The organism is Methylobacterium organophilum, assembly GCF_022179465.1.
Classification (GTDB): domain Bacteria; phylum Pseudomonadota; class Alphaproteobacteria; order Rhizobiales; family Beijerinckiaceae; genus Methylobacterium; species Methylobacterium organophilum.
In genome coordinates this window covers 1-56,934 of the sequence record NZ_BPQV01000018.1, presented here as the reverse complement: position 1 = coordinate 56,934, position 56,934 = coordinate 1, and the positions used below count along the sequence as shown (strand labels likewise).

Annotated in this window: 48 protein-coding genes; 19 read left to right on the top strand and 29 right to left on the bottom strand. The window is 70.5% G+C overall.

Annotation, left to right across the window (positions count from 1 at the left end; translation table 11 throughout):
* Positions 1 to 127 precede the first annotated feature (127 nt).
* The 3 genes from MFF21_RS23005 to MFF21_RS22995 all read right to left on the bottom strand — a co-directional run bounded on the left by MFF21_RS23005 (position 128) and on the right by MFF21_RS22995 (position 3,232).
* Positions 128 to 1,630, bottom strand: a complete 1,503-nt coding sequence (locus MFF21_RS23005; RefSeq protein ID WP_238314833.1) for an ammonium transporter — start codon at positions 1,628 to 1,630, stop codon at positions 128 to 130.
* A 91-nt stretch (positions 1,631 to 1,721) separates the two neighbouring features.
* Positions 1,722 to 2,060, bottom strand: coding sequence for a P-II family nitrogen regulator (locus MFF21_RS23000; protein WP_238314831.1), 339 nt, complete (start codon positions 2,058 to 2,060; stop codon positions 1,722 to 1,724).
* Between the two features lie 278 nt (positions 2,061 to 2,338).
* Positions 2,339 to 3,232 (bottom strand): acyl-CoA thioesterase, encoded by an 894-nt coding sequence (locus MFF21_RS22995; protein WP_238314829.1) that lies wholly within the window; start codon positions 3,230 to 3,232, stop codon positions 2,339 to 2,341.
* A 137-nt stretch (positions 3,233 to 3,369) separates the two neighbouring features.
* On the opposite strand from MFF21_RS22995, the gene MFF21_RS22990 reads away from it, so the two are divergent.
* Complete coding sequence (locus tag MFF21_RS22990) at positions 3,370 to 4,644, top strand: FAD-dependent monooxygenase (protein WP_373325083.1); 1,275 nt, start codon at positions 3,370 to 3,372, stop codon at positions 4,642 to 4,644.
* 144 nt (positions 4,645 to 4,788) lie between these two features.
* Positions 4,789 to 5,322, top strand: coding sequence for a Dps family protein (locus MFF21_RS22985; protein WP_238314825.1), 534 nt, complete (start codon positions 4,789 to 4,791; stop codon positions 5,320 to 5,322).
* Positions 5,323 to 5,466: 144 nt separating this feature from the next.
* On the opposite strand, the gene MFF21_RS22980 is transcribed toward MFF21_RS22985, so the two are convergent.
* Entirely contained in the window at positions 5,467 to 8,166 is a 2,700-nt protein-coding gene (locus MFF21_RS22980) for a bifunctional acetate--CoA ligase family protein/GNAT family N-acetyltransferase (protein ID WP_238314823.1), read from the bottom strand.
* A 237-nt stretch (positions 8,167 to 8,403) separates the two neighbouring features.
* On the opposite strand from MFF21_RS22980, the gene MFF21_RS22975 reads away from it, so the two are divergent.
* The 3 genes from MFF21_RS22975 to MFF21_RS22965 all read left to right on the top strand — a co-directional run bounded on the left by MFF21_RS22975 (position 8,404) and on the right by MFF21_RS22965 (position 11,055).
* Entirely contained in the window at positions 8,404 to 9,045 is a 642-nt protein-coding gene (locus tag MFF21_RS22975; protein ID WP_238314820.1) for a class II aldolase/adducin family protein, read from the top strand.
* 356 nt (positions 9,046 to 9,401) lie between these two features.
* Complete coding sequence (locus tag MFF21_RS22970) at positions 9,402 to 9,887, top strand: Ros/MucR family transcriptional regulator (RefSeq protein WP_238314806.1); 486 nt, start codon at positions 9,402 to 9,404, stop codon at positions 9,885 to 9,887.
* A 391-nt stretch (positions 9,888 to 10,278) separates the two neighbouring features.
* On the top strand, positions 10,279 to 11,055 hold the full coding sequence (locus MFF21_RS22965) for a restriction endonuclease (protein WP_238314797.1): 777 nt from the start codon (positions 10,279 to 10,281) through the stop codon (positions 11,053 to 11,055).
* A gap of 6 nt (positions 11,056 to 11,061) precedes the next feature.
* Here MFF21_RS22965 and zwf read toward each other — a convergent pair whose 3' ends face one another.
* From zwf to MFF21_RS22935, 6 genes are all read right to left on the bottom strand, one after another.
* Complete coding sequence (gene zwf / locus MFF21_RS22960; RefSeq protein ID WP_238314795.1) at positions 11,062 to 12,624, bottom strand: glucose-6-phosphate dehydrogenase; 1,563 nt, start codon at positions 12,622 to 12,624, stop codon at positions 11,062 to 11,064.
* 92 nt (positions 12,625 to 12,716) lie between these two features.
* Positions 12,717 to 14,240 (bottom strand): efflux transporter outer membrane subunit, encoded by a 1,524-nt coding sequence (locus tag MFF21_RS22955; protein ID WP_373325084.1) that lies wholly within the window; start codon positions 14,238 to 14,240, stop codon positions 12,717 to 12,719.
* Positions 14,240 to 17,593, bottom strand: coding sequence for an efflux RND transporter permease subunit (locus MFF21_RS22950; protein ID WP_238314793.1), 3,354 nt, complete (start codon positions 17,591 to 17,593; stop codon positions 14,240 to 14,242). The genes MFF21_RS22955 and MFF21_RS22950 overlap by 1 nt, the downstream gene beginning before the upstream one ends.
* A complete protein-coding gene (locus MFF21_RS22945) occupies positions 17,590 to 20,718 on the bottom strand; it encodes an MdtB/MuxB family multidrug efflux RND transporter permease subunit (RefSeq protein ID WP_238314791.1) in 3,129 nt (1,042 codons plus the stop codon). Before MFF21_RS22945 ends, MFF21_RS22950 begins: the two co-directional genes overlap by 4 nt.
* A 16-nt stretch (positions 20,719 to 20,734) precedes the next feature.
* The gene (locus MFF21_RS22940) at positions 20,735 to 22,171 is read right to left on the bottom strand and encodes an MdtA/MuxA family multidrug efflux RND transporter periplasmic adaptor subunit (protein WP_238314789.1); all 1,437 of its coding nucleotides are present in this window, start codon (positions 22,169 to 22,171) and stop codon (positions 20,735 to 20,737) included.
* 289 nt (positions 22,172 to 22,460) lie between these two features.
* Positions 22,461 to 22,601 carry a hypothetical protein gene (locus tag MFF21_RS22935; protein ID WP_238314788.1) on the bottom strand — a complete coding sequence of 47 codons (141 nt, stop codon included), beginning with the start codon at positions 22,599 to 22,601 and terminating at the stop codon, positions 22,461 to 22,463.
* 414 nt (positions 22,602 to 23,015) lie between these two features.
* Here MFF21_RS22935 and MFF21_RS22930 point away from each other — a divergent pair, with 414 nt between their 5' ends.
* The 7 genes from MFF21_RS22930 to MFF21_RS22900 all read left to right on the top strand — a co-directional run bounded on the left by MFF21_RS22930 (position 23,016) and on the right by MFF21_RS22900 (position 29,678).
* Positions 23,016 to 24,158 carry an aminotransferase gene (locus MFF21_RS22930; protein ID WP_238314779.1) on the top strand — a complete coding sequence of 381 codons (1,143 nt, stop codon included), beginning with the start codon at positions 23,016 to 23,018 and terminating at the stop codon, positions 24,156 to 24,158.
* Positions 24,159 to 24,227: 69 nt separating this feature from the next.
* Positions 24,228 to 24,698 carry a DUF4112 domain-containing protein gene (locus MFF21_RS22925; RefSeq protein WP_238314777.1) on the top strand — a complete coding sequence of 157 codons (471 nt, stop codon included), beginning with the start codon at positions 24,228 to 24,230 and terminating at the stop codon, positions 24,696 to 24,698.
* A 34-nt stretch (positions 24,699 to 24,732) separates the two neighbouring features.
* Positions 24,733 to 25,935 carry an ABC transporter permease gene (locus MFF21_RS22920; RefSeq protein WP_238314775.1) on the top strand — a complete coding sequence of 401 codons (1,203 nt, stop codon included), beginning with the start codon at positions 24,733 to 24,735 and terminating at the stop codon, positions 25,933 to 25,935.
* 290 nt (positions 25,936 to 26,225) lie between these two features.
* Positions 26,226 to 26,762, top strand: coding sequence for a SiaB family protein kinase (locus tag MFF21_RS22915; protein WP_238314773.1), 537 nt, complete (start codon positions 26,226 to 26,228; stop codon positions 26,760 to 26,762).
* A 12-nt stretch (positions 26,763 to 26,774) separates the two neighbouring features.
* Positions 26,775 to 27,170, top strand: a complete 396-nt coding sequence (locus MFF21_RS22910) for a DUF1987 domain-containing protein (RefSeq protein ID WP_238314755.1) — start codon at positions 26,775 to 26,777, stop codon at positions 27,168 to 27,170.
* Positions 27,163 to 28,005, top strand: a complete 843-nt coding sequence (locus tag MFF21_RS22905; protein ID WP_238314753.1) for a GGDEF domain-containing protein — start codon at positions 27,163 to 27,165, stop codon at positions 28,003 to 28,005. Before MFF21_RS22910 ends, MFF21_RS22905 begins: the two co-directional genes overlap by 8 nt.
* Entirely contained in the window at positions 28,002 to 29,678 is a 1,677-nt protein-coding gene (locus MFF21_RS22900) for a PP2C family protein-serine/threonine phosphatase (RefSeq protein WP_238314751.1), read from the top strand. The genes MFF21_RS22905 and MFF21_RS22900 overlap by 4 nt, the downstream gene beginning before the upstream one ends.
* Here the strand turns inward: MFF21_RS22900 and MFF21_RS22895 are convergent.
* The 3 genes from MFF21_RS22895 to MFF21_RS22885 all read right to left on the bottom strand — a co-directional run bounded on the left by MFF21_RS22895 (position 29,675) and on the right by MFF21_RS22885 (position 32,871).
* Positions 29,675 to 30,124, bottom strand: coding sequence for a PIN domain-containing protein (locus tag MFF21_RS22895; RefSeq protein WP_238314749.1), 450 nt, complete (start codon positions 30,122 to 30,124; stop codon positions 29,675 to 29,677). The two genes, MFF21_RS22900 and MFF21_RS22895, sit on opposite strands and share 4 nt — an antisense overlap.
* A complete protein-coding gene (locus MFF21_RS22890) occupies positions 30,121 to 30,729 on the bottom strand; it encodes a DUF433 domain-containing protein (protein WP_238314748.1) in 609 nt (202 codons plus the stop codon). The genes MFF21_RS22895 and MFF21_RS22890 overlap by 4 nt, the downstream gene beginning before the upstream one ends.
* A gap of 159 nt (positions 30,730 to 30,888) precedes the next feature.
* The gene (locus MFF21_RS22885; RefSeq protein ID WP_238314745.1) at positions 30,889 to 32,871 is read right to left on the bottom strand and encodes an acyl CoA:acetate/3-ketoacid CoA transferase; all 1,983 of its coding nucleotides are present in this window, start codon (positions 32,869 to 32,871) and stop codon (positions 30,889 to 30,891) included.
* A 538-nt stretch (positions 32,872 to 33,409) separates the two neighbouring features.
* Between MFF21_RS22885 and MFF21_RS22880 the strand changes: the two genes are divergently transcribed.
* Entirely contained in the window at positions 33,410 to 35,017 is a 1,608-nt protein-coding gene (locus MFF21_RS22880) for a hybrid sensor histidine kinase/response regulator (protein WP_238314743.1), read from the top strand.
* 29 nt (positions 35,018 to 35,046) lie between these two features.
* On the opposite strand, the gene MFF21_RS22875 is transcribed toward MFF21_RS22880, so the two are convergent.
* From MFF21_RS22875 to MFF21_RS22820, 12 genes are all read right to left on the bottom strand, one after another.
* Positions 35,047 to 35,634, bottom strand: coding sequence for a PAS domain-containing protein (locus MFF21_RS22875; RefSeq protein ID WP_238314741.1), 588 nt, complete (start codon positions 35,632 to 35,634; stop codon positions 35,047 to 35,049).
* 229 nt (positions 35,635 to 35,863) lie between these two features.
* Positions 35,864 to 36,094, bottom strand: coding sequence for a DUF6894 family protein (locus MFF21_RS22870; RefSeq protein ID WP_238314738.1), 231 nt, complete (start codon positions 36,092 to 36,094; stop codon positions 35,864 to 35,866).
* A gap of 275 nt (positions 36,095 to 36,369) precedes the next feature.
* Positions 36,370 to 37,710 (bottom strand): Tol-Pal system beta propeller repeat protein TolB, encoded by a 1,341-nt coding sequence (gene tolB / locus MFF21_RS22865; protein WP_238314851.1) that lies wholly within the window; start codon positions 37,708 to 37,710, stop codon positions 36,370 to 36,372.
* 54 nt (positions 37,711 to 37,764) lie between these two features.
* On the bottom strand, positions 37,765 to 39,048 hold the full coding sequence (gene tolA / locus MFF21_RS22860; RefSeq protein ID WP_238314737.1) for a cell envelope integrity protein TolA: 1,284 nt from the start codon (positions 39,046 to 39,048) through the stop codon (positions 37,765 to 37,767).
* A gap of 13 nt (positions 39,049 to 39,061) precedes the next feature.
* The gene (locus MFF21_RS22855) at positions 39,062 to 39,511 is read right to left on the bottom strand and encodes an ExbD/TolR family protein (RefSeq protein ID WP_238314735.1); all 450 of its coding nucleotides are present in this window, start codon (positions 39,509 to 39,511) and stop codon (positions 39,062 to 39,064) included.
* A gap of 24 nt (positions 39,512 to 39,535) precedes the next feature.
* A complete protein-coding gene (tolQ, locus tag MFF21_RS22850) occupies positions 39,536 to 40,252 on the bottom strand; it encodes a protein TolQ (RefSeq protein WP_238314733.1) in 717 nt (238 codons plus the stop codon).
* Positions 40,253 to 40,424: 172 nt separating this feature from the next.
* The gene (gene ybgC / locus MFF21_RS22845; protein ID WP_238314848.1) at positions 40,425 to 40,853 is read right to left on the bottom strand and encodes a tol-pal system-associated acyl-CoA thioesterase; all 429 of its coding nucleotides are present in this window, start codon (positions 40,851 to 40,853) and stop codon (positions 40,425 to 40,427) included.
* Positions 40,854 to 41,084: 231 nt separating this feature from the next.
* A complete protein-coding gene (gene ruvB / locus MFF21_RS22840; protein ID WP_238314731.1) occupies positions 41,085 to 42,164 on the bottom strand; it encodes a Holliday junction branch migration DNA helicase RuvB in 1,080 nt (359 codons plus the stop codon).
* 369 nt (positions 42,165 to 42,533) lie between these two features.
* A complete protein-coding gene (gene bfr / locus MFF21_RS22835) occupies positions 42,534 to 43,031 on the bottom strand; it encodes a bacterioferritin (protein ID WP_238314729.1) in 498 nt (165 codons plus the stop codon).
* 49 nt (positions 43,032 to 43,080) lie between these two features.
* On the bottom strand, positions 43,081 to 43,356 hold the full coding sequence (locus tag MFF21_RS22830; RefSeq protein WP_238314727.1) for a (2Fe-2S)-binding protein: 276 nt from the start codon (positions 43,354 to 43,356) through the stop codon (positions 43,081 to 43,083).
* A gap of 251 nt (positions 43,357 to 43,607) precedes the next feature.
* On the bottom strand, positions 43,608 to 44,471 hold the full coding sequence (locus tag MFF21_RS22825) for a universal stress protein (protein ID WP_238314725.1): 864 nt from the start codon (positions 44,469 to 44,471) through the stop codon (positions 43,608 to 43,610).
* 105 nt (positions 44,472 to 44,576) lie between these two features.
* Entirely contained in the window at positions 44,577 to 45,644 is a 1,068-nt protein-coding gene (locus MFF21_RS22820; protein ID WP_238314723.1) for an acyltransferase family protein, read from the bottom strand.
* Positions 45,645 to 45,862: 218 nt separating this feature from the next.
* On the opposite strand from MFF21_RS22820, the gene MFF21_RS22815 reads away from it, so the two are divergent.
* Positions 45,863 to 46,573, top strand: a complete 711-nt coding sequence (locus MFF21_RS22815; RefSeq protein ID WP_238314722.1) for a DUF4142 domain-containing protein — start codon at positions 45,863 to 45,865, stop codon at positions 46,571 to 46,573.
* A gap of 139 nt (positions 46,574 to 46,712) precedes the next feature.
* On the opposite strand, the gene MFF21_RS22810 is transcribed toward MFF21_RS22815, so the two are convergent.
* From MFF21_RS22810 to MFF21_RS22800, 3 genes are read right to left on the bottom strand one after another with little or no spacing between them, the layout of a single operon-like run.
* The gene (locus MFF21_RS22810; RefSeq protein ID WP_238314720.1) at positions 46,713 to 47,399 is read right to left on the bottom strand and encodes a carbonic anhydrase; all 687 of its coding nucleotides are present in this window, start codon (positions 47,397 to 47,399) and stop codon (positions 46,713 to 46,715) included.
* 47 nt (positions 47,400 to 47,446) lie between these two features.
* Complete coding sequence (locus tag MFF21_RS22805) at positions 47,447 to 47,983, bottom strand: NUDIX hydrolase (RefSeq protein WP_238314718.1); 537 nt, start codon at positions 47,981 to 47,983, stop codon at positions 47,447 to 47,449.
* Positions 47,984 to 47,996: 13 nt separating this feature from the next.
* Complete coding sequence (locus MFF21_RS22800) at positions 47,997 to 48,752, bottom strand: DUF429 domain-containing protein (protein WP_238314716.1); 756 nt, start codon at positions 48,750 to 48,752, stop codon at positions 47,997 to 47,999.
* A gap of 94 nt (positions 48,753 to 48,846) precedes the next feature.
* Here MFF21_RS22800 and dut point away from each other — a divergent pair, with 94 nt between their 5' ends.
* The 5 genes from dut (at position 48,847) to MFF21_RS22775 (ending at position 54,513) form a co-directional block, all read left to right on the top strand.
* Positions 48,847 to 49,332, top strand: a complete 486-nt coding sequence (gene dut, locus MFF21_RS22795; protein ID WP_238314714.1) for a dUTP diphosphatase — start codon at positions 48,847 to 48,849, stop codon at positions 49,330 to 49,332.
* Between the two features lie 142 nt (positions 49,333 to 49,474).
* Entirely contained in the window at positions 49,475 to 50,548 is a 1,074-nt protein-coding gene (locus MFF21_RS22790; RefSeq protein WP_238314712.1) for an HD-GYP domain-containing protein, read from the top strand.
* A gap of 202 nt (positions 50,549 to 50,750) precedes the next feature.
* Positions 50,751 to 51,647: a glycosyltransferase family protein gene (locus tag MFF21_RS22785; protein ID WP_238314710.1), complete on the top strand. Its 897-nt coding sequence runs from the start codon at positions 50,751 to 50,753 to the stop codon at positions 51,645 to 51,647.
* Positions 51,644 to 52,576 carry a glycosyltransferase family 2 protein gene (locus MFF21_RS22780; RefSeq protein ID WP_238314708.1) on the top strand — a complete coding sequence of 311 codons (933 nt, stop codon included), beginning with the start codon at positions 51,644 to 51,646 and terminating at the stop codon, positions 52,574 to 52,576. The genes MFF21_RS22785 and MFF21_RS22780 overlap by 4 nt, the downstream gene beginning before the upstream one ends.
* 179 nt (positions 52,577 to 52,755) lie before the next feature.
* Positions 52,756 to 54,513 carry a PAS domain-containing protein gene (locus MFF21_RS22775; protein ID WP_373325082.1) on the top strand — a complete coding sequence of 586 codons (1,758 nt, stop codon included), beginning with the start codon at positions 52,756 to 52,758 and terminating at the stop codon, positions 54,511 to 54,513.
* Positions 54,514 to 54,549: 36 nt separating this feature from the next.
* Here MFF21_RS22775 and MFF21_RS22770 read toward each other — a convergent pair whose 3' ends face one another.
* Positions 54,550 to 56,595, bottom strand: a complete 2,046-nt coding sequence (locus tag MFF21_RS22770) for an ATP-binding protein (protein WP_238314704.1) — start codon at positions 56,593 to 56,595, stop codon at positions 54,550 to 54,552.
* Between the last annotated feature and the right edge of the window lie 339 nt (positions 56,596 to 56,934).

Below are 56,934 nucleotides of genomic sequence, written 5' to 3'. Positions count from 1 at the left end.
TCATGCGGGTGTCGCCGTCTTCCGCATCGAATCGATACAAGTTTTCGGTCGTGCCCGGCCCTGCGACACATGGAAAAGCCCCGGCGGGAACCGCCGGGGCCTCGGATCTCGCAAGTGGAAGCGTAGATCAGTAGTTGTAGGCGCGCTCGCCGTGATCGGCGATGTCGAGGCCCTCGCGCTCCTCTTCCTGCGTGACGCGCAGGCCGATCGTCCAGTCGACGAGCTTGTAGAGGATCGCCGAGCCGATACCCGACCACAGCAGCGTGAAGCCCACGGCCTTGGCCTGGATGATCAGCTGGGCGGTCATGTCGTAGGCGCCGAGGACGAGCTCGCCGGGCTTCGTGGTGTAGTCCGGGATGCCCGCGCCGCCGAGGGCCGGATCGACGAGGATGCCGGTGGCCAGCGCGCCGATGATGCCGCCGATGCAGTGCACGCCGAACACGTCGAGGGAGTCGTCGTAGCCGAGCGCGTTCTTCACGGTGGAGCACATCACGAAGCAGACCGCACCGGCGACGAGACCGAGGACGATCGAGCCCATCGGGCCGGCGAAGCCGGCGGCGGGGGTGACGGCGACCAGGCCGGCGATGGCACCCGACAGCATGCCGAGGAGCGACGGCTTGCCCTTCGCGACCCACTCCACGAACAGCCAGGAGACCGCCGCGGCCGCCGTGGCGACGAAGGTGTTGATCATGGCGATGGCGGTGGTGCCGTTGGCCTCGAGGTTGGAGCCGGCGTTGAAGCCGAACCAGCCGACCCAGAGCAGCGAGGCGCCGATCATGGTCATGGTCAGCGAATGCGGGGCGAGCAGGTCACGGCCGTAGCCGATGCGCTTGCCGAGGATCAGGCAGCCGACGAAGCCCGCGATGCCCGCGTTGATGTGCACCACGGTGCCGCCGGCGAAGTCGAGCGCGCCCCACTTGAAGAGCATGCCGGCATCCGCCAGCACGGCGTCGTAATCGGCCTGGGCGGCCGCCTTGTCGGTCGCGGCGGCGAGCTTGCGCGCGGCGTCGGCGAAGATGTCCGGGCCGCCCCAGTACCAGACCATGTGGGCCATCGGGAAATAGATGAACGTGACCCACAGGATCGAGAACACGACGAGCGCCGAGAACTTCATGCGTTCGGCGAAGGCGCCGACGATGAGGCCCGGGGTGATCATCGCGAACGTCATCTGGAAGCAGATGTAGACGTATTCGGGAATGACCACGCCGTTCGAGAAGGTGGCCGCGACCGTGGTGCCGTCGACGCCTTTCAGGAAGGCCTTGGAGAAGCCACCGACGAAGTCGTTGAGGCCGCCGCCGTTCGTGAAGGCGAGGCTGTAGCCGTAGAACACCCACAGCAGGCAGACGATCGAGGCGATGGCGAAGACCTGGGTCAGCACCGAGAGCATGTTCTTGGTGCGAACGAGGCCACCGTAGAACAGGGCGAGGCCCGGCACGGTCATCATCAGAACGAGCACGGAGGACAGGAGCATCCAGGCGGTGTCGCCCTTGTTCGGCACGGGCGTCGCGGCGGCGGCAGCGGCCGGTGCGGCGGCTTCCGGAGCCGGCGTCTGCGCGAGGGACGGCTCGACCAGGAGAAGGCCGAGCGCGGCGCCTCCCAGTCCGAGCGCGAGAAGGTGGCGAAGTTTCATGGACACGGGACTCCCGATCGCGATGCGATGCTGACTTGGAGGATGAAGGGAAGATTGCGGCGTGCCGGCGTCGCGGCGGCCACGGGCGGCCTCAGAGGGCGTCGGCGTCGGTCTCGCCGGTGCGGATGCGGACGGCCTTCTCGAGCGGCAGCACGAAGATCTTGCCGTCACCGATCTGGCCAGTGCGGGCGGCGCCGGCGATCGTGTCGATCACGCTGGTGACGAGGTCGGCCGAGACGGCGACTTCGATCTTCAGCTTCGGCAGGAAGCTCACGGCATACTCGGCGCCCCGGTAGATCTCGGTGTGACCCTTCTGGCGGCCGTAACCCTTCACCTCGGTCACGGTCAGGCCGTGCACGCCGATCCCGGTGAGGGCGTCACGGACCTCCTCCAATTTGAACGGCTTGATTATCGCCATCACGATTTTCATGGGCTGCGCCCCTTGTTGTGCGTTCGCCGCCGGGCTCCCCTGAAACGCCGCGTTTGCAGCAGCCCCGGTCCGGCGGTTCCGCAAGGATCGGAATGACCCTGCGACCGTGCGGCCTCATTCAATCTCTATGCCAGACGGAACCTTTGGTCCGGCCGCGTCAATGCTCACAAAGCGAACGCAAAATGCTTATCCGGCAGGCATAAGCTTGGCGTCTTATGCACATTATAGCGGCACTGTGCGCGATTTTGCGCCCATATGAGCAAAACCGGGCTCGGCGATTACGAAATCGTGAACGGTGCGGCGGGCGTCGGCGCCAGCCGCGGCCTGATCAGACCCTCCTGGGCGACGGAGGCGACCAGACGGCCAGCGCGATCGTACAGCGTCCCGCGGGCGAAGCCGCGTCCGCCGGCGGCGCTCGGGCTGTCCTGGACATAGAGCAGCCAGTCATCCGCCCGGAACGGGCGATGGAACCAGAGCGCGTGATCGAGGCTCGCCGACTGGATGTCGGCATCGAAGACCGTGCGCCCATGGGCGATCAGGGTGGCGTCGAGCAGCGTCATGTCCGAGGCATAGGCCAGCACGGCGCGGTGCACGGCAGGATCGTCGGGAAGCGGCCCGTCCGCCTTCAGCCAGACGTGGAAGCGTGGCGCGCGCGGGGTGCGGTCGCGGTAGCGCTCCACCTCGACGGGGCGCAGGGCGATCGGCCAGGTCTTGGTGAAATAGGCGAGCACGGCCGGGGGCAGGATCGCGTCGCTCCCCGTCATGGCCTCGCGGGCATCCGGCAGATCGTCGGGCCCCGGGATATCGGCGATGGGAAAGGCATGCTCGAAGCCCTCCTCCGCCGCGTGGAAGGAGACGGACATCGCGAAGATCGCCCGCTCGCCCTGCAGGGCCTTGACCCGGCGCGTCGTGAAGCTGCCGCCGTCGCGGATGCGCTCGACCTCGTAGTCGATCGGCACCTTCGGATCGCCGCCGAGGAGGAAATAGGCGTGGAGCGAATGCGGGGGGCGGCTCTCAGGCACCGTGCGCGTCGCCGCGACGAGGGCCTGCGCCACGACCTGGCCGCCGAAGACGCGGGGCCAGCCGATCTTCGGGCTGACGCCGCGATAGAGGTCGGTGCCCCGCGGCTCGAGATCGAGGAGGGCGATGAGGTCGCTGATGGCGCCCGGCATGGAATCCGTGTGCTGGCTCGTGGATCGATGCGGACACACATACCGGTTCGGAGGCGGATCGGCATGTGCGTCCGGCATGGCCGGGTGAGCGCGATTGCCGCGAGGCCTTCGGAGTGCCAGTTGAGGCGGAGGGAGCGATGCGGGCGAGGAGCAGGCGGGTGAGCGGAACGGACACGCGCGCGGGGGCTCGCAGGATCGTGGTGGCGGGCGGGGGCATCGCCGGGCTGACCTTCGCCCTGGCCTTGAAGCGGGCGCATGGGGCGAGCCTCGACGTCGTCGTTTGCGATCAGGCGCTTGGCGAGGGGGCGGCGCGCCATCGCGGGCGGGCTTATGCGCTGGCGGCGGGGCCGCGGCGGATGCTGGCGCAGATCGGGATCTGGCCGGCGATCGCGGCGGGGGCGCAGCCGGTCCTCGACATGGCGATCAGCGACAGCCGGCTGGCCGATCCGGTGCGGCCGGTCTTCCTCACCTTCGGGGCCGAGCCGGGCGCGGACGGCCCCCTCGCCCACCTCGTCGAGGCCGAGCCTCTGGTTGAGGCTCTTCTCGCGGCCTGCGGGGAGGCGGGCGTGGACCTGCGCGACGAGAGCGTGCGGAGCGCCCTCCCCGCCCCGAGCCGCATCGATGCCGAACTCTCTGGCGGGGAACGGCTTTCCGCCGCCCTCGTCGTGGCGGCGGACGGCGCCCGCTCGCGCCTGCGCGAGGCGGCCGGCATCGGCTGGGTCGGCCATCGCTACACGCAGAACGGGATCGTTGCGACGATCCGGCACGAGCGCGACCATGGCGGACGGGCCGTTCAGCACTTCCTGCCGGGGGGGCCTTTCGCGATCCTGCCGCTGCGGGACGATGCCGGAGGGCACCGCTCCTCGATCGTCTGGACGGAGCGCGCGGCGGAGGCGCCGGTGCTGCTAAGTGGTTCTGCCGAAGAGGTTTTGTCGGAGATCGAGCGGCGCTTCACCCTCCAGCTCGGGCGGCTCTCCCTGGAGGCCGGGCCGCGGGTCTTCCCTCTCTCGGTCGGGATGGCCCGGACGTTTCGGACCAAGCGCTTGGCATTGCTGGGAGATTCGGCCCACGTGATCCATCCGATCGCCGGCCAGGGGCTCAATCTGGGGCTCGCCGGCGCCGCCGCCCTGGCCGAGGCCGCGACGGAGGCGCTGCGGCTCGGGATGGATCCCGGAAGCGACGACGTGACAAGGACTTACGAGCAGGCCCGGCGCTTCCCCGTGCTCGCCATGGTCGCCGCCACGGACGGCCTGAACCGGCTCTTCTCCAACGACGTGACCCCCGTCCGGCTCGCCCGCGACTTCGGGCTCGGCCTCGTGAACGCCTCGAAGCGCCTGACGCGCGGCTTCGAAGCCAAAGCCTCGCACCTCGAAGCGGCTGGAGCCCGCCTGCTGCGCGGCGAGCCGCTCTAGGACAACGCCACACCCGCGCTCCACAGAGCCCTGGCATGCGGCCCGGAACATTCGCGGCTCCCGTTCATTCTGCCGGAGCGAGCGTGGCACGAACGCGAAGCGCCACGCATCCCTGGATTTCGAGGACCTGCGAAGGAGCCGATCATGGCCAAGGCCAAGCCGAACCTGCGCGTCGCCAGCGACCGCCTCAACACCCCGACCGACCTGAACCCCGAGGACGTGAAGAAGATCGCCGAGGGCCTCACCGTCCTGCTCTCGGACCTCTTCGCCCTCTACGTGAAGACCAAGAACTTCCACTGGCATGTCAGCGGCCCGAATTTCCGCGACTACCACCTGCTCCTCGACGAGCAGAGCCAGCAGATCTTCGCGATCATCGACGCGGTCGGCGAGCGCGCCCGCAAGATCGGCGGCACCACCCTGCGCTCCCTCGGCCAGGCGAGCCAGCTCGCCCGCGTCGCCGACAACGATGCCGACTACGTGAGCCCGCTCGACATGCTCAAGGAGCTGCGGGACGACAACAAGACGCTCACCGCCAACATGCGCGAGCTGCACGGCATCACCGACGACGCCAAGGACGTCTCCACCACCTCCCTGCTCGAGGAGTGGATCGACCAGTCCGAGGAGCGCACCTGGTTCCTCTACGAGGCCACCCGCGACGCGAGCCAGGGCGGCCACTGAGCCAAGTTTCGTCCGGATAGCGAAAGAACCCCGCGTCGCAGGATGCGGGGTTTTTCTTTGGCGATCCGACCGTTCGCAGATACGGCGTGCTGTGTCCGTCTGAACGCGGATGACCTCAGAGGCGGCCGTTCCGTCGAATGACGTCTACGGGCCGTCGAGCGTCAGGCTCACCTTGATCAGGCCTGGATCCTCTGGGTCGGGTCTGGCCTCGAAACCGAGGCGGCGGCAGACGGCGAGCATGGCGCGGTTCTCGGAGAGGATGGTGCCCTCGATCCGGGCGATGCCCTCGGCCCGGGCCCAGTCGATCATCAGGCGCATCAGGGCGTAGCCGAGCCCCGTGCCCTTGAGGTCGGAGCGGACCAGGATCGCGTATTCGCCGCTCTCGTGGTTGGCATCCGCGTGCAGGCGCACGGCGCCGAGCATGCGGGCGGCGTCGTCGGCCACGTCCTCGGCCAGGGCCACGAAGGCGATGGCGCGGGCATAGTCGAGCTGGGTCAGGCGGGCGAGGAAGGCGTGGCTGAAGTCGCGCACGGGGGCGAAGAAGCGCAGGCGCACATCCTCCGGGTCCACCCGCTCGAAGAAGGCGCGGAACAGGCCCTCGTCCTCCGGGCGCACCGGCCGCACGGCGATGGGCCGCCCCTTCAGGGTCAGGCTGCGCTCCCAGGCCTTGGGATAGGGCCGGATGGCGAGCCGGTTGCGGGCGGCGCCCTTGCGCTCCGGCAGGGGGCCGATCCGCACCCGGGCGTCGAGCCCGAGCACGCCGTTCTCGCCGGCGAGCAGGGGGTTGATGTCGAGCTCGCGCACCTGCGGCAGGTCGACGGCGAGCTGGGCGATCTTCACCAGCGTCAGGGCGAGGGTCGCCCGGTCGGCGGCGGCCACGTCGCGATAGGCGGCGAGCCGCCGGGAGACGCGGGTGCGGTCGATCAGGTCGGCGGCGAGCCGCAGGTCGAGGGGCGGCAGGGCGAGCGCCCGGTCGTCGATCACCTCCACCGCCGTGCCGCCGCGGCCGAACACCACCACGGGGCCGAAGGTCGGATCCTCGGCCAGCCCCACGATCAGCTCGCGCCGCCCGCCGCGGCGGATCATCGGCTGCACGGCGAAGCCCGTGACCCGGGCATCCGGCCTGAGCTTGCGCACCCGCGCCAGCATGCGGGCGGCGGCCTCGCGGATATCGGCCTCCGAGGTGAGGCCGAGGCGCACGCCGCCGACATCCGACTTGTGGACCACGTCGGGCGAGACGAGCTTGAGCGCCACCGCCTCGCCGCGGGCGATCATCGGCCAGGCCACGTCGGCGGCGGTCTCGCCGTCCGGGGCCAGGGTGTGGGGCACCATCGGGATGCGGTAGGCCTCCAGCAGGCCGATCACCGCATCGGGATCGAGCCAGTTCTGGCCGTTGGAAAGCGCCCGGTCGACGATGGCGCGGGCCGCATCCGTGTCCGGCGAAAAGCCCTTGGGCAGCGAATCGGGGGTGCGGGCGAGGTCGTCCTGCGCCTCGCGGTAGCGCACCAGATGCAGGAAGCCGTCGACGGCGTCCGCATCGGTGGCGAAGAGCGGGATCCGGGCCTTGGCGTAGATCGCCGCCGCCTCCGGATCCTCCCCCACCGACACGGCGAAGACCGGCTTCTTGCGACCGGCCCCGGCCCGGGCCTGCTCCACCGCCTTGGCCACGGTCTCGGCCACCGCCTTCGGCGCGGCGCGGGCGGTGGGGACGTGCAGGGCGAGCAGGGCGTCGTTGTCCCGGCTCGCGAGGAGCGGGCCGAGGGCGGCGGCGTAATCGGCGGGGCCGGCATCGACGCCGATGTCGAGGGGGTTCTCGGACTGGCCGTGGCGCACGCCTTCGAGGCGCTGGCGCAGCTCCGGCGGGACCGGGGCCGCATGCCCGCCCCGCTCGGCGAGATGGTCGGCGGCGAGCGCCCCGATGCCGCGGCCGTTCGACAGGATCATCAGGCGCGAACCCGGGAAGGGACGGACCCGGCCCAGGGCCTCCAGGGCGGAGAACATCGCGTCGAGGCTGTCGACGGCGAGCAGGCCCGCCCGGCGGAAGGCGGCGTCGTAGACCGCCGAGGGCTTGGCCAGGGCCGCGGTGTGGGTCTCCGGCGTGCGGGCATGGGCCTCGTGCCGGCCGGTGCGCAGGACCACCACCGGCTTGGCGCGGGCGGCGGCCCGGGCCGCGGACAGGAATTTGCGCGGATCGGCGATCTGGTGGAGCGAGAGCAGGATCGCCCGCGTGTGGATGTCGGCGGCGAAGTGGTCGAGGCAGTCGGCCACGTCCACGTCCACCGAGCGGCCGAGGGTGACGATGGCCGAGAAGCCGACCCCGCGGCGGGAGGCCCATTCGGCGATGGCCGAGGCGACGGTGCCCGATTGCGAGATCAGGGCCACGTCCCCGGGCTTCGGGGTGCGGGCCAGCAGCGTCGCGTTGAGGTTGCGGCTCGGCACGCTCACGCCCACCGAATCCGGGCCGAGCAGGCGCATCGACTGGGCGCGGGCGGCCCGACGCGCCGCGGCCACGGGCGCGGCCTCGCCGTAGCCGAGATGGGCCGACAGGATCACGGCGGCGGCGGCCCCCGCCTCGCCCGCCTCGGCCACGATGCCGGGCACCGTTTCCGGCGGGGTCGCGATCAGCACGAGATCCGGGGGCGCGGGCAGGTCGGCGAGCCGGGCGTGGCAGGGAATGCCGTCGACCAGGGCGTGGCGGGGATTGACCGGCATCACCGCCCCGGTGAAGCCGCCGGCCTTCAGCGAATCCATCACGGCGCGCCCGACCGAATCGGGCCGGTCCCCCGCGCCCACCACGGCGATGCGCTCGGGCGCCAGCATCGCGGCGAAGCGATAGGTGCTCACGGGCGGGCTCGCATGCCGGTCCCCGTTGCCGGTTCCCGTCGATCGGCGCGGAACGCGCCGCGCGTCCCCGCTCCGCGCATGCGGGGAGAAGGGCTGCGCACGAAATCGAAGCGATCAACCGGAAACGGTGTCATGGCCGGGTTCTATAGCGCGGGGAACCGTCCCGGACACCGGGCCGGCACCTTGAAAGCGTCTCTCCCCGGGCGCATGAGAACCTGAAAAGGGGGAAACGGTACGATGGACGACCAAGTGGCGCGGAGCGCCATCGTCGCGGCGATGCGCCGGATGGTGGCCGAGGGCCTCAGCCAGGGGACCAGCGGCAACATCTCCGTGCGCTTCGGCGACGGGCTCCTGATCACGCCCTCCGGCATCCCGGCGGAGCAGCTGGAGCCGGAGGACATCGTGGCGCTCGATGCCGAGGGCGGCTTCGCGCACCGGCTCAAGCCCTCCTCCGAATGGCGCTTCCACCGGGACATCCTGGCGGCGCGGCCCGAGATCGGCGCGGTGGTGCATGCCCATCCGCCCCACGCCACCGCCTTCGCGATCTGCCACAGGGAGATCCCCGCGGCGCATTACATGATCGCCGCCGCCGGCGGCCCGACGATCCGCTGCGCGCCTTACGCCCCCTACGGCACCGAGGCGCTCTCCCGCCTCGCCGTGGAGGCCCTCGACGACCGCCTCGCCTGCCTGCTCGGCAATCACGGCCTGATCGCCATCGGCCCCAGCCTCGACCGCGCCTTCTGGATCGCGACCGAGGTCGAGGCCCTGGCGCATCAGTACAGCCTCGCATTGCGGATCGGCACGCCGGTTCTTCTCGACGACGATGAGATCGCGCGCACGGTCATCCGGTTCAAAGGCTACGGGCTGCAAAGCAAGTAGCGAATCTCCGAATTTCATTGCCAGTGTGGAGGGTTGGTCAAATCCGGTGACGTCACGATGGGCCCTGTATCGTGGTGCGGGTGCCGTATGATGAATATTGCGCAGTCCGCACCGCGAAAGCTGAGGCGACCGGCCCGTGCTTTGCATGCGGGAGGGCCGTGCCCACAGGACTGCGTGCCCGGCGCAATTTCAGTCCACGAATTTCTTATCATGTGTGTTTGACTGGGGCTTGCGCAAAAATGAGTGGCGCACTATTTATGGAGTGACACGCCGGCTTTCGCTATAGGCTCGATCGCACCGCGATCGACCATTTATGCCAGATTTTCCGACCGGGCCGGCGGCAGGAACTTCAAGCAATGACATCCGACAACGAGTTTTCGCGGGATCAGGACATTCAGGACCATGTCGCCCTCGCGGGTGACATCGTGTCCGCCTTCGTCAGCAACAATTCGATCGCCGCGGCCGAGTTGCCCGGGTTGATCACCTCCGTGCACGCGATGCTGCGGCAACTGACCGAGCCGACGCCGCAATCGGCCTCCGTCGCGCTGACGCCCGCCGTGTCGGTGAAGCGCTCGATCACGCCCGACTTCCTGATCTGTCTGGAGGACGGCAAGAAGTTCAAATCGCTCAAGCGCCACCTGCGCACGCGCTACAACCTGACGCCGGAGGAGTACCGCGCGCGCTGGGGCCTGCCGCACGACTATCCGATGGTGGCGCCGAACTACGCGGCGGCCCGTTCGGAGCTCGCCAAGGCGACGGGCCTGGGCCAGCAGCGCCGGAAGAGCCGCGGCGGCGACAATGCGGAGAAGCCGGCCCGGCGCCGCGCCCGGGCGGGCGCCTGACACCGCATTGTCCACAGCCGATCCGCGGGATCGCACCCAGCTCTCCGAGACGTGACGGTCCCTCTTCCCGTCAGAGGGCAAGTCCTCCGCCGGAAGGGGCCGGACGACCTTCCTATCGCCGATGTCTTCCGGCGTCTCCGGCGAGGATACGCAAGGTCTCGGGTCGCCGTTTCACGTTCCGGTGAGGCGGCGGGTCTTCGGCCGGTATGTCCTGTTCCTGTCCGCCGCCCCTCCGGTCCCTTCGGCAACTGGCCGTTGTCCGGTTGAATCGCCGTCGGGCGCGTGGGACGCGTGCCGTCGCCCGGCCTCCGTTAGAGAAGCGGCAAGCTCCGGCGCGGATTCTGCCGGCGGGGGGCATCCGGCCCCCGGTCGAGGGATCCGCGAAGGGGCGATGTCGAACGGTTCGGTCACGGCCCGGCGCCTGTTCTGGACCCTTGTGATCGGGGGCGCCGCCGCCTTCTGGTACGGGCGCCCCGCCCTGCTCGCGACCGCGGCCGCGATGGTCGCCATCGCCGTCCACCGCCTCGACCGGCCCCGCCGTTTCCGTGCCTGCATCCGCCGGATCGCGCGGCAGCACGCGGCGACCCTCGCCCTGCGCCGGCGCCAGGAGCGCTATGTCGACGCCTATGGCAACCTGATCGAGGACGGCTGGTTGCGGGAGCGGGACTACTTCGCCGAGCGCACCCTGGTCCCCGCCCTCGAGGAGCGGGGCTACGCCGCCCTGATCGACCGCAACTGGGACCGGCTGCTCGACACGATCGAGCGGGTCGCCGCCGGCCATCCCCTCCCCGAGGAGGAGGATCTGCCGGAGGACGGGATCGATTACGAGCGCTTCTGCATCGCCCGGCTCGTCCGGGCCGGCTGGAGCGCGCATCCGACCCCCGCGAGCGGCGACCAGGGCGCCGACATCGTGGCCGAGCGCGACGGCCTGCGCCTCGTGGTCCAGTGCAAGCGCTACGGCCGCGCGGTGGGCAACGCCGCGGTGCAGGAGGTGGCCGCCGCCGCGCGCTACTGGTCGGCGGATGCCGCCGCCGTGGTCTCGAATGCCGGCTTCACCCCCGCCGCCCGCCGCCTGGCCGCCGCGACGGGGGTGAAGCTGCTGCATCACGACGATTTGGGCGATCTCGCCCCCGAGGGCGGCGCCCTCAGGGTCGGGCAGCGCGCCTGAGGGCGCTCAATCGACCCTCAGCCAGCGCCGCCCGTCTTTCTCCAGCAGCTTGTCGGCGGCGTCGGGGCCCTGGCTGCCGGCTTCGTAGAGATCGACCGGGGCGTCCTTCCAGGCCTGGATCAGGGGCTCCACCGCGGCCCAGCCGGCCTCGATGTTGTCGGCGCGCTGGAACAGGGTCGCGTCGCCGACCATGCAATCGTAGATCAGGGTCTCGTAGCCGACATTGGGCGCCTGCTCGAAGAAGTCGGCGTAGCGGAATTGGGTGGAGACGGTGCCGAGCCGCATCTGCGGCCCGGGCTCCTTCACGTTGAGCTGCGTGCTCATGCCGTGCTCGGGGTCGATGGAGAGCCGCATCACGTTGGGGGCGAGATGCGTCACCGGCGTCTCGTCGAAGAGGTGGAAGGGCGGCGGCCGGAAATGGATCGCGATCTCCGTGCGCCGCCCGCCCATCCGCTTGCCGGTGCGCAGGTAGAAGGGCACCCCGGCCCAGCGCCAGTTCTCGATCTCGAGCTTCAGGGCGACATAGGTCTCGGTGGTCGAATCCCTGTCGACGTTCGGCTCGTCGCGATAGGCCGGCACGTCCCGCCCCTCGATGCGGCCCGCCGCGTACTGCCCGCGCACGGCGTGCTCCGGCGTCACCGGCCGCACCGCCTCGACGAGCTTGGCCTTCTCCGTGCGCACGGCCTCGGCCGCGAAGGAGTTCGGCGGCTCCATGGCGACCATGGAGAGGAGCTGGAACAGGTGGTTGGGCACCATGTCGCGCAGCGCCCCGGTGCCCTCGTAGAAGCTGCCCCGCCCCTCCACGCCGATGGTCTCGGCGGCGGTGATCTGGACGTGGTCGATGTATTCCCGCCGCCAGACCGGCTCCAGCATGCCATTGCCGAAGCGCAGGGCCATGATGCTCTGGACCGTCTCCTTCCCGAGGAAATGGTCGATCCGGTAGAACTGGCTCTCGTCGGCCTGCTTGAGGATGCGCGCGTTGAGCGCCCGGGCGGAAGCGAGGTCCGAGCCGAAGGGCTTTTCGATGACCACGCGGCGGAAGGCGCCCTCGCCCTGCTCCAGCAGCCCCGCCTTGCCGAGCCCGTCGACGATCGGGCCGAAGAAGCGGGCGGCGACGGCGAGGTAGAACACCGCGTTGCCGCTGATCTTCTCCGCGAGGCCCGTGAAGGTGGCCGCGTCCTCGAAGTCGCCCTGGTGGTAGCGCAGGCGCTCCCGCACGAAGCCCCATTGCGCCGCGTCGATCGCGTCCACGTGGAACTCGGCGGAGGCGTCCTTCGTGAAGGACTGCATCGTGTCGCTCAGCGTCTCACGCCACCCGTCGTCGGTATTGGCGTTGTGGTCGACGCCGAGGATCGCGAGCTTGTCGGAGAGCAGGCCGCCGCCGGCGAGGTTGTAGAGGGCCGGCATCAGCAGGCGCTTGGTCAGGTCGCCGCCCGCGCCGAAGATCACCAGGGTGCAGGGGGGCGCCGGGGTGAAGCCCGCCCGGCTGGTCTTCTGCGGCGGGGCGCCGTCCGGGAGGGCGCCTCCGTGGCGGAGCGTCTCGTGCGGGGAATTGCCGTTCTCGGCCATCGTCGGGCAACCCGGTCTCTCGCCGCAGCGCGGCATCGGCGGATCAACCGGCTTGCGGCGCGGCCGTTCCGGCCACGCTGCTTCGTGAGGATCTACTCGTCCGTGCGCATCGCGGTGCCGCGGTCGATCGGCAGGCGCTCGGCCTTCAGCTCCTCGCCCGTGGGCAGGCTGCGGGCGTCCCAGCCGCCGCCCAGGGCCCGGATCAGGTCGACGGCGGTGGTGAAGCGGCTGAGCCTGATCTGCAGGGCCGTGACCTCGTTGTTGATCAGCAGCGACTGGGCCGTGACCACGGTGGTGTAGTTCTGGGTGCCGGCCCGGTACTCGTTGAGGGCGATCTCGACCGCGCGCCGGGCGGAGGCGACCGCCTCCTCCTGCTTGCCGATCTGCCGGGCGAGGATGCGCACGCCGGCGAGATCGTTCTCGACCTCCCCGAAGGCGGTGAGCACGGCCTGGCGGTAATTGGCCACCGCCGCGTCGTAGGCGGCGCGGGCGGCGTCGAGCGCCGCCGTGCGGGCGCCGCCGTCGAACAGGGTCTCGCTGCCGGCGGCGGCCACCGACCAGACCTGGTTGGTCGCGGAGAAGAGGCCGTTGCTGGTGGCCCCGGAGATGCCGCCGGAGGCCGAGAGGGTGACGGTGGGGTAGAAGGCCGCCACCGCGACGCCGATCTGCTCGCTCTGCGCCTGGACCAGCCGCTCCGCCTGGGCGATGTCGGGGCGGCGCTCCAGCAGCTCGGAGGGGATGCCGACCGGCACGCTCGGGGGCGTCTGGGCGAGCTTGCCCCGGGGGATGCTCACCTCGGAGGGCGGCCGGCCGACCAGCAGGGCGATGGCGTGCTCGAAGGTCGCCCGCTGCAGGTCGACGGCGATGGCGGAGGCCTCCGTGGTCTGGAGCTGCGTCTGCGCGGTGATGACGTCGGAGCGGGCGGCGACGCCGGCATTGTACTGGTTCTCGGCGATGGCGAGGCTGCGCCTGAAGCCCTCGATGTTCTCCTGGAGCACCGCCTTCAGGGATTCCTGGTAGCGCAGCTGCAGGTAGTTGGTGGCGAGCTCCGCCTGGATGCCGAGGCGGACCAGAGCGAGATCGGCCGCGCTGGCCTGGGCGCTCGCCACCTCGCCCTCCAACTGGCGGCGCAGGCGGCCGAACAGGTCGAGCTCCCAGCTCGCCTGGCCCTGCAGGGAGACCGTGGTGCGCTCGGAGCCGAGGGAGCGCGAGCGGGTGATCGACGGCGCGCCGAGCACGGTGGGGAACAGGGCGGCCCGGGCCGAGGCGACCAGCGCCCGCGCCTGGGCGTAGTTCGACACGGCGGCGCGCAGGGTCTGGTTGTCGACATCGACCGAGCGCATCAGCCGGTCGAGGGTCGGATCGCGGAACACGCGCCACCAGTCGCCGCGCTCGGCCCCGTCATTGGGCCGGGAGGCGCGCCAGCCCTTGCGGCTCTGGACATAGGCGACGCTGTCCTCGCGCATCCCCCCCTGCTTGAAGCCCAGCGGCGTCTCGACGGAGGGCCGCACATAGTCCGGCCCGACCATGCAGCCGGCGGTGGAGAGGGACAGCGTGAGGGCGAGGGCGAGGCGGGCCGCCCTCCCCCTGTCGGCGATGGAACCGGTCACGCGCATCATTCCGCCGGCACCGCCGCGCCGCCCCGGTTCCGCCGGCCCCGGTTCAGCGCCCAGAGCCGGAGGCGGTCGAGATAGAGATAGACGACGGGGGTGGTGTAGAGGGTCAGGATCTGGCTCACGATAAGGCCGCCGACGATGGCGATGCCGAGCGGGCGGCGCAGCTCCGAGCCCTCCCCGCCTCCGAGGATCAGCGGCAGCGCGCCGAGGAGCGCGGCCAGCGTTGTCATCATGATCGGACGGAAGCGCAAGAGGCAGGCCTCGAAGATCGCCTCCGCCGGGCCCATGCCGCGGGTGCGCTCGGCGTCGAGGGCGAAGTCGATCATCATGATCGCGTTCTTCTTCACGATGCCGATCAGCAGGAACACCGCGATCAGGGCGATGATCGTGAATTCCGTGCCCGTCACCAGCAGGGCCAGCACCGCGCCGATTCCCGCCGAGGGCAGGGTCGAGAGAATCGTGATCGGGTGCACGTAGCTCTCGTAGAGGATGCCGAGCACCGCGTAGACCGCGAGGAGCGCGGCGAGGATCAGCAGCGGCTGGCGGGAGGCGGAGGCCTGATAGTTCTTGGCCGCGCCGGCATATTCGCCGTGGATGGTGGCGGGCATGCGCAGGTCGAGCATCGCCCTGTCGATGGCCGCGGTCGCGTCCGACAGGCTCTTGCCGGGGGCGAGGTTGAACGAGACCGTGGTGGCCACGAACAGGCCCTGATGGGCGACCTGCACGGGGGCGTTGCCGGTCTCGAACCGGGCGAAGGCCGAGAGCGGCACCATGGTCTCCTTCGCGGCGGAGACCGGCGCGCTCGACGAGGCGCCGCCCTTGCTCGCGGCGATGGCGTTGGAGGCGGCGTTGCGGGCCGAATCCGCGGCGATGGCGGCGGCGTCGCCCCCCGAGCTGCCGCTCGCCCCCGCGCTGGCGGTGGAGGTGGTGGTCGAGCCGGCATTGGCCGTCCCGTCCGTCGTGTCGGAGGCGGCCACCGTGCCGGCCACGGCGTTGGTGGTGGCCGAGCCCCGCGCCTTGCCCCCCGTGGTCGAGACGAAGATCGACTTCAGCGTCTCCGGCGATTGCAGGTAGCGCGGCGCGATCTCCATCACGACGTGGTACTGGTTGAGCGGGTTGTAGATCGTCGAGACCTGGCGCTGGCCGAAGGCGTCGTAGAGGGTGTTGTCGATCTGGTCCGGGGTGATGCCGTAGCGGAAGGCGGTGGGCCGATCGATGACGAGGCGGCTCTCCAGGCCCCCCTCCTGCTGGTCGGAGGTGACGTCGGCGAAGAGCCCCGGCTGCTGCTGCAGGGCCGCGACCAGCTTGGGCGCCCATTCGTAGAGCTCCTCCGCCGTGTCGCCCTGGAGCGTGTACTGGTACTGGGCGAAGCTCTGCCGGCCGCCCATCTTCAGGTCCTGGCGGGGGAACAGGAACAGCCGGGCGCCGGCGACCTGGGCGAGCTTGGGCCGCAGCCGGCCCATCACCGTCTCGATCGAGTCGCGCTGGCCCAGGGGCTTGAGCCCGACGAAGACGTTGGCCGAGTTGGTGCCGCGTCCGCCGGTGAAGCCGACCACGCTCTCCACCGCCGGGTCGGCCTGCACGATGGCGCTCGCCCGGGTCAGCTTCTCCTTCATCGCCTGGAACGAGATGCGCTGGTCGGCCTGGATGCCGCCCATGAGCTGCCCCGTATCCTGCTCGGGGAAGAAGCCCTTGGGCACGATGACGTAGAGATAGACGTTGAGCCCGATCGCCCCGAACACGCTGAGCAGCACCAGCCGGCGATGGCGCAGGGCGACATGCAGGCTGCGCTCGTAGCCGCGCAGGGTGGCGTCGAAGGCGCCCTCCAGCATCCGGATCGGCAGGCTCGGGCGCTGGGTCGCGACGCCATGCCCCTCCGGGCGCAACAGGCGGGCGCACATCATCGGCGTGGTGGTGAGCGAGAGCACCAGGGAGATCAGGATCGCCAGGGACAGGGTGACCGCGAATTCCTGGAACAGGCGCCCGACGAGGCCGCCCATCAGCAGGATCGGCAGGAACACGGCGATGAGCGAGAGGCTCATCGAGATCACGGTGAAGCCGACCTCGCGGGCCCCCTGCAGGGCCGCCTCGACCCGGGGCTTGCCCGCCTCGATGTGCCGCTGGATGTTCTCCAGCACCACGATGGCGTCGTCGACCACGAAGCCCGTGGCGATGATGAGCGCCATCAGCGACAGGATGTCGAGGGAGTAGCCGAGCAGGTACATCACCCCGAAGGTGCCGATGATCGAGATCGGCACCGCCACCGCCGGGATCAGGGTGGCCCGGCCCGAGCGCAGGAACACGAACACCACGAAGACCACGAGGGCCACCGCGATCAGCAGGGTCTCCTCGGTCTCCTTCAGGGAGGCGCGGATGGTGGCGCTGCGGTCGCCGGAGATGTCGAGGTCGATGTCGCCGGGCAGGGCGGCCTTCACCTGCGGGATCGCCTCGCGCACCCGCTTGACCGTCTCGACCACGTTCGAGCCCGGCTGCTTGTAGATGAACAGGATCACGCCCGGCTTGCCGTTGACGAGGCCGAGATTGCGCTTGTCCTCGACGGAATCGATCACCTGGCCGACATCGGACAGGCGCACCCCCGCATTGTTGCGGTAGGCCACGACGATGTCGCGGTAATCGGAGGCCTGCCGGCCCTGGTCGTTGGCGTAGAGCTGGTAGCGCCGGTCCGCCGTCTCGACCGCGCCCTTCGGCGAGTTGGCATTGGCGGAGGCCAGCGCCGCGCGGATGCCTTCGAGCCCGATGCCGTAATGGAACAGGGCCATCGGATCGAGTTCGACCCGCACGGCGGGCAGCGAGGAGCCGCCGATATCGACGTTCCCGATGCCCTCGATCTGGGACATCTTCTGCTGCACCACGGTGGCCGCGGAATCGTAGAGCTGGCCCGGGGTGAGGGTGTCCGAGGTCAGGCCGAGGATCAGGATCGGCATGTCCGCGGGGTTGAACTTGCGGTAGGTCGGGTTGGTGCGCAGCGAGGTCGGCAGGTCGGCCCGGGCCGCGTTGATCGCCGCCTGCACGTCGCGGGCGGCCCCGTCGATGTCCCGGTTCAGCCCGAACAGCAGCACGATCCGCACGGTGCCGGTCGAGCTCGTCGAGGTCATCTCGTTGACGTCGGCGATGACGCCGAGGCGGCGCTCCAGGGGCGCGGCGACGGTGGTGGCCATGGTCTCCGGCGAGGCGCCGGCCATCTGGGCCTGCACCATGATGACCGGGAAATCGACCTGCGGCAGCGGCGCCACCGGCAGCTTCACGAAGGCGAACAGCCCGGCGAGCAGCACGCCGACGGTGAGCAGCGTCGTGGCGATCGGCCGCCGGATGAAGGGGGCGGAGACGTTCACGGCAGGGCCTCGCCCGCCGGGAGGCCCGCCTCCCCGTCGCGGCGGCCCGAGAGCCGGCGCTCCAGGCGGTCGAAGGCGAGGTAGATCACCGGGGTGGTGAACAGCGTCAGCACCTGGCTGACGATGAGGCCGCCGGCGATGACGATGCCCAGCGGCTGGCGCAATTCGGAGCCGACGCCGGTGCCCACGATCATCGGCACCGCCGCGAACAGGGCGGCGAGCGTCGTCATCATGATCGGGCGGAAGCGCAGGAGGCAGGCCTCGTAGATCGCGTCCCGGGCCGAGCGGCCCTCCTCGCGCTCCGCCTGGAGCGCGAAGTCGATCATCATGATCGCGTTCTTCTTCACGATGCCGATGAGCAGCACGATGCCGATGATGGCGATGATGTCGAGGGAGAGCCCGAACCACATCAGGCCGAGCAGCGCGCCGATGCCGGCCGAGGGCAGCGTCGAGAGGATCGTGATCGGGTGGATGAAGCTCTCGTAGAGCACGCCGAGCACGATGTAGACCGTGACGATGGCCGCGAGCACCAGGAACAGCTCGTTGGAGAGCGCGGATTCGAAGGCGAAGACCGAGCCCTGCGGCACCAGGGTGAAGCTGGCCGGCAGGTCGATGGCCCTGCGCGCCTCCTCGATCGCCTGCACCGCCTCGCCGAGCGCGGCGCCCGGGGCGAGGTTGAAGGAGACGGTGGTGGCCGGGAACTGGCCGAGATGGCCGACCAGCAGCGGCGCCCGCCGCTCGGAGATCCGGGCCACGGCGGCGAGCGGCACCTGCCCGGAGGCGGCGGTGGAGGACGGCAGGTAGAGGGTGTTCAGGGAGTCGAGGGTCCGGTGCAGGTCCGGATCGGCCTCGAGGATCACCCGGTACTGGCTCGACTGGGTGAAGATCGTCGAGATGATGCGCTGGCCGAAGGCGTCGTAGAGCACGTTGTCGATGGTGGCCGGGGTGATGCCGTAGCGGCCGGCGGTGGCCCGGTCGATGGTGACGTAGGCGGCGAGCCCGCTGCCCTGGTAGTCGCTGGTCACGTCCGCGAGCAGGGGGGAGCGCTGCAGCGCCTCGACGAAGCGCGGCACCCAGGTCTCGAACTCCTCGAGGTTCGGGTTCTCCAGGATGACCTGGTACTGGGTGGCCGAGACCGCGGTGTCGATGGTCAGATCCTGCACCGGCTGCATGTAGAGCCGCACCCCCGGCACCCCGCGCGTCGCCGCGTTGAGCCGGCGGATGATGTCGCCGGCGGTCGCCGTGCGTGCGTCGCGGGGCTTCAGGTTGATCAGGAAGCGGCCGGAATTGAGGGTGACGTTCTGGCCGTCCACCCCGATGAAGGAGGACAGGCTCGCCACGTCCGGGTCCTTCAGGACGATGTCGGCGAGCTGCTGCTGGCGCTCGGCCATCGCCTCGTAGGAGACGGTCTGGTCGGCCTGGCTGATGCCCTGGATCACCCCCGTGTCCTGCACGGGGAAGAAGCCCTTCGGCACCGCCACGAACAGCCAGGCGGTGAGCGCCACGGTGCCGAGGAAGACGAGCAGGGTCAGGCCCTGATGGGCGAGCACGACCCGCAGGGCCCGCCCGTAGAGGGCGATGGTCCCGTCGGTCGCCCGCCGGCCGATCCGCGCGAAGAACCCTTCCCGGGCGGCGGCGTGCCCGGTCCCGGGCTTGAGCAGGCGGGCGCACATCATCGGCACCAGCGTCAGCGAGACCACCGCCGAGATCACGATGGTGGCGGCCAGCGTGATCGCGAATTCGTGGAACAGGCGCCCGACCACGTCGCCCATGAACAGGAGCGGGATCAGCACCGCGATCAGCGAGACGGTGAGCGAGATGATGGTGAAGCCGATCTCGCGGGAGCCCTTCATCGCGGCTTCCAGCGGCGAATCCCCCTCCTCCACGTGGCGGGCGATGTTCTCGATCACCACGATGGCGTCGTCGACCACGAAGCCCGTGGCGATGGTGAGCGCCATCAGGGAGAGGTTGTCGAGGGAGAAGCCCCAGAGATCCATGGCGGCGAGCGCCCCCACCAGGGAGAGCGGCACCGACAGGCTCGGGATCAGCGTCGCGGAGACGCTGCGCAGGAACAGGAAGATCACCATCACCACCAGGGCGATGGCGAGCATCAGCTCGAACTGCACGTCCTTCACCGAGGCGCGGATCGTGGTGGTGCGGTCGGTGAGCACGGCGATGCCGATCGCCGCCGGCATGGTCGCCTGGAGCTGGGGCAGCAGCGCCTTGATCTTGTCGACCGTCTCGATGACGTTGGCGCCGGGCTGGCGCTGGATGTTGAGGATCACCGCCGGGGTGCGGTCGGCCCAGGCGCCGAGCTTGGTGTTCTCGGCCCCGTCGACCACGTCCGCCACGTCCGAGAGGCGCACCGGCGCGCCGTTCTTGTAGGCGACGATGGCCTGCTCGTAGACGCTCGGGTCGCGGATCTGGTCGTTGGCGTTGATGGCGTAGGACTGGGTCGGCCCGTCGATATTGCCCTTGGGCGTGTTGACGTTGAGGTTCGCGATCGTGGTGCGCAGGTCGTCGATGTTGAGCCCGTAGGCGGCGAGCGCCCGGGAATTGAAGCGGATCCGCACCGCCGGGCGCATGCCGCCGCCCATGCTGACGAGGCCGACGCCGGCCACCTGGCTGATCTTCTGGGCGAGGCGCGTCTCGGCGAGGTCGCGCACCTGGGTGAGCGGCATCGTCTTCGAGGTCAGCGCCAGGGTGATGACCGGCGCGTCGGCCGGGTTCACCTTGGCGTAGATCGGCGGCGCCGGCAGGTCCGAGGGCAGGAGGTTGCCCGCCGCGTTGATCGCCGCCTGGACCGATTGCTCCGCGATGTCGAGGGGGATGTCGAGGCTGAACTGCAGGGTGATGACCGAGGCCCCCGCCGAGCTCTGCGAGGACATCTGGTTGAGGTTGGCCATCTGGCCGAATTGCCGCTCCAGGGGCGCGGTGACGGCCGAGGTCATCACCTCCGGGCTCGCCCCCGGATAGAAGGTCTGCACCTGGATGGTCGGATAGTCGACGGAGGGCAGCGCCGAGACCGGCAGGTTGAGATAGGACACCGCGCCGACGATCAGAATCGCCAGCATCAGCAGCGTCGTGGCCACCGGTCGCAGGATGAAGAGGCGGGACGGGTTCATGGGGCGCCCCCGGCGGTCACTGCGCCGCCCTGTGCCGGTTGCGCTTGCGCTCGGCGGGCGGGGCGCCCTCCGTCCCGCTGCTCTCGGCCGGCTTGGCCTCGCCCGGGTTGCTCGGGGCGCCCGGCTGGGCCCCCGAGGCCGCGGCGGGCGTGCCGGGGATGGCGGCGCCGGGCGCGCTGGCGTTGCCCGCCGGCGCGTCCCGCTGCGGCTTGCCCGCGCCTTCCGTGACCCGCACGCTGGCGCCGTCGCGCAGGCGGTCGGTGCCGTCGGTGACGACGCGGTCGCCCGGCTGCAGCCCCTCGGTCACCACGGTGCGGAGGCCGTCGCTCTCGCTGATCTTGATCGGGCGCACGCTGACCTTGTCGTCGCCCTGCATCAGGTAGACGTAGGTGCCCGGCGCCCCGCGCAGGATCGCGGAATTCGGCACCAGCGGCGCGTTGCGGATCGTGTCGACGGTGAGCTTGGCGTTGACGAACTGGTTCGGGAACAGGGTCTCGTCGTCGTTCTGGAACAGGGCGCGCAGCTTCACCGTGCCGGTGGTCGTGTCGATCTGGTTGTCGACCGTGTCGAGGGTGCCGGTGGCGATCTCGTGCTGGTCGCCGCGGTCATAGGCCCGCACCGTGAGCTTGGCGCCCGCGCGCAGCCGCTTCATCACCCGGGCGACGTCGTCCTCCGGCAGGGTGAACACCACCGAGATCGGATGGAGCTGCGTGACCACGACGATGTTGGTCGAGGCGCCGGTGATGTAGTTGCCCTGATCGACCTGCCGCAGGCCGACCCGCCCGTCCACCGGCGAGACGATGTGGGCATAGGCGATGTTGAGCTTCTGCTGGTCGACGAGGGCCTGGTCGGAGGCGACGGTGCCCTCGTTCTGCTTCACCAGGGCCGCCTGGGTGTCGACGTTCTGCTTCGAGATCGAATCCTGGCGGTTCAGGGTCTGGTAGCGCTGCAGGTCGAGCTTCGAGTTCTGCAGGAGCGCCTGGTCCTTGGCGAGCTGGCCCTCGTACTGGGCGAGCAGCGCCCGGTAGGGCCGGTCGTCGATCTGGGCGAGGTAGTCGCCGCGCTTGACCGTCTGGCCCTCGCGGAAGCCGATCTCGGTGAGGTAGCCGCTGATCTGCGAGCGCACGGTCACCGTGGCGAGCGGGGTCACCGTGCCGAGGCCCTGGAGGATCACCGGCATGTCGCCGGCCGCGATCGTGGCGATCCCGACCGCCTGGGGCGGCGCGCCGTGATGGCCGCCGCGGCCGCTGCCGCCCGGAGCGCGCGCCTCCTGCGTCTCGCCCGCGCCCTTCATCCGGGTCTCGTAAAAGCGGTAGCCGGCCGCGCCCGCCCCCGCCAGGAGGAGCAGGATCAGGATCCAGCGGCCCAGCCGGCGGCGCCGGCGCACGGGCGCCGGGGCGGTCGTCGGGTATTCCCGGGCCGTTTCCCGGCGGATCGGCGAGTTCTCGTTCATCCCAGAAAACTCAGTCAGGATCTGGCCCGTCGGGAGGGCGCTTGCGGAAGCGCCGTCCCGTCCCGGGCCGTTCAGGACCCGAGCCTATCACGGCGCGGCCCCGGATGCGGGCTGGGGGGCAGGACGTGCGGTCGCGTCCCCCTCTTCCTCGCCCGACATCCCGGCCGCCGAGCCCGAGGCTCGCCGAGCAATGCGACCCCACTACGGCGGCTCCGTTTCCCGCATGTTGCTGAGAAACGGGGCCGCAAGCTTCAGGTGTGACGGCGCACCTGCGCCGGCTCCGGAGAGATCAGGGCCGCTCCAGCGACCGGTAGTGCTGCACGACGTCGCGGAAGCCGGCATCGACCGGGGTGACCGGAAGCGCCATCCGCAGGGCCACCCCGAGGCCGGCGGTGGCGAGGGCGATGCCCAAGGCGAGGGAGACACGCATGGTCGTCGAGTTCCGGAAGGGCGCGGGGCGCGCGACCCCATAGCACCGATCCGCGCGGCGGGGTGCGGCTTTCGGAACGGCGGGCGCCGGAAAAGCAGAAGGCCGCCGTGTCGCGCGGCGGCCTTCTGGGAGACGATCGGACCGGCGCGCCGCATGTCGGGAACGAGGGGGCGGAGTTCCCTTCGCGCGGTGGCCGGTCCGACCGTGGGTTGAGATTTAGACGAGGGCTGACGAGTGTCAACAATCGTCAGCCGTCGAAATCATCCCGTCCGGGCCGCGGATGGACCCGCCCGGTTCTGGATGTGCGCGGGCGCACGTTTTGCGCGTGTTTTCCCGCATGGTAGAGCGCGAACCCTGTCCGATATGCCGGGGCGCGTGCCCCGGACGCGGCGCGAGAGGCACGACCCGACCGGCATGAATCCCGTCTTCGCCGCCCTGCCCACCACCATTTTCGACGTCATGTCGCAGCTCGCCCGCGAGCACGGGGCGATCAATCTCGGCCAGGGCTTCCCGGACGATCCCGGACCGGAGGACGTGCGGGCGCGGGGTGCCGAGGCCCTGATCCGCGGCAACAACCAGTACCCGCCGATGATGGGGCTGCCGGCCCTGCGCGAGGGCATCGCCGCCCATTACGCCCGCTTCCAGGGCCTCGACCTCGATCCCGCGCGGGAGGTGATGGTGACCTCCGGCGCGACCGAGGCCCTGGCCGGGGCGATCCTCGCCCTGGTCGCGCCCGGCGACGAGGTGGTGCTGTTCGAGCCGATGTACGACGCCTACCTCCCTCTCGTCCGCCGGGCCGGGGGCGTGCCCCGCTTCGTCACCCTGCAGCCGCCGCATTTCCGCATCGAGGCGGCGGCGCTCGCCGCCGTCTTCTCCGAGCGGACGAAGCTCGTCATCCTCAACAACCCGCTCAACCCGAGCGCGAGCCTGTTCCCGGACGAGGATCTGGCGCTGCTGGCGGAGTTTTGCCGCCGCTTCGACGCCTTCGCCCTGTGCGACGAGGTCTGGGAGCACGTGGTCTTCGACGGGGCGCGCCACCGCCCGCTCATGGGCTTCCCGGGCATGCGGGAGCGCACGGTGAAGGTCGGCTCGGCGGGCAAGATCTTCTCGCTGACCGGCTGGAAGGTCGGCTTCGTGATGGCGGCCGAGCCGGTTCTGCGCGTGCTCGCCCGGGCCCATCAGTTCATCACCTTCACGACGCCCCCCAACCTCCAGGAGGCGGTGGCCTACGGGCTCGCCAAGGACGAGGCCTATTTCCGGGAGATGCGGGCCGGCTTCGCCCGCTCCCGCGACCGGCTGGCCGCGGGCCTCTCCGGGCTCGGGCTGACCGTGCTGCCCTCCGCCGCCACCTACTTCCTGAATGTCGATATCGGCGCGCCCGACGATGTCGGCTTCTGCCAGCGGCTGGTGCGGGAGCGGGGCGTCGCCGCCATCCCCGTCAGCGCCTTCTACGCGCAGGGAAACGTGCGCAACCTCGTCCGCTTCTGCTTCGCCAAGAGCGACGCCACCCTCGACGCGGCGCTCGCGCGCCTCGCCCCCCTGGGCCGGGCGGCGTGATGCCGGCGGCGCGGCCCGTTGGCGGGGGCGTCCTTGCCGAGGGGGATGGGCGGGGCCACATCCTCCCGCATGAGCGCGTCCCGCACCAGCTTCGACCCCGGCTCGTTCCAGCGCGAGCCTTTCGGCGCGGCCGATCTGCGCCGCTTCACCGACACCGGCCCGGAAGCGAGCCTGCAGCGCCTGGAGCAGCTCGCCTTCGTGATGGATTCCGTCTTCCTGATCCCCGGCACGAACCGCCGGGTCGGCGTCGACGCGTTGATCGGCCTCGTGCCGGTGATCGGCGACATCGCCGGGATGGCGATCGCCTCCTACATCGTCTACGAGGCGCGGCGCCTGGGGGCCCCGCGCTGGCTGGTCGCCCGGATGATGGCCAACGTGGCCTTCGACGGAGCGGTCGGTGCGGTGCCCCTGGCGGGCGACCTGCTCGACGCCGCCTTCAAGGCCAACCGCCGCAACGTCCGGCTGCTGCGCCGGCACCTGGAGCGCAAGGGCGGCCTTCGCCCGAGCGAGATCGAGGGCACGGCGGTCCGCATCGACTGAACGGGTTTGGCATGAGCGAAGGGGCGGCGGGCCGATGAACGAGGTTGCGCGCCCCGAGCCCGATGCCGTGCCGGTGACGGCGCCGGGCAACGCCCCCCCGATGCAGCCCCTGCCGACGGCCACGCGCAGCCGGCTCTCGCCCCTGACCCGGCGCCGGCTCGATAACTTCTGGGCGAATCGCCGGGGCTCCTGGTCGGCGGTGATCTTCGCCCTGCTGTTCGTCTCGAGCCTGTTCGCCGAGGTCATCGCCAACGACCGGCCGATCCTGCTCCAGTACAAGGGCGAGTGGCTGGTCCCGGTCCTCGTCGATTATCCGGAGGAGAAGTTCGGCGGCTTCCTGGCCCGGACCGATTACCGGCAGCCGGAGATCCGCAAGGAGATCGCCGAGAACGGCTGGGCGCTCTGGCCGCCGATCCCCTATTCCTACAACACCTTCATGAGCGACATGCCGACCCCGGCGCCCTCCCCGCCGACCTGGGCGCTCGACGACGCCCAGTGCCGGCCCGTGGCCGAGCGGGCGGGGGTCAAGGCGACGGGGCGCGAACTCGGCTGCCGGGACATCGAGTGGCACTGGCTCGGCACCGACAACGCCTCCCGCGACGTTCTGGCGCGCATCATCTACGGCTTCCGCATCTCGGTGCTGTTCGGCCTCATCCTGGCGCTGATCTCCTCGGTGATCGGCGTGATCGCGGGGGCGGTGCAGGGCTATTTCGGCGGCTGGACGGACCTGATCTTCCAGCGGGTGATCGAGATCTGGAGCGCGATTCCGACGCTCTACCTGATCATCATCATGTCGGCCTTCCTGGTGCCGAGCTTCTTCACCCTGCTCGCCATCCTGACCCTGTTCGCCTGGACCGCCCTGGTCGGCGTGGTGCGGGCGGAATTCCTGCGGGCGCGCAATTTCGAATATGTCCGCGCCGCCCGGGCGCTCGGCCTCTCGAACGTGCGCATCATGGCGCGCCACCTCCTGCCCAACGCCATGGTGGCGACCCTGACCTTCCTGCCCTTCATCCTGAACGGCTCGATCACGACCCTGACCTCGCTCGACTTCCTCGGCTTCGGCCTGCCGCCGGGCTCGGCCTCGCTCGGCGAGCTGCTCGCCCAGGGCAAGGACAACATCAACGCGCCCTGGCTCGGCCTCACCGGTTTCTTCGTGGTCGCGGCCATGCTGAGCCTGCTCGTCTTCGCCGGCGAGGCGGTGCGCGATGCCTTCGACCCGCGCAAAAGCTTCGCCTGACCTTTTATTGACGCAAATTAACGACCAAAAATTGTGCGGATTGCGCAAATAAGATCTTCTTTCATCCAGGTCGCGACGCCCTGCGCAAGATCAGGAAACCGTGATCGACGGCGTTCGTAACGTCTTGTGAATGATCGCCTTGCTAGAGCTTCGGTCGGGTCGAGTCGCCCGAGAGTGGCGGTCCGGCCGCGTGACGGGGCGCCGTCCGCCCGGGAAGGCCCGGCGCGACGGTGCACGGTCGCGTTGTGTCGTCGATCCCGCCGGAGGCTGTCGTGCTCGCCCAGGAGTTCATGTCGTTCCATGAGGCCGCGAAGCGCAACGGTCTGATCCTCTCCTTCGGCGGCGATTTCTCCGAGGGCCTGCTGTTCTCCCTCGGCGAGGTGCTCAAGCTGCGCATGCAGCAGGAGGAGACCGACGCGACGGTGGCCAAGAAGGTCTTCTCGATCTTCGTCGAGCAGGCGCAGAACGTGATCCGCTATTCCGCGGCCAAGGTCTGCCCGGACACCTCCAGCAGTGCCGGCATGGTGTCGAGCGGCATGATCGCCGTCGGCACCGAGGAGGGGCGCTTCTTCGTCATCTGCGCCAACGAGGTCGGCGCGGAGGAGGTCGAGGCCCTGCGCGCCCGCCTCGACCATATCGCCGGCCTCTCGAGCGAGGAGCTGAAGAAGTTCTATCGCGAGAAGCTGCGTCAGCCCCCGGACGAGGGCAGCCTCGGCGGCAGCATCGGGCTGATCGAGATCGCCCGGCGCTCCAGCGCCCCCGTCAAGTACGGCTTCGAGGCACTGGGCCCGGGCAAGAGCCTGTTCTGCCTCAAAGCCTATATCTGAGGAGTCTTTCCGATGGACCGCATCGAGAAGGCTGCGACCAACCGCTCGCCGCTCGTCGATTTCGATTTCCCGAACGGCACGCTGCTGCTGCGCGGGGAATCCTACCCGGAGGATGCGGCCGCCTTCTTCGGCCCGCTGCTCCAGGCCCTGCGCGCCTTCCTGGAGGCGGACGAACTCGAACCGGTGACCCTCACGGTGGAGCTCGCCTATTTCAACTCGTCGAGCGCCAAGGCGCTGATGAACCTGTTCATGGCGCTGGAGGACGCGGCCGCCGATGGGCGCCCGGTGACGGTGCGCTGGCTCTATGCCGAGGGCGACGAGTCGATCGAGGAGGCGGGCGAGGATTTCGCCGCCGATTTCGAGCACGCGCATTTCGAGCTGGTGAAGCTGGAGCAGTCCCATGGGTAGGCGCTCCACCCTGGCCGCCAAGGTCGACAGCGATGCCTTCAGCCTGTTCGACAACGAGGAGGCGGTCCTCGCCCGCACCGACGACATGCTGGCCCGCCTCGCGGAGGTGGCGGCCGGCGTGCGCGACCTCGCCGAGGCCTATCGCCGGGGCTACCGCGAGCAGCGCCAGATCGTGCGCATGAGCGACCGCATGCAGTCGGACCTGCAGCGCGCCAACCAGTGGCTCGCCGACCAGCAGCGCGACCTTCAGATGCTCAACGAGGCCCTCTCGACCGAGATCGAGCACCGCAAGCGGCTCGAAGCCGAGATGCGGCGCCTCGCCGAGACCGACCATCTCACCGGCGCCTTCAGCCGCCGCCGCTTCACCCAGCATTGCGAGCAGGAGCTTCGGCGCCATGGCCGCGAGGGCCGGCCGCCCTGCCTGCTGATGCTCGACCTCGACCGTTTCAAGAAGATCAACGACAGCTACGGCCACGCCACGGGCGATGCCGCGCTCGTCACCTTCGCCCAGACCTGCCGCGAGGCCCTGCGCGGGGCGCACGCCTTCGGGCGGATGGGCGGTGAGGAATTCGCGATCCTGCTCGAGGACATGACGGCGGCGGACGGCCTCGCCTTCGCCGAGGACCTGCGGCGGGCCGTGGCGGCGACCCCGGTCGAGAGCGAGGAGGAGTCCCTCACGATTTCGGTCAGCATCGGGCTCGCGGTCTCCCGCTCCGGGGAGAGCCTCGGCCTTCTGATGCGCCGGGCGGATGCGGCGCTCTATGCGGCCAAGGCGGGCGGCCGGGACCGCGTCTGCGTCGCCCAGGACACCGGCGCTCCGGAGGAGGAGCCATGAGCGAGGCTTCCGGCTCGGCCGTTCCCCGCGGGGGCGCCCTGCGCGGCGCCGGGCCGCGGCGGGGCGGCGATTTCCTGGACGGGCTCGGCTTCAAGGACGTCGAGGCGCGGACGGAGGAGGTCGCGCAGATCATGAAGCCGGGGGCGCTGCGCGGCGCCGCCCGCGGGCGCAACCTCGACAGCCTCGCCCATACCCTGTTCCTCCGGATCTACCCGGTGATCGCCGTGGCGGTGCTGCTGACGCAGATCGGCATCGCCTGGACGAACTATCGCGACGGGCACCACCAATACGCCGATCGCGCCAATCTGGTCGCGGCCCTGACCGCCACCGCCATCGCCCGGCCGGGCTGGGACCGCAACCCCGAGATCTACCGACCGCAGATCCAGGCGCTCGGCCTCGATCCGGACCTTCGCTACGCCGTCCTGCGCAACGCGGAGGGGCATGTCGTCGCGAGCGTCGGCCAGCCGCCCCGGGAGCAGGCCTGGCAGCTGATCCAGGTCGTCACCGACCTGACCCTGCCCGGCAGCGGCGAGCCCGCCGGCAGCCTGTCCGTCACCGTTTCCGCCAAGGCCCTCGAGCGCCATGCCCAGCAGCAGGCGCTGCTGGCGCTCGGCACCAGCCTGATCCTGATGCTGGCCTTCGTGGTGACGCTCCACCACACCGTTGCCCGCCACGTCATCGCGCCGCTCAAGCGGCTGCTCGTGGCGATGCGGGAGGTCGAGCACCAGCGCTGGGCGACCGTCGATCTCGGCGGCAACCTGCGCCCGAGCAACGAGATCGACGCGATCTCCACCGCCTTCAACAACATGGTCGAGGGCCTGCGCACCGGCACCGAGGCCAAGCGCCTGCTCCAGCAGCTGGAAGCGGCCCATGCCGAGCTCGGCGAGGCCAACCGGCAGGTGATGGAGAGCATCGGCTACGCCAAGCGCATCCAGAGCTCGGTGCTGCCCGAGCGCACGGCGCTCGCCGGGAGCGGCGTGGAACTCGCCGTTCTCTACGAGCCGCTGCACCTCGTAGGCGGCGACTATTTCTGGCTGGAGGACATCGACGGCAAGAGCATCGTGCTCGTGGCCGATTGCACCGGCCACGGCGTGCCCGGCGCCTTCCTCACCCTGATCGTGGCGACCGCCCTCGACCGGCTGCTGCATGAGCGCGGCCTGCGCTCGCCCGCCGAACTCCTGGCCGGCCTCGACGCGATGGTGCGCACGCAGCTGCGCCAGGACGGGCGCGGCGCCGATTCCGACGACGGGCTCGATTGCGGGATCTGCGTGGTCGACCGCGCGGCGGGCGTCCTGCACTTCGCCGGCGCCGGCCTCGCCCTGACCCGCATCGCCGGCGGCGCGGTGACGCGCTGGCGCGGCGACCGCCGGGGGCTGGGCTATCCCCGCGACGGGCGCGAGGCCGCGGTGCATGCGGACCTTGCGATCCCGCTGGAGCCGGGCGCGACCTTCTACATGATGACCGACGGCATCACCGACCAGATGGGCCGGCCCCTTCCCTCCGCCCCGGCCCGCCTCCTCGGCCACCGAGGCGTGACCGCGATCCTGGAGGACCACCAGGACGCGCCCCTCTCGGCCCAGGTCGAGGCCGTGGAGACGGCGCTGGCCGCCTATCGCGGCGAGGAGGAGCGCCGGGACGACATGACGCTCATCGCCTTCCGGCCGCTGGCCTAAGAGAGGAAGCGGTCACGCGGGATAGAGCTTGGGGGCCTTCGGCCGGGGTTGAGAACGGGCACGCCCAGACCCTGCACGTGCCGCCAATTGAGCGAGACCAGCGTCAGGCCGAAGACGGAAGCGATGGCGACCTGACACTTGTCGTCGGCCCGCGACTGGTCCGGCACCAGGAGCGCCGCCCAATAGCGGGCGACGCGCTCATCGACCGGGAGGATCCGCCCGCGAAAAGCCGCGGCCATGCGCTCCACGTCGGCTGCGATGGCGGCGGCCTGGGGGGCTCCCGCCCGCCGGGCTTTTTCGGCGCCCTCCCAGCGCTCGCGTAGGGTGACGACGCTGATGGCGAGGGCGTGGTCGTCCACCGAATCGAGCCAAGCCGTCACGGCGACGTTCGGCGACGCTTTGCCGGCTTGGCTGACGACGTCCGTGTCGAGGAGATAGCGGATCATCCGCGGGATGGCAGGAAGGCCTCGTCGTCGTCGGTTCGCGCATCCCGTAGCGCCTTCTTGGCGGTGACGGTCGGATAGGGGCGCCCCGGCTTGGGATGGCTGTCCGCGTAGGCCTTGGCGGCGCGCGCCTGTTCCTCCGTGAGCGAGGGATAGTCGCGCAGGATCTCGCCGAGGGACATGCCGTCGAAGAGAGCCGCAATGCGGTAGGCCTCGATGGAGGTGCCCTTGACGACCGGTTCCCGCCCGCTCGCGTCGATCAGCGCGAGAAGCCGGTCCGTCTCGTCAATCCTGGAGCGGATCGAGCGGAGATAAGGGCCGAAATCGTAGCGGAGATCGCCCGCCTCCACGTCGCGCAGGGGGCTCTCGGGAGGCAGGTGGGCCAGAGCCTCGTAGATCTCGGCCTGCTTGAGGGGCGTGAGGTCACGCTTCAGGGTGTCCAGCGCCTGCAGGAACACCAGATCGTGCAGATCGAAGGCACGGATGCGCCGGCCGCCGCGCTCGACCATCTTCGGCCTGACGGGTGCCCGCTCGACGACTTTTTGAAGCACGGCCACCGGCTTCTCGACGATCAGGGCGGCTTGGGCGATGGTCCAGGTCTCAGGCATGCCGCACTCCAACTCACCCCCAAGATTGGGGGATAGTTGGAGTGCGCGCAAGACATGCGAGTCCTCCGGTGCGCCCTCCCCTGCCCCGCTCCGGAACGGAAAGAGCCCCCGCCTGCGAGGGGCGAGGGCTCTTCCGGTCGGCAACGAGACCCGGCGTTCTCAGGCCGCCGAGGCCACCGCCGGGGAGATCATCTTGCGGGCCTTCTTGTCCTCGTTGGTGCCGAGGAAGGCCTGGGCCTCCTCCTTGCGCTCGAAGACGTGGGGAGCGACGCCGCGGTTGGTCAGGGCCTCCTCCATCTTCAGGCGGAGGAAGGCGCTGGTCGCGTAGCGGGTGGTCGTCGCGTAGTAGTTCGCCTGGAGATACTGAACCATCCCGGCATAATCGTCGTAGAGGTTCTCGTTGAGCCGGAAGCCGTCGTGGTTGATCACGGCGTTGACCCGCTGGCCGGCCTTGCGGCAGGCCTCGACGATGGTCATGCGCAGCTCGTCCATGTCGCTCTTCACCCGGCAATACCAGCCTTCCAGGTTGATGAAGAGGATGTTGCGCTCGCCGTCGTAGCTGACGCGGGACTTCAGATCGAGGTTGAGCAGGTCGGAGATCAGATCCATCGGCTCGTCGCGGAAGATGCGCGCATCCATCGGCACCGGGTTCCGCACGATCGGCTTGAAGTCCATATGGGCGAGGATGTCGCGCTCGATGTCGATGCCCGGCGCCACCTCGATCAGCTCCAGCCCCTCCCGGGTGAGCTGGAAGACGCAGCGCTCGGTCACGTAGATCACCGGCTGCGAGCGCTCGACGGCGTAGGGCCCCGAGAAGGTGTTCTGCTGCACCTGGGTGACGAACTTGCGCGCCTTGCCCTCGGTGACGATCTTCACCTGCCCGTCCTGGACGGCGATCTCCAGGCCGCCCGCGGTGAAGGTGCCGGCGAAGACCACCGTGCGGGCGTTCTGCGAGATGTTGATGAAGCCGCCGCAGCCGTTCAGCTTGCCACCGAACTTCGAGGTGTTGACGTTGCCGGCCTCGTCGCACTCGGCCATGCCGAGGCAGGTCATGTCGAGGCCGCCGCCGTCGTAGAAGTCGAACATCTGGTTCTGGTCGATGATGCAGTCGGCATTCGTCGCCGCGCCGAAGCTCGACCCCGAGGCCAGCACCCCGCCGACCGCCCCGGCTTCCGTGGTCAGGGTGATGTAGGGGGTGATCTTCTCCTCGTTGGCGACGGAGGAGATGCCCTCCGGCGCGCCGACGCCGAGATTGACCACGCCGTTCGGTGGCAGCTCGAAGGCGGCGCGGCGGGCGATGATCTTGCGCTCGTTGAGCGCCATCCGCTTGATGCCGGTGACCGGCACCCGGATCTCCCCGGCGAGGGCGGCGTCGTACATCACGCCGTAATTCATCCGGTGCATCTCGGGCTCGGCGACGACCACGCAGTCGACGAGGATGCCGGGGACGCGCACGTCCTTGGGCAGCAGGTAGCCGTCGTCGACGATGCGCTCGACCTGGGCGATGACGATGCCGCCGTTGTTGCGGGCGGCCATGGCCTGGGCGAGGCAGTCCAGCGTCAGCGCCTCCTTCTCGAAGGACAGGTTGCCCGACGGGTCGGCGGAGGTGGCACGGATGAAGGCCACGTCGATCTTGGTGGCGGTGTAGAACAGCCATTCCTCGCCATCGACCTCGACGAGCTTGACGATGTCCTCTTTCGTCACCTCGTTGACCTTGGCCCCGCCGTGGCGCGGGTCGACATAGGTCTTGAGCCCGACCTTCGAGAACAGGCCCGGCTGGCCGGCGGCGCAGGCGCGGTAGAGCTGGGAGATGACGCCCTGGGGCAGGTTGTAGCCGCGGATCTGGTTGTTCTGCGCGGCCTGGGCGACCTTGGGCATGCGCCCGAAATTGGCGGCGATGACCCGGGAGAGCAGCCCGTCATGGTGGAGGCGGCCGGTGCCGAGGCCTTTGCTGTCGCCCGCGCCGGCGGTCATGATGAGAGTCAGGCCCCGGGGGCTGCCGGTCTCGACGAAGCGCTTCTCCAGGGCGGCGTGCAAAGCCTCCGGGATGCAGCTCTGGACGAAGCCCGTCGTCGTGACGACGTCGTTCTCGCGGATGAGCGCGATCGCCTCGTCGGCCGTGATGACCTTGTTCTTCTTCATGGCTGCGTTTTCCTCCACCCGCCTCCGCTCGTCACAGGCCGTGCACGATGCACGTTTCGCCTGAGCGTCGGAAGTCGTGGTCGCCGACCGGGCCTCGGCCCGCAATCCCGAGTCCGCCTCTGCCTGTGACAAAGCGGGCGTGACGGTGACGCTTGGACAATGAATTCATGACTCAAAGCTCAGCGTCGCTCACAGGGAAGGCCCGAGCGTCGACCGTCTTGGAGCCCTACCATAAATCGAATTTTCCGCTCGCGAAGTCTTTTAAAGACAGGCTTGAAGAAAATTGGTCTGGCCGGCCAGGATGGTTCCGTAGCTGTGGATGGCCGGTCGGCGGAGGAACCGTTCCGCCTTCGGCGGATTGGGAGCAGCAGGCCTTTGCGGGCCTGCGCCGGCCGAGGCCGGCGGCACGGTCCGGTTTCCCGGAGGGTGCCGACTTGTCCCCGAGGCTCGCCTGCGTTCCTCTGAGCGTCGTCCCGGCCGGGGAACGGGCTCGGCGCGGTCCGCTGCGCGGCCGTCCCGAAGGCCGCGATCGCACCGCATGTCAGAGCCCCCGACCAGGATTCCCACCGTCACCGGAACCGGCCCCAAACCGCTGAAGGACACGCACGCCGACATCTTCTTCGCCGCCGTCGAGACGACGCGGATGCCGATGATCGTCACCGATCCGTACCAGCCGGACAACCCGATCATCTTCGCCAACAACGCCTTCCTGCGCATGACCGGCTACGCGGTCGAGGAACTGGTCGGGCGCAATTGCCGGTTCCTGCAGGGGCCGGAGACGGACCAGACCACGCTCGCGGAGATCCGCCGCGCGATCCAGGCGCGCAAGGAGATCGCGACCGAGATCCTGAACTACCGCAAGGACGGCACCAGCTTCTGGAACGCCCTGTTCGTCAGCCCCGTCTACGACAAGGACGGCAACCTCGTTTACTTCTTCGGCTCCCAGCTCGACGTGTCCCGCCGCCGCGACGCCGAGGATGCCCTGCACCAGGCGCAGAAGATGGAGTCCCTGGGCCAGCTCACCGGGGGCATCGCCCACGACTTCAACAACCTGCTCCAGGTGATCGGCGGCTATGCCGACATCCTGACGGCGCTGGCCGGGAGCGAGCGCTACGATGTCGGCCGTCTCGCCCGCGCCGCCGACGCGATCCGCGGCGCGACGGACCGGGCCTCGAAGCTGACGCACCAGCTCCTCGCCTTCTCGCGCAAGCAGCGGCTGGAGGGCCGGGCGATCAACCTCAACGCCCTCGTCGAGAGCATGAGCGAGCTCGCCGGCCGCACGCTCGGCGACGATGTCGAGCTGCAGCGCGACCTCGCCGCGGATCTGTGGAACATCCGCCTCGACCCGACCCAGGCCGAGGTCGCCCTGCTCAACGTCCTGATCAATGCCCGGGACGCCATGCCCCATGGCGGCGTCGTCACCATCGCCACCCAGAACCTCGTCGTGGAGCACAGCGAGGAGGATCTGTTCCAGACGATCAATCCCGGCCGCTACGCGGTGATCTGCGTCACCGATACCGGCACCGGCATGCCGCCGGAGGTGCTCGCCCGGGTGATGGAGCCGTTCTTCACCACCAAGGAGGAGGGCAAGGGCACGGGCCTCGGCCTCGCCACCGTCTACGGCTTCGCCAAGCAATCGGGCGGCGCGGTGCGCATCAGCTCCGAGGTGGGGCGCGGCACCCGCGTGCGGCTGCTCTTCCCGGCGACCGACAGCGAGGTGCAGCCGGACCAGCAGCCCGGGCCACGGGCGAGCGACCGCAGCGGCACGGAAACGATCCTGATCGTGGACGACCGCGGCGAGGTGGCCGAGACGGCGCGGATGATCCTGGAGGATTTCGGCTACGCGATCCTGATGGCCAGGAATGCCCGCGAGGCGATCGCGGTTCTGGAGGGCGACCGGCGCGTCGACCTGCTGTTCTCCGACCTGATCATGCCCGGCGGCATGAACGGGGTGATGCTGGCCCGCGCCGCCCGCGAGCGGCATCCCCGCATCAAGGTCCTGCTGACGACGGGCTATGCGGAGGCGTCCCTGGAGCGGACCGATGCCGGCGGCAGTGAGTTCGAGCTGATCAACAAGCCCTATCGCCGCATGGATCTCGTCCGGCGCGTCCGCCGCGTCCTCGATGGCCCGACCGGGGTCACGTGAGCCGGCCGGGCGCGGCCCGGCGGCGTTTCTCAATGGCTCTCGAAAAGCCCGCCCCGCCGGGCCAGCTCCTGGCCGCATTCTAGGAGGGCCATGTCGAGCAGCAGCCGGATGTGGGAGCGCGTCGCCCCGTCCAGAAGTCCGCGGGCGGCCAGGCAATGGTCGATGATCCGGTGCAGCGGATCCGCGGCCTCGCCGCTCACCGGGGCAATCGCTTTCAGCGAGGTGCGGCACTCCGTGACATCGATGAGGATCCCGCGGCCGCGCATGGAGCCGCCGCCGGGCTCCGGAGCGATATGGCCCCGGCTGAGGATCCGGCGGATGCCCCCATCGGCGCCGACGACGCGGTGCTCCACCACGATCGGCCCGCCGTCGCGGCCGACCTCCCGCATCTTCTGGAACAGCACCACCCGATCCGCGGGATGCACGAGGGCCTTGGCGCGATCCACCGTGAGGGCCTGCTGCGCCAGGCCCGGGTCGCCGGCCAGGAGCTCGGCCGCGTTCCGATCGAGCAGCACGTGATTGTCCGGGACGGACCATTCCCATGTCCCGACCACCCCCGAGGCCTGGAGCGTGGTGCGTAGGGCTTCCAGTGATTCGCCGAGGCCGTCTTCCTTCATCCGCGCCGTCTCTCCCGCGATGCGAAGCCAGGGGTCGCAGGGGGTTTTACGAGAGGGCGCGGCTCGGAGTTCCAGAATCGGCTCCGTTTCGCGGAGACACCGAGGACTGGCGTGCCGCGCGGTCGTGAGGCGGTGTGAAAAGGGCTTTACAGCCAGGCTGGTCGGAGGCGCCGCGCCGTCGGGCCGGCGCGCTCCGGAGGGCCGGGGATCGGATTCGGGAAACCGGAGATCACAGATCCTCGATCGAGCAGACCAGGCGCACCCGCAGCACCGTCTGGTCCGCCATATCGCGCACCGTCAGCACCAATGTCGGGAACGCGCCGCCCTGAGCGGCGTCGCTGGCGATCGCGGTGATGGCCTTGGCAGCTTCACGCCGGATGGCGTCCTGCCCATCGAGCTCGAGTCCTTCCTCGTCGCGGACGAAGACTCCGTCTTCGATGTCGAAAAAAAACCGGGGCATCCTGCCGTGAACCTATTCCTGGCGACGGCGTAGGCAGATCCGCGATGCATCAGGATACGTCCCGACGCATCGCGGTTCTGCGCTCGCCGTGTCAACAAGATTGCACGACAGTCAACTTTTCTCCACGGCGCGTTCTGCGGAGGAACAAAATATGACGGCAAACGTGTCTTAAAAATCCTCTCGATGGCTTCGGCGGACAGGGAGAGTTTGGCAAAACCTCTCAGGCAAATACTTCTTTTTCCAATGTAAGGCTCACCTGTGCCTGCCGCCCGGCCTCAGCGGCCGCCCAGCAGGGGCGACCAGGTCGGATCGGAGGCATAGGAGGGGGTCGGGATCGGCTGCTCCACACGACCGGTGATGTCGACCATGTAGAGCTTGCCGCCGCCCTGGCCGCCGGGATCGCGGAAGAACATCACGTACTGGCCGTTCGGCGCGAAGGTCGGACTCTCGTTGTGGAAGCCCTCGGTGAGCACGCGCTCGCCCGAGCCGTCCGGCTTCATCACGCAGATGGCGAAGCCGCCCTTGCGCTGGCGGGTGAAGGCGATCAGGTCGCCCCGCGGCGACCAGGCCGGCTGGGAGGCCGAGCCCTCGCCGAAGGAGATGCGCCGGGCGTTCGAGCCGTCCGCGTTCATCACGTAGATCTGCTGCGAGCCGCCGCGGTCGGATTCGAACACGATCTGGCTGCCGTCCGGCGAGTAGGCGGGCGAGGTGTCGATCGCGAGCCCCTGGGTGATCGGGGTCTGCGCCTTCGAGGCGAGGTCGACGGTGACGATGTCGGCATTGCCGCCCTGCTGCACGCTGAGCACGAGGCGGCGGCCATCCGGCGAGAAGCGCGGGCTCGCGCTCATCGAGTTGAAATTGCCGACGACCTGGCGGCTGCCGGTCTCGAGGTCGATCATCTGGACCCGCGGCTGGTGGCCGGTGGCCTGGGCCATGAAGGCGATGTCCTGGCCGGCCGGGGAGTAGCGCGGGGCGACGATGGCGGTGTCGCCGCTCGTGAGCGCGCGCACGTTGGCGCCGTCCTGGTCCATCACCATCAGGCGCTTGCGGCGGTTCTCCTTGGGGCCGGATTCGTCGACGAAGGCGACGCGGCTGTCGAACCAGGGGCCGAGGCCGGTGATCTTGGTGTAGACCGCGTCGGAGATCAGGTGGCCGGTGCGCCGGGCATTGGCGGTGTCGGTGCCGTATTGCTGGCCGGTGATCTGCTGGCCGGAGGTCACGTCCCAGAGGCGGAACTCGACCTTGAGCCGCCCGCCGCCGTCGCGGCCGACCCGGCCGGTGACGAGGCCCTGCACGCCGGCCTCACGCCAGCGCTCGAAATTCGGTGCGGCGTCGAAATTCGGGTTCTCGGGGAAGCGGGCCTTCTCCAGCGGCGTGAAATAGCCCGAGCGGCGCAGGTTGTTCGTCACCACGCTGGAGACCAGGGAGCCGAGGCTCGGGTCGCCGGCGAAATCCGTGACGGCGATCGGCATCGGCTGGAAGGCGCCGCCGCCGATGCGCAACTGCAATTGCGCCCGCGCCGGGCTCGCCGCGCCGAAGATCGCGAGCGCGACGGCGAGGAAGAGGCCTGCCAGCGGCGCGAGGAGGCGCCGCACCTGCGCATTCGGACGGTGCATGGTCGTCATGGTCTGTTCCGGCTTTTCAGGATTCGAGGGAAGGCGCACCGGCGGTCATGTCGCCGAGAACTCGAACTCCGCGTTGATGGCCTTCCAGTCATTGTAATACGGCGCGTACTGGGCCGGGATCTTGTAGGGCGCGCAGCGCCTCACCGCCCGGAGCGCCGCCTGCGCGATCGACTGGTCGACCGCGCTCTGGCCCGCCCGCATCACCCGCGGCTCGGTCGTGAGCGAGCCGTCCGGGTTCAGCTTGATGTCGAGCATCGGCAGGATCACCCCCTGCGTCGCCCCCGGCGGGGCCGAGTAGCAGCGCTCGATCTGCTGCTGGAGCATGCCGACCAGGGCATCGCGCAGCGACGGGGACAGCTTCTGGGAGGCGCCCGTGGCGGTGCCGAGGGAGGCCGTGCGCTGTACCTCGCGGCCGGTCGCGCCGGTCGATTGCGAGGGCGCCTTCGAGGCGAGCAGCTGCTTGATGTCGCCGGCATTGAACTTCTCGGCGAGCTCGGCCTGCTTGCGGGCCTTGGCCTCCGCCTCCGCCTTGGCTTTCGCCTCGGCCACGGCCTTGGCCTTCGCTTTGGCCGCGGCGTCCGCCTTCGCCTTGGCGTCCGCTTCCGCCTTGGCCTTGGCTTCCGCGAGCTGCTTCTGGTGCTCGGCTTCCGCCTTGGCCTTCTCCGCCTCGGCCTTGGCCTTCGCGTCGGCCTCCGCCTTCGCCTTGGCGGCCTCGGCCCTCGCCTTGTCCGCCTTGGCCTTGGCGGCCGCCTTGGCCGCGGCTTCCGCCTCCTCGCGCTCGATCAGCTTCTGAAGCTCTTCGCGCTTCTCGGCCTCGGCCGCGGCTTTCTCGGCGGCCGCCTTCTCCGCCGCCGCCTTCTCCGCCGCGGCCTTGGCCTTCGCGGCCTTGGCGGCTTCCGCCTTCTCGGCCTCGGCCTTGGCGGCGGCCGCCTTGGCCGCGGCGGCGGCTTCGGCTTCCTTGGCCGGATCGGGCGTGTCGGAGCGCAGGGGAATCTCGTCGACGGCGGCGAGCTTCATGTCCGCCGGCCGGGTCGGCGGCGCGGGCGCGTCGACCTTGGCGTTCTCGGGCTCGCGGTCCTCGACCTTCTCGGCGACGCGGTCGGCCCTGTTGGGCTTCTCCTGCGGCTTCTCGGCATTGCGCTCGCCGCGGGTCAGCTCCGAGAACTGATTCTCGGTGATGACCTCGACGGGCACGCCCTCGTCCGCGTCGGGCAGGGCCGGCGCGGCCACTGCAAAGAGCGCGGCGCCGAGCAGCAGCGCATGCGCGCCCGCCGAGATCCAGACGCCCGGCTCCTTGCGCTCGAAGCGGAGGGGGATGCGGAGAGCCACGGCGGCCGCGCCCTCAGTTCTGTTCGGGCTCGGTGACGAGGGCGACCTTCTTGAAGCCCCCGCCGGTCACGATCGCCATCACCTGGGCGACGCGGCCGTAATCGACCCGCTTGTCGCCGCGCACGAAGACGCGCTCCTCGGTGCCGGACTTCGAGGTCTGCAGGAGCTGGGGCACGATGTCGTCGTCCTTCAGCTCGACCTCGCCGAGGAAGATCTGGCCGGACTGGCGGATCGAGAGCGTGATCGGCTTCACGTCCGAATTGAGCGGGCTCGCCTTCGATTGCGGCAGGTCGAGGGGCACGCCGACCGTCATCATCGGGGCGGCGACCATGAACACGATCAGGAGCACGAGCACGACGTCGATGAACGGCGTCATGTTGATCTCGTTGATGGCGCCGTGGCCGCGCCGTCCGCGGCGGCGACGCTTGGCGCCGCCCTGCGCGGCGCCGTGGGTCATGGCCATGGGGCTGCCTTCCTTGGCTGGCGGTCAGGCGGCGAGCGAGAGGCGCTCGTCGATCTGGCGGGACAGGATGGCCGAGAACTCGTCGGCGAAGCCCTCGAGCCGCGACTGCGACTTGGCCACGGAGGCCTGGAGCTTGTTGTAGGCCAGCACCGCGGGAATGGCCGCGAACAGGCCGATGGCGGTGGCGAAGAGCGCCTCCGCGATGCCGGGGGCCACCACCGCGAGGGAGGTGTTCTTGGAGGCGGCGATCGAGGTGAAGGCGGTCATGATGCCCCAGACCGTGCCGAACAGGCCGATATAGGGGCCGGCCGAGCCGATCGAGGCCAGGAACAGCAGCTTCGAATCGAGCCGCTCGACCTCGCGCTGGATCGTCACGTCGAGCACCTTGTCGATGCGCTGGGACAGGGACTGGATCTGCCGGCCCGAGCCCTCGAAGGAGCGCTTCCACTCGCGCATCGCCGCCACGAACAGGGCGGCCAGCCCGGTGGCCGGGCGGTCGTTGAAGGAACGGTAGAGCTCCTCGAGGGAGCGGCCGGACCAGAACGCGTCCTCGAACGCGTCCATCTCGGCCTCGGTGCGGCGGAACAGCAGCGTCTTGTCGACGATGATCGTCCAGCACCAGATGGAGGCGCCGAGCAGGCCCACCATCACGATCTTCACGACGAAATGCGCCTGCAGGAACAGGCCGAGCAGGCTCATGTCCACGACGGGCGCGGCCTGCATGGCGTCGGCTGGATTCATCGGTCGCGATCCTCACACACCAAGGCCGGCCGTCGCGGCTTGTCGCAACCCGCGCTCCGATCCGGATCCTTGAGCGATATCAAAGGGGAATCGCTTCGGATTCTGTCGAAAGTAAGGGTCGCGGCGGGCGCTCGGACGGCACGCGCACGAGGAGTTTAAGCGCGCGACAGGGTTAAGGATCGGTTGCCATGCTGCGCTGCGGCGGCGTGAGCGCCCGGCGCAGGCCCTCGGGCAGGCGAATCGCCCGGCCCTCCCGCACGCAGGCGACCACGACCTCGGCGGCGACCAGGGTCTCCCCGTCTCGGCGGACCTCCTGCGCGAGCCGCATCGAGGCGCCGCGCAATTCGCTCGACCAGGTCACCACGTCGAGCACGTCGTCCATGCGGGCGGGCTTGAGGAAGTCGAGGGTCATCCGGCGCACGACGAAGACGAGCCCGTCCGCCTCCCGGTGCATCTCGGACTGGTCGCCGGCCAGCGCCCGCAGCAGCTCCGTGCGGCCCCGCTCCATGAAGCGCAGGTAGCTCGCGTGGTAGACGAAGCCCGAGAAGTCGGTGTCCTCGTAATAGACGCGGATGGGGAGGTGGTGCCTGCCCTCGCTCAGGCGGCCGTCGAGATTCGGTCCGGTCACGTTCGTCGCGTCCACGCGCGCTCCCTTGCGCTGGGTCCAAGTAGCCAGGGCCGGCCGGCGGTCAACGCCCGGGCGGGATCACGGCCGCCGTAGAAGATGCCGAGGATGGTCAGCCGATCCGGGGCGACCGTGAAGGCCACGCTCCCGCAGCGCGCTCAGCCCCTCCCGCTTGAGCGCGCGCGACGAAACGGCAGCCGGGTCCCGTCAGGCATCCGGCTCCTCGCCCGAGAACAGCCCGAACTGCGCCCCCGGATCGCGTTTGGGCTCGGCGAAGCCCATGTGGCGGAAGGCATGGGGGGTGAGGACGCGGCCGCGGGGGGTGCGCTGCACGAAGCCCTTCTGGATCAGGTAGGGCTCGATGATGTCCTCGATGGCGTCGCGGGGCTCCGACAGGGCGGCGGCGATGGTCTCGATGCCGACAGGGCCGCCGCCGAAGGAGGTCGCGATCATCGTCAGGTACTTGCGGTCCATCACGTCGAGGCCGACGGGGTCCACGTCGAGCATCTGCAGCGCCCGGTCGGCGATGGCGCGGGTCACCGTGTCCGCCTCCTCGACGATGGCGAAGTCGCGCACCCGGCGCAGCAGGCGGCCGGCGATGCGCGGGGTGCCGCGGGCGCGCTTGGCGATCTCGTTGGCCCCCTCCTCCGACATGGACAGGCCGAGTACCCGTGCGCCCCGGCGCACGATCAGCTCCAATTCGTCGATATCGTAGAATTCGAGCCGGATCGGGATGCCGAAGCGGTCGCGCAGGGGTGTGGTGAGAAGGCCCGCCCGGGTGGTGGCGCCGACGAGGGTGAATTTCGGCAGCTCGATCTTCACCGAGCGCGCCGCCGGCCCCTCGCCGATGATCAGATCGAGCTGGTAATCCTCCATCGCCGGATAGAGGATTTCTTCCACCGCCGGGTTGAGGCGGTGAATCTCGTCGATGAAGAGCACGTCGCGCTCGTCCAAGTTGGTGAGCTGCGCGGCAAGGTCCCCGGCCTTGGCGATGACCGGGCCGGAGGTGGAGCGGAAGTTCACGCCCAGTTCGCGGGCGACGATCTGCGCCAGGGTGGTCTTGCCCAGCCCCGGCGGCCCGACGAAGAGCACGTGGTCAAGGGCCTGGCCGGTCTTCTTGGCCGCCTCGATGAAGATCTGCATGTTCGCCCGCGCCGCCCGCTGGCCGATGAACTCGGCGAGCGAGAGCGGTCGGATCGACTGGTCGATGTCGTCCGTGCGCTCCTCGGGGGCGAGGAGCGGGTTGGAAGCGGGCCGTGGTTCGGGCTTGCGCCGGGACTTGCTCAAGGGTGTGCTCGGGGGCTGGCTCGGGTGTCGGGGCGCCCCTCCGGCGCCGACGGCCGTCCCGGACGCCAAGGACGGCGGCTCCCGTCCGTGTCGCATACCGGCGCCCTTCGCGCTACTTCCCCACGGGCGGCATCCGGCCGCCCTGCCCCGGCGAGGCCTTCGATGACCGGCGACACGTTGCGCGCTGGATCGCGGGCCTGGACGGGCTCGACGCCATGCTGGAACTGACGAAGCGCGCGGCGACGTTTCGGCCTGCGCGACATCGATCGCCGCGTCGTCACGCAAGAGGCCGGACGAACGAAACCCTCCGGCCCCTTGAACGTGCCGGGAGGCGACATCCCTCCCGGCAGATGGATCGACCGGGGCCGATCAGTCCTTCTCGGGGGCGATCTGCTCCAGGCCGCCGATGTGGCGCTGGGAATAGAGCGGCAGGCCGATCTTGCCGATCAGGTCGAGCTGCGTCTCGAGGAAGTCGATATGGCCTTCCTCGTCCTCGGCCAGGTGCTCGAACAGGTTCTTGGAGACGCGGTCGTTGATCGACTCGCAGTACTGGGCGGCTTCGAGATAGAGGGCGCGGGCCTCGTTCTCGGCCGCGAGATCGCACTCGATGATCTCCTGGACGTTCTGGCCGATGCGCAGCGGATCGAGCTCCTGGAGATTGGGGAAGCCTTCGAGGAACAGGATCCGGTCGATGAACCGGTCGGCGTGGTTCATCTCCTCGATGGATTCCTTGCGCCAGAACTTGGCGAGATCCACGTAGCCCCAGTCGTTCAGCATGCGGAAATGGAGCCAGTACTGGCTCACGGCCGTCAGCTCGCTGCGCAGGCCGCGATTGAGATACTCGACGACCTTCACATCGCCCTTCATACGCCACTCTCCTTAGAAGTCGGGATCGCGGCGTTGCAGACGATCCGAATCAGGCCGCGACATCCTCGGGTGTAGTTTGGAATTGGACCAAACTGCAACCGGATTCGCAACCCGTTCCGCAGGTTGCATGGCCCGCGCCGGCGCTTGCCGCCTCCGCGAGGGCGCGCTGCATGATCCCGCGGATGGTGCGGGCGCAGCGTCCGCATTTCGCGCTGCAACCCAAGCAGGCATAGACCTGGGCGGGTGTGCGCGGGCATCCGGGCCCGGGCTGGAGGCAGCCACGGACCTGTCCATCGGAGAGCACGTTACAGGAACAGACGATCATGCGGCGTTCACGAACTCGTCTCATGGCGCGAAGCGGCGTTCTGCACGCCGCTCCGGAGGCCGGCCTGGCAGCTCAAAGCGATTCCGTTCCGGGAAGCCCCCGAGGCGGCAAGGAGTTGCGCCTCTAGATTAGAACGATTAAAAAACTTCAAGCTTTTCAGCAATTTAGAGGGCTTCGCGGCCTCTGGCAACTGCGGCAATCGCGCCGTATCCACAGGGTCGGCAGGCCGGATGCCGGGGTCCTGCGCGGGATCAATGGGCCATCAGAACGGGGATCCGCGCCTCGGCCAGGATATGGGCGGTCGGGCCGCCGAAGATCATCTGGCGCAGGCGGCTCTGGGTGTACGCGCCCTTGATGAGCAGGTCGCAGCCATAGGAAGCGGCCTCGTCGAGGAAGAGCTCCCCCGGGGTGCGACGGCCCGCCGGCAGGGCACGGTGATCCGCCTCGATGCCCTCGCAGACGAGGGAGCGGGCGACATCCTCGGCGCTCGGCCCCGGCACCATGCCGCCCTCCGCGCTGAGCACGAGGACCCGCCGGGCGCGGCGCAGGAACGGCAGGGCGAAGGCGAGCGCGCGGGCGGTCTCGGTCGAGCCGTTCCAGGCCAGCACGATCGCCTCGCCGAGGGTCGTGGGCGCGGTCGGCGGCGCGAGCAGGATCGGCCGGCCGCTCTCGAACAGGGCGGTCTCGAAGGTGGTCATGCGCGGCGAGCGGTCGTCGTTGCCCGGCCGGCCGACCACGGTCGCCGAGAACAGGCGGGCATATTGCCCGAGGAAGGCGTCGCCCGGCGGCACGTCCGGGCGCCAGCGGAAGCGGGCACCGGCCTCGACGGCGGCCCGCGGGGCGCAGGACGTGCCGACCTCGCGCCGGGGCAGGCCCGCGGCTTCCATATGGGCGATGAAGCGGCTGCCCGCCGTCTCCGCCTCGGCGCGGTCGGCCTCCTCGTCCCGCAGCCAGGTCATGCCGCCGACCATGTCGACGGGGACGTATTCGGCGAGTGCCGGGCGCAGGGCCACGCCTTCGATCAGGCTGCCGAAGCGCCGGGCCACCAGCAGGGCGGTATCGAACACGGAGGGCAGCGCGTCGTGCAGGGCCACCGGGACGAGCAGGGTCTTCATGGCGGAACGCTCCCGTCTGGCGCGGTCCCGGGAAGGGAAACGCGGACTCTCGGGCCGAAGCTAAATCCGTTCCGCGGCGCGGTGAACTCGCCGCTCGCCTTGTCATCAGGATTTCGGAGGCTCGGCTTCCGGTTGCGGGTCGAGCCTCCGCCGGGCCAGGGCCGTCAGCGGGCGCTCGATCAGGAGATGGACGGCGATCGCCGCCGGCAGCGTCGCGGCGACCATCAGGACGAGGGCGCCCCAGGGCCCGAGCGCCCCGGCGAGGCCGAGCCGCAGCAGGAACTCGCGGGTGAGGCGCAGGGCGAAGGGGTGGACCAGGTAGAGGGCGTAGGAAGCGTCCCCCAAGAGCGCCGCGACCCGGATGCCGAGCGACGGCCCGCCCTCTCCCCCACGCGGGCGCCCGAGGGCGGCGGCGGCGACCAGCAGCGCCGCCGGGCCGCCCCAGAGGATCGGCCGGGCCGCGTCCGAGGGATCGCCCGCGCGCGCGAGCAGGAGGAGGCCGGCGAGGGCGAGCGCCCAGCGCATGGGATCGGGCAGCCGCAGGCCCCGAGTGCGGATCAGGGCCAGGGCCATGCCGAACACGAATTCGAGCACGATCGGGTTCGCCCAGAAGGCGAGGGGCATGGGCAGGCGGCCCGCGAGCAGGCCCGCCCCGACGAGGAGCCCAAGGATCAGCACGGTGAATCCCGCCGCCGCGGCCCGGCTCCACCCGAGCCCGAGGGCGAAGAGTGCGTAGAACAGCATCTCGTATTCGAGCGTCCAGCCGAGTCCGTAGAGCGGCAGAACCGTGCCGTCGGGGCGGGCGACCGGCCAGAACAGGAACGAGCCGATCAGAATGGCGGGGTCGCGCGCGCCGCCGCCGCCCTCCCCGCTCAAGGTGCCGGGCAGGGCCAGGGCGAGGCCGAGATAGAGGGCGGTGACGAGCCAGTAGAGCGGCACCAGCCGGGCGACGCGGTGGGCGAGGAAGCGCGCCCGCCCGCCCCGCGTCCCGTAGAGCGGCCCGGCGGCGTGGACGATGATGAAGCCGGAGATCACGAAGAAGATGTCGACCCCGGCCGGCCAGGGCAGGAGCCCGCTCGGCGTGAAGGCGGCGCCGGTGCGCGCGGCTGTGAGCATCGCCTCGTGCTGGGCATGATGCACGACGACGAGCAGGGCCGCGAAGGCGCGCAGCACCTGGACAAGCCAGAGTTTGCCAGAATTTCCTGCGAAAAAGCCAAGCTTCCTCGAACTCATTTGAAGCTCAGGCACGTCATCGCATGGATGGAGAAAGATGGAGGAACCTTCGCCGGAACGCGTCGTTGTCGGGCTGAAGTCATCTTCGCCGCCTCGACCGGTAGAGCCGGTGCGTGAGGCGATTTCGTGTGTCGATCATCCCCAAACAGAGGCTTCTGATGCTGAAGAATATTGTGTCTGCGTCGGCGCTCGTCGCGATCATGGCGACCCCGGCCCTGGCCCAGAGCTCGGGCGATTTCCGCCTGGATGCGCTGCAATCCAACGCCTACGAGATCCAGGCCAGCCAGATCGCGCTGCAGAAGACCCGCAACCCGGCCGTGCGCGCCTATGCCCGCGAGGCCCTGCGCGACCATCGCGCCGCCAACGTCGCCCTGGTCGGCGGCGACCGCAACTACGCCGCGGCCCAGGCGGCCGGCCCGGGCGATCTCGTCGGCGGCCTCGTCCAGGCGCCGCTCGCGGTGGCCGGCGGTGCGGTCGGTGCCGCGACCGGCGCGGCGGCGGGGGCCGTCGGCGGCACGCTGCAGAACGGCCCGCTCGGCGCCGTCGAGGGGGCGACCACCGGCGCGGCGCGCGGCGCCCGTACCGGCGCTGCGGTGACGGACATCGACACCACCGCCGGCACCACGGTGGTGCAGCCGAGCCCGCAGCAGCAGCAGATGCTCGTCGAGCTGGCCGCGACCCCGGCCGGCCCGCGCTTCGACCGGGCCTATGGCCGCCAGCAGGTCCAGGCCCATCAGATGACCATCAGCATGTACCAGTCCTACGCCCAGGGCGGACCGAACCCGGCCCTGCGCAACTACGCCCAGCAGGCCCTGCCGGTGCTCCAGGAGCACTATGCGGAGGCTCAGCGCCTTCCGGGCGCCCGCTGAGCGCATCGACCAAGATTGATGAAGAGACGGCGGGCCGAGGGGCCCGCCGTCTTTTTTCCATCATGCCCGGTGGGCCGATCCGGAGGCGCATCCGCCCCTCACCCCGCGCGGCGTGAGGGGCTTGCCGCGTCGGGGGATTTCAGGCGTCGCCGCAGTTGATGAGGGCGGAGGGCTTCAGGCTGCGCCCGTCCCGCTCCACCACCGACTGGAAGTCGCCGGTCTTGGGATCGAGGATGCGCAGCTCGCCCGTGGCCACGCCGAAATGCGCGCCGTGCAGCGAGAGCGCCCCCTGCTCGACGGCCTCCTTCACGAAGCCGAAGGTCATCAGGTTCTCGAGGCTCTGCTTGATCGAGGCGTATTCGAGCCGGGTCAGGTAGCCCTCCTTCTCGACGCTGTCGCCGGTCGCGGCGAGCTTGTTCGAGGCGGGCTCGACCAGGGAGACCCACTTGCCGATGAAGTTGCCCGGCGAGAGGGGCGAGGCGGAATCCGCATAGGCCTTGATGCCGCCGCAGCTCGCATGGCCCAGCACGACGATGTGCTTCACCTTGAGCGCCTGCACCGCGAATTCGAGGGCCGAGGAGGTGCCGTGATAGCCGCCGTCGCTCTCGTAGGGGGGCACGATGTTGGCCACGTTGCGGATCGTGAAGATCTCGCCCGGGCCGACGTCGAAGATCACCTCGGGGGCCACGCGGCTGTCGCAGCAGCCGATCAGCAGCACCTCGGGCGACTGCCCCTTCTTCGCCAGCGTCTCGAAGCGCTCCCGCTCCCGCGGAAGGCGTTCGCCGAGAAAGCTGCGATAGCCTTCCGTCAGCACCTCAGGAAACATGCATCACCTCCTACGCGCCGTTGCGGGCGCCATGTTCAGTCCGGGGCCTAACGCCAGCCCAGCGTGACAGGCTGCCCGGGGATGTCGCCTGCGACGAGCTGACGCGCCAGGTCCGCGAGGCCCGCCGGCTCGATCCGCTCTGCGGAGGCCGCCAGTTCGTCGAGCGTCCACCAGCGGGTGCCGCGCACGGGATTGTCCTCGGTCTCCGCCAGCCGGCTCGTGTCGATCCGGTCGTCGGGCAGGCGGACCAGGAAATAGCGCTCGAACGCGAAACGGGGCGTCTTGAACAGGCGAAAGGGGCCGTCGCAGGTGGCGACCAGGGGGCCGATCGGCGCATCGGCGACGCCGATCTCCTCCGAGAGCTCGCGCCGGCAGGCCTCTTCATGCGTCTCCCCGGCCTCCAGGCCGCCGCCGGGCATGAACCAGAAGCTCTTGAGGTCCGGCCGGGCCGGATCGATCGGGCGCACCGATTCGTACTCGATGAGCAGCAGGCGGTCGGCGGGATCGAACACCAGGGCGCGGGCGATGTCCCGCCGCGGCAGGGACGCGTCGGGCAGAGAGGGATCGGTCGGCGTCGTCGTCATGGCGGGGGCCTTATCAGGTTCCGCAGGCCGCGTCCGCAACCGCGCCGCGCAGCGCCGGCGCCCAGATCACGACGGGCAGGCCGTGGGAATCGTGCTCCGGTTCCGGCGGCAGGCGGGTGGCGCGGCCCTCGGCGATGTCGCGGGCGACGACCAGGCCGGCCAGGGCGTCGAGATGGTCGTCCCGCCCGATCCCCGGCGGTGGCGCCGAGGCGACCAACGCCTCCGGCAGGCCGGCCTCGCGCAGCAGGCCGCGCCGCTGTTCCGCCCCCTCCGCCCGCTTCTTGGAGGCGGCGAGCGCCCGGTCGCCGTTGAGGCGGAAGAAGGCCACCTCCGGATGGACCTCGTGGAGGCGGGCGCGCAGCTCCGGCCGCGCCCGCAGCAGCGCATCGACCGTGCGGATATAGGGCAGGATGTTCCAGCACTGGATCGAGAAGGCCCGCGGCGGGTCCGAGGCGAGCCGGGCGAGGCGCTTCGCCTCCTCGTAGCTGCCGGCCTCGACCGCCGACCGCGGCGGGACGGGGAACACGCTGGAGCGGCTCTTCCCGAGCAGGAGGCGCGCGGCCCGGTCCGCGGAGCGCCCGGAGGCGGTGCGCGCGGGCAGGCCGATCGGCACGTCGATCCCGACGACAATCGGCGCCTCGGCCCCGTCCAAGACGTCGGCCACCTGCGCGAATCGGGCGACGCGGAAACGCTCCGGCGCATCGAGATCGAGGAGCACCCCGGCCCAGGCGCCGCGGCATCCGTCGAGTCCCGCGATCCAGCGCGCCATGGCCCCTCCCCTCCCACGGGTTCGTCTTGTCCGTCTCGGGCGGGAAAGGTTATCGGCGCTGTCCAGGGCCTGTCCAATGGAGCCGAGCTGCCTGATGCGCGTCGCGATCCGCCTCCTCGATCCGCGCCTGCCCGGCTGGGGCTTTCCCCGGTGGGGCAGTGCCGGCTCGGCTGGGCTCGACCTGCATGCTTGCCTCGACGCTCCGGTCACACTCGCGCCCCAGGGCCCTTCCCTCCTCATCCCGGCGGGGATCTCGCTGCGCATCCGCGATCCGGACTGGTGCGGCCTCGTCTTCCCGCGCTCCGGCCTCGGCCACCGCGAGGGCCTCGTCCTCGGCAACGGCACGGGCGTCATCGACGCCGATTACGAGGGACCGCTGATGATCTCCGCCTGGAACCGCAATCCGGCCCCCGGACCCGATGAGGCGGGCCGCGGCATCGTGGTCGCGCCGGGGGACCGGATCGCCCAGCTCGTCCTCACCCGGATCGTGCGGCCGGAGATCGAGTGGCTGGAGGCGGATGCGGGCTCCGTCGACGACGGTGCCCGGGGGGCGGGCGGCTTCGGCTCGACCGGGCGCTGAGGACCCGATCCCGCGCGCGAGCGCGGAAGGCAGTGGAAGGCCGTGGGAGACGACGTCGCGCATCCTTAGTGGCCGGTTAACGGCTTTGCTTCACTCTGAGCGGCCGTGATCGGCGGGCGGGCCGGTGCGGAGCGGGGGCGCGATGTCGAGCGGCATGACCGAGGAGGACGGGGCTCCCGTCGTGGCCGTGGTGGCGTCCCAGCTGCCGGCCCAGATCGTGCAAGCCCTGCGCGGCCTCGATGGCTCGATCCGGCTCTTCACCGACATCGCCGCCGCACGGGCCGAGATCGGTGGCGGGACCTTCGATCTCGTCGTGATCGAGCAGGACCGCCCCTCCTTCGACGGCTGCGGCCTGATCCGGGCGCTGCGCGCCACCGAGACCTGCGCCCGGATGCCGATCCTGTTCGTGGCCTCGACGGGCGATCCGCGGGCGCTGCGGCGCTCGGCGCTGGAAGCCGGCGCCACCGACATCCTCGTCGCCTCCGCCGACATCCTCGATCTGCAGATCCGCCTGCGCAACCTCATCGCCCTCTCGCTCGCCCGCCGGGAGAACGAGCGGCAGGCCCGCGCCATGCACCGCACCGTCGAGCGGGCCGTGGCCGAAGCGTCGGCCCGCGAGCGCGAGATCATCCGCCGCCTGATGCTCGCCGCCGAGTTCCGCGACGACCAGGCCGGGGACCACCTCACCCGCGTCGCCGGCTGCGTCATCGCCATCGCCGAGGGCCTGGGCCTCTCCGAGGCCGAGGCCAACGACATCGCGCTGGCCTCGACGATGCACGACATCGGCAAGATCGGCATCCCCGACACCATCCTCCTCAAGCCCGGCCCGCTCACCGATGCGGAGCGGCAGGAGATGCAGCAGCATGCCCTGCGCGGCTTCCGGATGCTGAACGACAGCCCCTCGCGGCTGCTCCAACTCGCCGCCGAGATCGCCCTCACCCATCACGAGCGCTGGGACGGCAAGGGCTATCCCCAGGGGCTGTCCGGCACGGAGATTCCCCTCGCCGGCCGTATCATCGCCGTGGCCGACGTGTTCGATGCCCTCACCTCCGCCCGGGTCTACAAGCCCGCCTGGCCCCTGGAGAAGGCGCGCGACCACCTGAAGGCCCAGGCGGGCACGCATTTCGACCCCGATTGCGTCGCCGCCTTCCTGTCGCGCTGGGACGACATCGTCTGCCTCATGGAAGAGCGCCCCGCCGCGGCCTGCGCCGCCTGAACCGTGTCCTCGCCGGGCATGTCACCGTGGAATACGGGCAATTTGTGGGAAATTCTCACACTTCTGCCTTGATCGCCGGGCTGTGTGAAGGGGCCGGCTGCCCGTGCTAACCCGCGGCTGGACCGGGGGAGACGCGCCGCAAGGCGCGGATCGCTCCTCCCCGACCGCGATGTCACCCCAGGGCCGAGACGCGACCGACGCCATGATCCTCTCCGACACCGCGGTGGCCGTGGTGCTGTTTCGGCCGAGCGAGGCCCAGACCGACCGGATCGCCGAGCGGTTCGCCGGCCAGGTGCCGGGCGTGTTCGTCTTCGACAACGGCGGCACGTCCGAAAAGACGATCGACCGCCTGCTGTCGGTCCCCGGCCTGCGCTATCTCGCCCAGGGCGGCAATGTCGGCATCGCCGCCGCCCTGAACGCGGTGTTGGCGGCGGCGCGGGAGGCCGGCTTCCGCTACCTGCTGCTGCTCGACCAGGATGCCGATGCCGGCATCGAGACCCTGAAGGGCCTCCGGGCTGCGATGCTGCGCCTCGCGCTCCGGCCCGATCCCGTCGCCGTGGTCGGCCCGGCCCCCGCCCCGACCCGGGAGAGCAAGGCGCCGCGCTACCCGGGCCGGCCGGGCGTGGCGGCCCTGGGGCCTCTGCAGCCGGTGGAGTTCCTGGCGACTTCCGGCTCCCTTCTCGATCTCGCCGTGTTCGACCGCGTCGGGGCGTTCCGGGCCGACTACTTCATCGACGCCGTCGAGCTCGAATGGTGCTTCCGGGCCTGGGCGCGGGGCCTGACCTGCTGGATGGACACGGAGACGGTGATCGCCCACAGCGTGGGGCGCGGCGTGATCCGCGGGCGCCTCCTGCCCGTGGCGATGCCGCGCCAGGTGCCCTTCCGGATGGCGACCTACGTGCGCAACACCGTGTATGGCTGGCGCCTGGCCCATATCCCGGGCCGCTGGAAGCGCCGGCAGATGCTCTACCTGCCCGTCCAGATCTGGCTCTACTGGGCCGACAGCCGTTTTCGCCCCGCCATCCTCGCCCGTCTGGTCGCCGCGGCGTTCCAGGGCCTCGCCGGCCGCCTCGGCCGGCCCGCGGACGCGCCGCCGTGACGCCGCCCTCCCTCGACGTCGTCATCGTCAACTGGAACGCGGGCCCGCAGCTCGCGGCCTGCCTGGCGAGCCTCGCCGCGAGCCGGGAGGCCTCCGCCCTCAAGGTCATCGTCGTCGACAACGCCTCGAGCGACGGCTCCGTCGACGGGCTCGACGTGCCGGGCCTCGCCCTCTCCGTGATCCGCAACCGGGAGAACCGGGGCTTCGCCGCCGCCTGCAACCAGGGTGCGGCGGCGGGGCGGGCCGAGGCGATCCTGTTCCTGAACCCCGACACGATGGTCGCGCCGGACAGCCTCGTGCGTGCCCGCGCCGCCCTGTTCGCCGAGCCCGCGACGGGGGTCGTCGGCGCCCGCCTGGTCGACGAGGCGGGGCGGACGCAGCGGACCTGCGCGCGCACCCCCAGCGGTATCGGGCTGGTGGCGCAGACCCTGTTCCTCGACCGCCTCGGGCTGGCCGGATCGCATTTCATGCGGGACTGGGACCACGAGAGCCCGCGCGCCGTCGATGCGGTGATGGGCGCCTTCCTGATGATCCGCCGCCCGCTCTTCGAGAAGCTCGGCGGCTTCGACGAACGCTTCTTCGTCTATTGGGAGGACGCGGATCTGTGCACCCGCGTCGGGCAGGCGGGCTTCGCCCTGCGCCACGTGGCGGAGGCGGAGGTGCGCCATCGCGGCCAGGGCACCACCGAGGCGGTGAAGGACCGCCGGCTGTTCTACTTCCTGCGCGCGCAGGCCCTCTACGCGGCCAAGCATCACGGGCCGGCCGTGGCGCTCGCCGTGCTCGCCGCGGCGATCCTCGGCCAGATCCCGATCCGGCTCGCCCGGGCTCTCCTGAAACGCGCGCCGGAGGATCTCGGCGCGGTGCTGCGGGCCGAGCTGATGCTGCTGCGGGCGCTGCCCGGGCTGCTCCCCCGCCTGTTCCGGGCCTGAGGACGGGCGGCGACGGATCGCCGCCCCCCGCGCCCGCCCCTCCGGGAGGCGGCCGAAGGAGGGGTGGATCGGAGAAATCGTGGCCGGAGAAAGCCTTGCCGTCTTGCGCGCTCGCGTCCATGGTGCCGCCCGCCTGCGCGGGGCACGTGGGTCCTTCCGTCGGACGGGGTTGTCGAGGTTTGGAGCACGGAGCGGACCACGGTCCGAGAGCGGCAGCGGGGTTGGCCGCGCCGTCTGCGCATGCGGCCGCCTTCGCGGGGGCACGCATCGGCCTCGCCGTGGTGACGGCGGATGGCGCAACCCTTCGCGACGCCAATCCCCAGCTCTGCAGCCTGCTCGGCTATCCGCCCGGGGCGCTCGCCGGGCGTCCCTTCGCGGAGATCTTCGGCGCGCAAGATTCCCTGCCCCGCTCCGGCATCCGGCGCTGCCGGCGGGCGGACGGGGGCGCGATCGACCTGCGCCTGCGGATGTCACAGGCCGGGCCGGGTGCGGAGATCGTGCTGGTGGCCGAGGCGGTCGATCCCGACGAACTCGTGCATTCCGAGCAGAACCGCGAGGCGCTGGTGGCGGCGGGCCTCGGGGAATGGCGCTGGGACGCCGCCAACGGCACCTTCGCCCTATCCCGCCGGGCCGCCCAGATCTTCGGCTATCCCCCCGGACACTCCGTCGACGGCGAGACCCTGCGCGACCGCATCCTGCTGGAGGATCGCGAGCGCGTCCGGGCGGAGATCGCCGCGGCGACCCGGGAGCGCCGGCCCTACCGCATCGAGACCCGCTTCCGCCGGGGCGGCGACGACAGCGTGATCTGGATCGGCGTGCGCGGCCAGGCGATCTTCTCCGCCGAGGACAGCCTCACCGGCATGGTCGGGGTGGTGCAGGACCTCTCGACCCGGATGGAGGTGCAGGATGCCCTGCGCGCCCGCGAGCAGCGCCTGCGCGTCGCGACCTCGCTCGCGGCCCTCGGCATCTTCGAATGGCATCTCCTCGACGACCGGGCGATCTGGGAGAACGACCGGATGTTCGAGATCTTCGGCCGCTCGCCGGACGAGGGAGCCGTGGGCAAGGTCGAGTTCCTGTCGTCGATCCTGCATCCGGAGGATCGCAAGCCGTTCCGGCAGGCGATCTCCCGGGCCCTGCGGGAGGATGCGATCCTCTACGCCTCGGGCCGGGTGCGCCGGGGCGGCGACGGCCACTGGCGGCATATCGAGATGGCCGGCCGCTTCGAGCGCGACGCGCCCGACCGGCTGCCGCGCCGGCTGATCGGCGTCGTCGCCGACGTGACCGAGCGCAAGCTCGCCGAGGAACGCCAGACGCTGCTGATCCGCGAATTGCACCACCGGGTGAAGAACACCCTCGCCACCGTGCAGGCCATCGTCGGCTCGACGGCGCGCACCGCGACCAGCATCGAGAGCTTCTACGAGGCCTTCGTCGGCCGCATCAAATCCCTGGCGCACACCCATTCGGTGCTGACCGAGGACACCTGGCAGACCGCGAGCCTCAACGGCCTCCTGGAGAACGAGCTGCGGCCCTATGCGGAGAGCGCGGGGGCGGGATTGCCGGACACGCGGGTGAGCCTCGACGGGCCGCCGGTGGACCTGCCCTCCGAGATCGCCGTGCCGATCGGCATGGCGATCCACGAACTCACCACCAATGCCGTGAAATACGGGGCGCTCTCCACGCCCGCGGGCCGGGTGGCGGTGCGCTGGTCGCTCGCCGAAGGCGGGCCGGCGGGCACCCTCCTGTTCGAGTGGAGCGAGAGCGGCGGCCCGAAAGTCGCCCCGCCCTCCCGCCAGGGCTTCGGCTCGCGCCTGCTGCAGCGGGTGCTGACCGCCCAGGTCCAGGCGGAGATCGAGACCACCTACGAGCCCCAGGGCTTCCGCCTCTCGATGCGCGCGCCGCTGCCCGTCCGCAATGCTGCCCTGAACCCGCTGGTCTGAGGCGCCCCCCGCCCGATCGGGGCGGGCGGCGACCTCTCAGGCTGCCGCCTGCCGCCGTTCGAGCAGGGCCGGCAGCGCCCGCAGGTTGAGCGGCTTGGCCATGAAGCCGTCGAAGCCCGCCGCCATCGCGGCCATCTCGTCCTCGCGGGCGGCATTGGCCGTGAGCGCCACGAGGTGCAGCGGGGGGGTGGTTTGGGTGGCTTCGCGGGCGCGGATGCGGCGGGCGGTTTCCAGGCCGTCGAGGCCGGGCATGCGGATATCGATGAGGGCGAGGTCGAAGGGCTCCGAAGCCGCCGCGAGGCAGGCCAGCGCCTCGGCGCCGTCCCGGGCCAGGGTCACCTGCGCCCCGAGCCGCTCCAGGGCCTTGCTGGCGAGCAGGGCGTTGATGGGATTGTCCTCGGCGAGCAGCACCCGCCGTCCCGCCCCGACCTGGGACCGCGCCGCGGGCGCGGCGGGGCCGGCCGCCTTGCGCGCCTCGCCGGAGGCGGGGCCGGGCTCGAGCAGGCGGTCGAACAGGGAGCGGGCGCGGACCGGCTTGATCAGGTAGCTGTCGAAGCCCGACGCCCCAGGCGCCCCGAATTCCCGCCGGTCGAAGGGCGAGAGCAGGATCAGGCTGCAGCGCACCGCGCAGCGGGTCGCCTGGGCGGCGAGGTCGCGCACCGGCGCGTCGCCGAGGCGCCGGTCGGCGATCAGGGCGTCGAAGCGGGCGCTCTCCAGGGCGGCGAGGCCGGTGGCCGCGTCCGGCACCACCGTGGCCGAGGCGCCGGCCCGGGTGAGCCGGCGGGCCAGGAACGGCGCCTGATAGGGCGAATCGGCCACGATCAGCACCCTGCGCCCGGCCAGGCTCGGATCCGACGCGGCGGCCGGGGCCTCCTCGGCCGGGGCCAGCGGCAGCAGCACCCGGAAGGTCGAGCCGCGCCCGAGGCGGGAGGTGGCCTCGATCCGCCCGTTCATGCGCTCCACCAGCCGCTTGGTGATGGCGAGGCCGAGGCCGGTGCCCTCGTGGCTGCGGCTGGCGCTGCCGTCGCCCTGCTCGAATTCCTCGAACAGGACCGGAATGCGCTCCTCCGGGATGCCCGGCCCGGTATCCTCGATGGTGAGCACGATCCCGCTCGGGCCCGAGGCGAGGCTGACCCCGACGCCGCCGCTCTGGGTGAACTTGATGGCGTTGCCGGCGAGGTTGACCAGGATCTGGCGCACGCGGTCGGCATCGCCGACATGCAGCACCGCGGCCGCGTCGGCGAGGTCGAGGGCGATCTCAAGCCCCTTGTCCTGGGCCCGGGGCGCCAGCAGCTCGACCACGCCCTCGGCCAGCGCGGCGGCGTCGAAGGGCTCGGCGGCGAGGTCGAGCCGGCCCGCCTCGATGCGCGAGAAGTCGAGGATGCCGTCGACGAGGCCGAGCAGGGCCTTGCCGCTGGTGCGCACCGCCTCGACATAGGTGCGCTGCTCCGGGTCGAGCCCGGTCTCCAGCACGAGGTCGGCCATGCCGAGGATGCCGTTGAGCGGCGTGCGGAATTCGTGGCTGACGGTGGCGAGGAAGCGCGACTTGGCGACGTTGGCGCTCTCCGCCTTGCTCTTGGCCTCGTCGAGGGAGCGCACCGCCTCCACCCGCTCGGTCACGTCGTAGCCCGCCCGCAGGCGGTGCCGGGTGCCGTCCGGGCCGTGCACCGGCATCTCGATGAAGACGAACCAGCGCGGCACCCCGTCGACCGGCACGACGCGCTCCTCCACCTGCCGCACCCCGTCGGGGCGCAGGGTGACGGGGCCGTGCTCCAGCACTTCGAGGTCGGCCGTGGAGCCGATCAGCGCCAGGGGCTCCTGTCCGATCAGCGCGGCGAAGCTGTCGCTCGCGAAGGTGATGCGCCCCTGGGCGTCCCGCTGCACCACGGCCTGGGTCGTGGCCTCGACCAGGGCGCGGTAGCGCTCCTCGCTCTCGGTGAGGCGGGCGAGCCGGCCCTGGAGCACGTCCGCGTTGTCGGCGTGCAGGTCGAAGGGCCCGCGCCGGCGCAGAAGGAGGGCCAGGCCGAACACGAAGGCGATCACCGCGACGCTGAGGACCGCCACCACTCCCTCGAGGCTCATCCGGGATCTCCGCCGGCCCGTCGCGGGCCTGTCCCTCTCCCTTCCCAGCTTCGCATGAAGGGCAGCTTGAGAAAGAGGCTCAAGGAAGCGTCAACGGGATGCCCCAAGGCCGGCGCTCCGGCGGGCTCTCGGGCCGGCGCCCCGCCCGGCGCGGGGCGGGTGCGGAGGGTCCGGAAAGCGGCCCGACTTGATCAAGCCGCCGCGACCCTCTAAGCGGGCCGCGCCTTCGCCCGGCCCTTTCCTGGGCGAGCCTTGCTGCAAGCGAGCCAACGCTAGGGACAGACGATGGCCAAGGAAAAGTTCACCCGTTCGAAGCCGCACTGCAACATTGGGACGATT

Coding starts and splice junctions, on each gene's coding strand:
- MFF21_RS23005 (WP_238314833.1), bottom strand. CDS start 1,630: ATGAAACTTCGCCACCTTCTCGCGCTCGGACTGGGAGGCGCCGCGCTC.
- MFF21_RS23000 (WP_238314831.1), bottom strand. CDS start 2,060: ATGAAAATCGTGATGGCGATAATCAAGCCGTTCAAATTGGAGGAGGTC.
- MFF21_RS22995 (WP_238314829.1), bottom strand. CDS start 3,232: ATGCCGGGCGCCATCAGCGACCTCATCGCCCTCCTCGATCTCGAGCCG.
- MFF21_RS22990 (WP_373325083.1), top strand. CDS start 3,370: ATGCGGGCGAGGAGCAGGCGGGTGAGCGGAACGGACACGCGCGCGGGG.
- MFF21_RS22985 (WP_238314825.1), top strand. CDS start 4,789: ATGGCCAAGGCCAAGCCGAACCTGCGCGTCGCCAGCGACCGCCTCAAC.
- MFF21_RS22975 (WP_238314820.1), top strand. CDS start 8,404: ATGGACGACCAAGTGGCGCGGAGCGCCATCGTCGCGGCGATGCGCCGG.
- MFF21_RS22970 (WP_238314806.1), top strand. CDS start 9,402: ATGACATCCGACAACGAGTTTTCGCGGGATCAGGACATTCAGGACCAT.
- MFF21_RS22965 (WP_238314797.1), top strand. CDS start 10,279: ATGTCGAACGGTTCGGTCACGGCCCGGCGCCTGTTCTGGACCCTTGTG.
- zwf (WP_238314795.1), bottom strand. CDS start 12,624: ATGGCCGAGAACGGCAATTCCCCGCACGAGACGCTCCGCCACGGAGGC.
- MFF21_RS22955 (WP_373325084.1), bottom strand. CDS start 14,240: ATGCGCGTGACCGGTTCCATCGCCGACAGGGGGAGGGCGGCCCGCCTC.
- MFF21_RS22945 (WP_238314791.1), bottom strand. CDS start 20,718: ATGAACCCGTCCCGCCTCTTCATCCTGCGACCGGTGGCCACGACGCTG.
- MFF21_RS22940 (WP_238314789.1), bottom strand. CDS start 22,171: ATGAACGAGAACTCGCCGATCCGCCGGGAAACGGCCCGGGAATACCCG.
- MFF21_RS22935 (WP_238314788.1), bottom strand. CDS start 22,601: ATGCGTGTCTCCCTCGCCTTGGGCATCGCCCTCGCCACCGCCGGCCTC.
- MFF21_RS22930 (WP_238314779.1), top strand. CDS start 23,016: ATGAATCCCGTCTTCGCCGCCCTGCCCACCACCATTTTCGACGTCATG.
- MFF21_RS22925 (WP_238314777.1), top strand. CDS start 24,228: ATGAGCGCGTCCCGCACCAGCTTCGACCCCGGCTCGTTCCAGCGCGAG.
- MFF21_RS22920 (WP_238314775.1), top strand. CDS start 24,733: ATGAACGAGGTTGCGCGCCCCGAGCCCGATGCCGTGCCGGTGACGGCG.
- MFF21_RS22915 (WP_238314773.1), top strand. CDS start 26,226: ATGTCGTTCCATGAGGCCGCGAAGCGCAACGGTCTGATCCTCTCCTTC.
- MFF21_RS22910 (WP_238314755.1), top strand. CDS start 26,775: ATGGACCGCATCGAGAAGGCTGCGACCAACCGCTCGCCGCTCGTCGAT.
- MFF21_RS22905 (WP_238314753.1), top strand. CDS start 27,163: ATGGGTAGGCGCTCCACCCTGGCCGCCAAGGTCGACAGCGATGCCTTC.
- MFF21_RS22900 (WP_238314751.1), top strand. CDS start 28,002: ATGAGCGAGGCTTCCGGCTCGGCCGTTCCCCGCGGGGGCGCCCTGCGC.
- MFF21_RS22895 (WP_238314749.1), bottom strand. CDS start 30,124: ATGATCCGCTATCTCCTCGACACGGACGTCGTCAGCCAAGCCGGCAAA.
- MFF21_RS22890 (WP_238314748.1), bottom strand. CDS start 30,729: ATGCCTGAGACCTGGACCATCGCCCAAGCCGCCCTGATCGTCGAGAAG.
- MFF21_RS22885 (WP_238314745.1), bottom strand. CDS start 32,871: ATGAAGAAGAACAAGGTCATCACGGCCGACGAGGCGATCGCGCTCATC.
- MFF21_RS22880 (WP_238314743.1), top strand. CDS start 33,410: ATGTCAGAGCCCCCGACCAGGATTCCCACCGTCACCGGAACCGGCCCC.
- MFF21_RS22875 (WP_238314741.1), bottom strand. CDS start 35,634: ATGAAGGAAGACGGCCTCGGCGAATCACTGGAAGCCCTACGCACCACG.
- MFF21_RS22870 (WP_238314738.1), bottom strand. CDS start 36,094: ATGCCCCGGTTTTTTTTCGACATCGAAGACGGAGTCTTCGTCCGCGAC.
- tolB (WP_238314851.1), bottom strand. CDS start 37,710: ATGCACCGTCCGAATGCGCAGGTGCGGCGCCTCCTCGCGCCGCTGGCA.
- MFF21_RS22855 (WP_238314735.1), bottom strand. CDS start 39,511: ATGGCCATGACCCACGGCGCCGCGCAGGGCGGCGCCAAGCGTCGCCGC.
- tolQ (WP_238314733.1), bottom strand. CDS start 40,252: ATGAATCCAGCCGACGCCATGCAGGCCGCGCCCGTCGTGGACATGAGC.
- bfr (WP_238314729.1), bottom strand. CDS start 43,031: ATGAAGGGCGATGTGAAGGTCGTCGAGTATCTCAATCGCGGCCTGCGC.
- MFF21_RS22830 (WP_238314727.1), bottom strand. CDS start 43,356: ATGATCGTCTGTTCCTGTAACGTGCTCTCCGATGGACAGGTCCGTGGC.
- MFF21_RS22825 (WP_238314725.1), bottom strand. CDS start 44,471: ATGAAGACCCTGCTCGTCCCGGTGGCCCTGCACGACGCGCTGCCCTCC.
- MFF21_RS22815 (WP_238314722.1), top strand. CDS start 45,863: ATGCTGAAGAATATTGTGTCTGCGTCGGCGCTCGTCGCGATCATGGCG.
- MFF21_RS22810 (WP_238314720.1), bottom strand. CDS start 47,399: ATGTTTCCTGAGGTGCTGACGGAAGGCTATCGCAGCTTTCTCGGCGAA.
- MFF21_RS22805 (WP_238314718.1), bottom strand. CDS start 47,983: ATGACGACGACGCCGACCGATCCCTCTCTGCCCGACGCGTCCCTGCCG.
- MFF21_RS22800 (WP_238314716.1), bottom strand. CDS start 48,752: ATGGCGCGCTGGATCGCGGGACTCGACGGATGCCGCGGCGCCTGGGCC.
- dut (WP_238314714.1), top strand. CDS start 48,847: ATGCGCGTCGCGATCCGCCTCCTCGATCCGCGCCTGCCCGGCTGGGGC.
- MFF21_RS22790 (WP_238314712.1), top strand. CDS start 49,475: ATGTCGAGCGGCATGACCGAGGAGGACGGGGCTCCCGTCGTGGCCGTG.
- MFF21_RS22785 (WP_238314710.1), top strand. CDS start 50,751: ATGATCCTCTCCGACACCGCGGTGGCCGTGGTGCTGTTTCGGCCGAGC.
- MFF21_RS22770 (WP_238314704.1), bottom strand. CDS start 56,595: ATGAGCCTCGAGGGAGTGGTGGCGGTCCTCAGCGTCGCGGTGATCGCC.